General features: G+C 45.4%; 59 protein-coding genes and 1 other RNA gene (1 of these 60 cut by a window edge). 19 read left to right on the top strand and 41 right to left on the bottom strand.

Features of this window, described 5'->3' with window-relative positions; all coding sequences use genetic code 11:
* Positions 1-130: 130 nt before the first annotated feature.
* Entirely contained in the window at positions 131-1,114 is a 984-nt protein-coding gene (locus DQX04_RS00865) for a kelch repeat-containing protein (RefSeq protein WP_111913912.1), read from the top strand.
* 2 nt (positions 1,115-1,116) lie between these two features.
* Here DQX04_RS00865 and DQX04_RS00860 read toward each other — a convergent pair whose 3' ends face one another.
* The 13 genes from DQX04_RS00860 to DQX04_RS00800 all read right to left on the bottom strand — a co-directional run bounded on the left by DQX04_RS00860 (position 1,117) and on the right by DQX04_RS00800 (position 8,892).
* A complete protein-coding gene (locus DQX04_RS00860) occupies positions 1,117-1,410 on the bottom strand; it encodes a hypothetical protein (protein ID WP_207801067.1) in 294 nt (97 codons plus the stop codon).
* 68 nt (positions 1,411-1,478) lie between these two features.
* The gene (locus DQX04_RS00855) at positions 1,479-1,751 is read right to left on the bottom strand and encodes a hypothetical protein (protein ID WP_111913911.1); all 273 of its coding nucleotides are present in this window, start codon (positions 1,749-1,751) and stop codon (positions 1,479-1,481) included.
* Entirely contained in the window at positions 1,735-2,025 is a 291-nt protein-coding gene (locus DQX04_RS00850) for a hypothetical protein (protein ID WP_111913910.1), read from the bottom strand. The genes DQX04_RS00855 and DQX04_RS00850 overlap by 17 nt, the downstream gene beginning before the upstream one ends.
* A 23-nt stretch (positions 2,026-2,048) precedes the next feature.
* Positions 2,049-2,483, bottom strand: a complete 435-nt coding sequence (locus DQX04_RS00845) for an FAD-binding oxidoreductase (RefSeq protein ID WP_111913909.1) — start codon at positions 2,481-2,483, stop codon at positions 2,049-2,051.
* 34 nt (positions 2,484-2,517) lie between these two features.
* Positions 2,518-3,669 carry a poly-gamma-glutamate system protein gene (gene pgsW, locus DQX04_RS00840; RefSeq protein WP_111913908.1) on the bottom strand — a complete coding sequence of 384 codons (1,152 nt, stop codon included), beginning with the start codon at positions 3,667-3,669 and terminating at the stop codon, positions 2,518-2,520.
* 14 nt (positions 3,670-3,683) lie between these two features.
* Entirely contained in the window at positions 3,684-4,259 is a 576-nt protein-coding gene (gene pgsC, locus DQX04_RS00835; protein WP_111913907.1) for a poly-gamma-glutamate biosynthesis protein PgsC, read from the bottom strand.
* Positions 4,256-5,461, bottom strand: coding sequence for a poly-gamma-glutamate synthase PgsB (gene pgsB, locus DQX04_RS00830; RefSeq protein ID WP_111913906.1), 1,206 nt, complete (start codon positions 5,459-5,461; stop codon positions 4,256-4,258). Before pgsB ends, pgsC begins: the two co-directional genes overlap by 4 nt.
* A gap of 157 nt (positions 5,462-5,618) precedes the next feature.
* Positions 5,619-6,020: a GFA family protein gene (locus tag DQX04_RS00825; RefSeq protein ID WP_111913905.1), complete on the bottom strand. Its 402-nt coding sequence runs from the start codon at positions 6,018-6,020 to the stop codon at positions 5,619-5,621.
* A gap of 16 nt (positions 6,021-6,036) precedes the next feature.
* The gene (locus tag DQX04_RS00820) at positions 6,037-6,333 is read right to left on the bottom strand and encodes a HigA family addiction module antitoxin (protein WP_111913904.1); all 297 of its coding nucleotides are present in this window, start codon (positions 6,331-6,333) and stop codon (positions 6,037-6,039) included.
* Positions 6,333-6,611 carry a type II toxin-antitoxin system RelE/ParE family toxin gene (locus tag DQX04_RS00815; RefSeq protein WP_111913903.1) on the bottom strand — a complete coding sequence of 93 codons (279 nt, stop codon included), beginning with the start codon at positions 6,609-6,611 and terminating at the stop codon, positions 6,333-6,335. Before DQX04_RS00815 ends, DQX04_RS00820 begins: the two co-directional genes overlap by 1 nt.
* Before the next feature lie 493 nt (positions 6,612-7,104).
* A complete protein-coding gene (locus DQX04_RS00810; RefSeq protein ID WP_207916215.1) occupies positions 7,105-7,287 on the bottom strand; it encodes a hypothetical protein in 183 nt (60 codons plus the stop codon).
* A 184-nt stretch (positions 7,288-7,471) separates the two neighbouring features.
* Positions 7,472-7,921, bottom strand: a complete 450-nt coding sequence (locus DQX04_RS00805; protein ID WP_111913902.1) for a hypothetical protein — start codon at positions 7,919-7,921, stop codon at positions 7,472-7,474.
* Between the two features lie 224 nt (positions 7,922-8,145).
* Positions 8,146-8,892 carry a hypothetical protein gene (locus DQX04_RS00800; RefSeq protein ID WP_111913901.1) on the bottom strand — a complete coding sequence of 249 codons (747 nt, stop codon included), beginning with the start codon at positions 8,890-8,892 and terminating at the stop codon, positions 8,146-8,148.
* A gap of 592 nt (positions 8,893-9,484) precedes the next feature.
* Here DQX04_RS00800 and DQX04_RS00795 point away from each other — a divergent pair.
* Positions 9,485-10,006, top strand: coding sequence for a hypothetical protein (locus DQX04_RS00795; protein ID WP_111913900.1), 522 nt, complete (start codon positions 9,485-9,487; stop codon positions 10,004-10,006).
* Positions 10,007-10,092: 86 nt separating this feature from the next.
* On the opposite strand, the gene DQX04_RS00790 is transcribed toward DQX04_RS00795, so the two are convergent.
* The 7 genes from DQX04_RS00790 to DQX04_RS00760 form a co-directional block, all read right to left on the bottom strand.
* Positions 10,093-10,917 (bottom strand): hypothetical protein, encoded by an 825-nt coding sequence (locus DQX04_RS00790; protein WP_111913899.1) that lies wholly within the window; start codon positions 10,915-10,917, stop codon positions 10,093-10,095.
* Positions 10,904-11,461: an RNA polymerase sigma factor gene (locus DQX04_RS00785; protein ID WP_165831907.1), complete on the bottom strand. Its 558-nt coding sequence runs from the start codon at positions 11,459-11,461 to the stop codon at positions 10,904-10,906. Before DQX04_RS00785 ends, DQX04_RS00790 begins: the two co-directional genes overlap by 14 nt.
* 125 nt (positions 11,462-11,586) lie before the next feature.
* Positions 11,587-12,351 (bottom strand): SDR family oxidoreductase, encoded by a 765-nt coding sequence (locus DQX04_RS00780; RefSeq protein ID WP_111913897.1) that lies wholly within the window; start codon positions 12,349-12,351, stop codon positions 11,587-11,589.
* Between the two features lie 24 nt (positions 12,352-12,375).
* Positions 12,376-13,272, bottom strand: coding sequence for a 3-hydroxyisobutyrate dehydrogenase (gene mmsB, locus DQX04_RS00775; protein ID WP_111913896.1), 897 nt, complete (start codon positions 13,270-13,272; stop codon positions 12,376-12,378).
* A gap of 2 nt (positions 13,273-13,274) precedes the next feature.
* Positions 13,275-14,414 (bottom strand): enoyl-CoA hydratase/isomerase family protein, encoded by a 1,140-nt coding sequence (locus DQX04_RS00770; RefSeq protein WP_243618869.1) that lies wholly within the window; start codon positions 14,412-14,414, stop codon positions 13,275-13,277.
* Between the two features lie 11 nt (positions 14,415-14,425).
* A complete protein-coding gene (locus DQX04_RS00765; protein WP_111913894.1) occupies positions 14,426-15,583 on the bottom strand; it encodes an acyl-CoA dehydrogenase family protein in 1,158 nt (385 codons plus the stop codon).
* Positions 15,584-15,592: 9 nt separating this feature from the next.
* Complete coding sequence (locus DQX04_RS00760) at positions 15,593-17,095, bottom strand: CoA-acylating methylmalonate-semialdehyde dehydrogenase (RefSeq protein ID WP_111913893.1); 1,503 nt, start codon at positions 17,093-17,095, stop codon at positions 15,593-15,595.
* A 139-nt stretch (positions 17,096-17,234) separates the two neighbouring features.
* On the opposite strand from DQX04_RS00760, the gene DQX04_RS00755 reads away from it, so the two are divergent.
* The 3 genes from DQX04_RS00755 to DQX04_RS00745 all read left to right on the top strand — a co-directional run bounded on the left by DQX04_RS00755 (position 17,235) and on the right by DQX04_RS00745 (position 19,515).
* Positions 17,235-18,158 (top strand): AraC family transcriptional regulator, encoded by a 924-nt coding sequence (locus DQX04_RS00755; protein ID WP_111913892.1) that lies wholly within the window; start codon positions 17,235-17,237, stop codon positions 18,156-18,158.
* On the top strand, positions 18,151-18,426 hold the full coding sequence (locus DQX04_RS00750; RefSeq protein WP_111913891.1) for a DUF1289 domain-containing protein: 276 nt from the start codon (positions 18,151-18,153) through the stop codon (positions 18,424-18,426). The genes DQX04_RS00755 and DQX04_RS00750 overlap by 8 nt, the downstream gene beginning before the upstream one ends.
* A 69-nt stretch (positions 18,427-18,495) precedes the next feature.
* Entirely contained in the window at positions 18,496-19,515 is a 1,020-nt protein-coding gene (locus DQX04_RS00745) for a GNAT family N-acetyltransferase (protein ID WP_111913890.1), read from the top strand.
* A 19-nt stretch (positions 19,516-19,534) separates the two neighbouring features.
* Here the strand turns inward: DQX04_RS00745 and kdsB are convergent, their stop codons facing one another.
* From kdsB to DQX04_RS00720, 5 genes are all read right to left on the bottom strand, one after another.
* Positions 19,535-20,305, bottom strand: coding sequence for a 3-deoxy-manno-octulosonate cytidylyltransferase (gene kdsB / locus DQX04_RS00740; protein ID WP_111913889.1), 771 nt, complete (start codon positions 20,303-20,305; stop codon positions 19,535-19,537).
* Complete coding sequence (locus DQX04_RS00735; RefSeq protein ID WP_111913888.1) at positions 20,302-20,502, bottom strand: Trm112 family protein; 201 nt, start codon at positions 20,500-20,502, stop codon at positions 20,302-20,304. The genes kdsB and DQX04_RS00735 overlap by 4 nt, the downstream gene beginning before the upstream one ends.
* Positions 20,477-21,529: a tetraacyldisaccharide 4'-kinase gene (gene lpxK, locus DQX04_RS00730; RefSeq protein WP_111913887.1), complete on the bottom strand. Its 1,053-nt coding sequence runs from the start codon at positions 21,527-21,529 to the stop codon at positions 20,477-20,479. Before lpxK ends, DQX04_RS00735 begins: the two co-directional genes overlap by 26 nt.
* A complete protein-coding gene (gene msbA / locus DQX04_RS00725; RefSeq protein ID WP_111913886.1) occupies positions 21,526-23,274 on the bottom strand; it encodes a lipid A export permease/ATP-binding protein MsbA in 1,749 nt (582 codons plus the stop codon). The genes lpxK and msbA overlap by 4 nt, the downstream gene beginning before the upstream one ends.
* A 61-nt stretch (positions 23,275-23,335) precedes the next feature.
* On the bottom strand, positions 23,336-25,732 hold the full coding sequence (locus DQX04_RS00720; protein ID WP_111913885.1) for a DNA internalization-related competence protein ComEC/Rec2: 2,397 nt from the start codon (positions 25,730-25,732) through the stop codon (positions 23,336-23,338).
* 17 nt (positions 25,733-25,749) lie between these two features.
* On the opposite strand from DQX04_RS00720, the gene DQX04_RS00715 reads away from it, so the two are divergent.
* The gene (locus tag DQX04_RS00715; protein ID WP_111913884.1) at positions 25,750-26,280 is read left to right on the top strand and encodes a DUF2062 domain-containing protein; all 531 of its coding nucleotides are present in this window, start codon (positions 25,750-25,752) and stop codon (positions 26,278-26,280) included.
* On the opposite strand, the gene DQX04_RS00710 is transcribed toward DQX04_RS00715, so the two are convergent.
* From DQX04_RS00710 to DQX04_RS00700, 3 genes are read right to left on the bottom strand one after another with little or no spacing between them, the layout of a single operon-like run.
* Positions 26,277-27,527, bottom strand: a complete 1,251-nt coding sequence (locus DQX04_RS00710) for a lipoprotein-releasing ABC transporter permease subunit (RefSeq protein ID WP_111913883.1) — start codon at positions 27,525-27,527, stop codon at positions 26,277-26,279. The genes DQX04_RS00715 and DQX04_RS00710 overlap by 4 nt on opposite strands.
* Entirely contained in the window at positions 27,527-28,207 is a 681-nt protein-coding gene (gene lolD / locus DQX04_RS00705) for a lipoprotein-releasing ABC transporter ATP-binding protein LolD (protein WP_111913882.1), read from the bottom strand. The genes DQX04_RS00710 and lolD overlap by 1 nt, the downstream gene beginning before the upstream one ends.
* Positions 28,200-29,441, bottom strand: coding sequence for a lipoprotein-releasing ABC transporter permease subunit (locus tag DQX04_RS00700; RefSeq protein WP_111913881.1), 1,242 nt, complete (start codon positions 29,439-29,441; stop codon positions 28,200-28,202). Before DQX04_RS00700 ends, lolD begins: the two co-directional genes overlap by 8 nt.
* A 105-nt stretch (positions 29,442-29,546) precedes the next feature.
* Here DQX04_RS00700 and DQX04_RS00695 point away from each other — a divergent pair, with 105 nt between their 5' ends.
* From DQX04_RS00695 to DQX04_RS00685, 3 genes are all read left to right on the top strand, one after another.
* Positions 29,547-30,131 carry a PilZ domain-containing protein gene (locus DQX04_RS00695; RefSeq protein ID WP_111913880.1) on the top strand — a complete coding sequence of 195 codons (585 nt, stop codon included), beginning with the start codon at positions 29,547-29,549 and terminating at the stop codon, positions 30,129-30,131.
* Positions 30,132-30,199: 68 nt separating this feature from the next.
* The gene (mfd, locus tag DQX04_RS00690; protein ID WP_111913879.1) at positions 30,200-33,688 is read left to right on the top strand and encodes a transcription-repair coupling factor; all 3,489 of its coding nucleotides are present in this window, start codon (positions 30,200-30,202) and stop codon (positions 33,686-33,688) included.
* Positions 33,688-34,869, top strand: coding sequence for a CsiV family protein (locus DQX04_RS00685; RefSeq protein WP_165831906.1), 1,182 nt, complete (start codon positions 33,688-33,690; stop codon positions 34,867-34,869). Before mfd ends, DQX04_RS00685 begins: the two co-directional genes overlap by 1 nt.
* 207 nt (positions 34,870-35,076) lie before the next feature.
* Here the strand turns inward: DQX04_RS00685 and asnB are convergent, their stop codons facing one another.
* The 5 genes from asnB to acnA all read right to left on the bottom strand — a co-directional run bounded on the left by asnB (position 35,077) and on the right by acnA (position 43,086).
* Positions 35,077-37,089: an asparagine synthase (glutamine-hydrolyzing) gene (gene asnB / locus DQX04_RS00680; RefSeq protein ID WP_111913877.1), complete on the bottom strand. Its 2,013-nt coding sequence runs from the start codon at positions 37,087-37,089 to the stop codon at positions 35,077-35,079.
* A gap of 38 nt (positions 37,090-37,127) precedes the next feature.
* Positions 37,128-38,198, bottom strand: coding sequence for an aspartate carbamoyltransferase (locus DQX04_RS00675; protein ID WP_111913876.1), 1,071 nt, complete (start codon positions 38,196-38,198; stop codon positions 37,128-37,130).
* Between the two features lie 120 nt (positions 38,199-38,318).
* A complete protein-coding gene (locus tag DQX04_RS00670) occupies positions 38,319-39,749 on the bottom strand; it encodes a sodium:solute symporter family protein (protein WP_111913875.1) in 1,431 nt (476 codons plus the stop codon).
* Positions 39,746-40,234: a hypothetical protein gene (locus DQX04_RS00665; protein WP_111913874.1), complete on the bottom strand. Its 489-nt coding sequence runs from the start codon at positions 40,232-40,234 to the stop codon at positions 39,746-39,748. Before DQX04_RS00665 ends, DQX04_RS00670 begins: the two co-directional genes overlap by 4 nt.
* Before the next feature lie 128 nt (positions 40,235-40,362).
* Positions 40,363-43,086: an aconitate hydratase AcnA gene (acnA, locus tag DQX04_RS00660; protein ID WP_111913873.1), complete on the bottom strand. Its 2,724-nt coding sequence runs from the start codon at positions 43,084-43,086 to the stop codon at positions 40,363-40,365.
* A 209-nt stretch (positions 43,087-43,295) separates the two neighbouring features.
* Between acnA and DQX04_RS00655 the strand changes: the two genes are divergently transcribed.
* The 4 genes from DQX04_RS00655 (at position 43,296) to DQX04_RS00640 (ending at position 48,265) form a co-directional block, all read left to right on the top strand.
* Positions 43,296-44,576: an ectonucleotide pyrophosphatase/phosphodiesterase gene (locus tag DQX04_RS00655; RefSeq protein WP_111913872.1), complete on the top strand. Its 1,281-nt coding sequence runs from the start codon at positions 43,296-43,298 to the stop codon at positions 44,574-44,576.
* Positions 44,573-45,430 (top strand): acyl-CoA thioesterase II, encoded by an 858-nt coding sequence (tesB, locus tag DQX04_RS00650; protein ID WP_111913871.1) that lies wholly within the window; start codon positions 44,573-44,575, stop codon positions 45,428-45,430. Before DQX04_RS00655 ends, tesB begins: the two co-directional genes overlap by 4 nt.
* A 75-nt stretch (positions 45,431-45,505) precedes the next feature.
* Complete coding sequence (locus DQX04_RS00645; protein ID WP_111913870.1) at positions 45,506-47,626, top strand: protein-disulfide reductase DsbD domain-containing protein; 2,121 nt, start codon at positions 45,506-45,508, stop codon at positions 47,624-47,626.
* A 15-nt stretch (positions 47,627-47,641) separates the two neighbouring features.
* On the top strand, positions 47,642-48,265 hold the full coding sequence (locus DQX04_RS00640; RefSeq protein WP_207916216.1) for a redoxin domain-containing protein: 624 nt from the start codon (positions 47,642-47,644) through the stop codon (positions 48,263-48,265).
* Between the two features lie 36 nt (positions 48,266-48,301).
* Here DQX04_RS00640 and DQX04_RS00635 read toward each other — a convergent pair whose 3' ends face one another.
* A complete protein-coding gene (locus tag DQX04_RS00635; RefSeq protein WP_111913869.1) occupies positions 48,302-48,697 on the bottom strand; it encodes a thiol-disulfide oxidoreductase DCC family protein in 396 nt (131 codons plus the stop codon).
* 77 nt (positions 48,698-48,774) lie between these two features.
* Between DQX04_RS00635 and DQX04_RS00630 the strand changes: the two genes are divergently transcribed.
* Positions 48,775-49,665 (top strand): DMT family transporter, encoded by an 891-nt coding sequence (locus DQX04_RS00630; RefSeq protein ID WP_111913868.1) that lies wholly within the window; start codon positions 48,775-48,777, stop codon positions 49,663-49,665.
* Here the strand turns inward: DQX04_RS00630 and DQX04_RS00625 are convergent, their stop codons facing one another.
* The 4 genes from DQX04_RS00625 to DQX04_RS00610 form a co-directional block, all read right to left on the bottom strand.
* Positions 49,666-50,763, bottom strand: a complete 1,098-nt coding sequence (locus DQX04_RS00625; protein ID WP_111913867.1) for a low specificity L-threonine aldolase — start codon at positions 50,761-50,763, stop codon at positions 49,666-49,668.
* Between the two features lie 23 nt (positions 50,764-50,786).
* A complete protein-coding gene (locus tag DQX04_RS00620) occupies positions 50,787-51,701 on the bottom strand; it encodes a M14 family metallocarboxypeptidase (RefSeq protein ID WP_111913866.1) in 915 nt (304 codons plus the stop codon).
* A gap of 81 nt (positions 51,702-51,782) precedes the next feature.
* Positions 51,783-52,187 (bottom strand): YchJ family protein, encoded by a 405-nt coding sequence (locus tag DQX04_RS00615; protein ID WP_111913865.1) that lies wholly within the window; start codon positions 52,185-52,187, stop codon positions 51,783-51,785.
* Positions 52,184-52,390 (bottom strand): hypothetical protein, encoded by a 207-nt coding sequence (locus DQX04_RS00610; protein ID WP_111913864.1) that lies wholly within the window; start codon positions 52,388-52,390, stop codon positions 52,184-52,186. Before DQX04_RS00610 ends, DQX04_RS00615 begins: the two co-directional genes overlap by 4 nt.
* 93 nt (positions 52,391-52,483) lie before the next feature.
* Here DQX04_RS00610 and DQX04_RS00605 point away from each other — a divergent pair, with 93 nt between their 5' ends.
* Positions 52,484-52,867, top strand: coding sequence for a DUF423 domain-containing protein (locus DQX04_RS00605; protein WP_243618862.1), 384 nt, complete (start codon positions 52,484-52,486; stop codon positions 52,865-52,867).
* On the opposite strand, the gene DQX04_RS00600 is transcribed toward DQX04_RS00605, so the two are convergent.
* The gene (locus DQX04_RS00600; protein ID WP_165831905.1) at positions 52,864-53,805 is read right to left on the bottom strand and encodes a ChaN family lipoprotein; all 942 of its coding nucleotides are present in this window, start codon (positions 53,803-53,805) and stop codon (positions 52,864-52,866) included. The genes DQX04_RS00605 and DQX04_RS00600 overlap by 4 nt on opposite strands.
* 73 nt (positions 53,806-53,878) lie before the next feature.
* Here DQX04_RS00600 and DQX04_RS00595 point away from each other — a divergent pair, with 73 nt between their 5' ends.
* Complete coding sequence (locus DQX04_RS00595) at positions 53,879-54,496, top strand: fumarylacetoacetate hydrolase family protein (RefSeq protein WP_111913862.1); 618 nt, start codon at positions 53,879-53,881, stop codon at positions 54,494-54,496.
* Between the two features lie 15 nt (positions 54,497-54,511).
* Here the strand turns inward: DQX04_RS00595 and DQX04_RS00590 are convergent, their stop codons facing one another.
* Complete coding sequence (locus tag DQX04_RS00590; RefSeq protein ID WP_111913861.1) at positions 54,512-54,991, bottom strand: DUF4199 domain-containing protein; 480 nt, start codon at positions 54,989-54,991, stop codon at positions 54,512-54,514.
* Between the two features lie 162 nt (positions 54,992-55,153).
* On the opposite strand from DQX04_RS00590, the gene ssrA reads away from it, so the two are divergent.
* The 3 genes from ssrA to DQX04_RS00575 all read left to right on the top strand — a co-directional run bounded on the left by ssrA (position 55,154) and on the right by DQX04_RS00575 (position 56,648).
* Positions 55,154-55,506: a transfer-messenger RNA gene (ssrA, locus tag DQX04_RS00585) on the top strand.
* A 437-nt stretch (positions 55,507-55,943) separates the two neighbouring features.
* Positions 55,944-56,153, top strand: coding sequence for a hypothetical protein (locus tag DQX04_RS00580; protein ID WP_111913860.1), 210 nt, complete (start codon positions 55,944-55,946; stop codon positions 56,151-56,153).
* A gap of 15 nt (positions 56,154-56,168) precedes the next feature.
* Positions 56,169-56,648: a hypothetical protein gene (locus DQX04_RS00575; RefSeq protein ID WP_111913859.1), complete on the top strand. Its 480-nt coding sequence runs from the start codon at positions 56,169-56,171 to the stop codon at positions 56,646-56,648.
* A gap of 247 nt (positions 56,649-56,895) precedes the next feature.
* Here the strand turns inward: DQX04_RS00575 and DQX04_RS00570 are convergent, their stop codons facing one another.
* A protein-coding gene (locus DQX04_RS00570; protein WP_111913858.1) for a ZIP family metal transporter crosses the window boundary here: on the bottom strand, positions 56,896-57,168 show its 3' end. 441 nt of this gene lie beyond the right edge of the window; 273 of the gene's 714 nt are visible here — the last part of the coding sequence; the start codon falls outside the window, past its right edge; its stop codon occupies positions 56,896-56,898.

The raw sequence follows: 57,168 nt of genomic DNA, 5'->3' as shown, positions 1-57,168 counted from the left end.
CAAGTATCGGGAGGTACAATAGCGTGAAAATCATTAAATTCACAACATAATTTATAACAATTCGTTTACAGTTGAGCTTGGACTATTTAGACTAGTTGCTTTAAATAGGAACAGAATAAAAGGACGTTTCATGCTCTCCAATAAGGTTATTTATAAAGCCATTCTTGCTTCAACGATCGCATTGCTGTTGAGCAGCTGCGCGAGTACACATGAATACGCAGAAACAAACGACTTTACATTACAATCGCCCCGCTATGGTACTTCAGTTGCAACCGTAGGGAACTTTATATATGTCATCAGTGGCGGACATACCGACGGCCTTTTTTATAGAAATATCGAACGAATTGACACCGAATCTAAAACAGTAACGAACATGCCTGTTTTAATAAAACCAAGAACCTACAGTTCTGCTATTTGGGACGGACAAAGCTCAATTTACGTATTTGGTGGCTGGGGCTATCGGGGTAGGTCTGTCTCAGAACCACAGATTGACATTATTGATACAAGAAACGGACAACTAAAACAATTAACAATGGAAGTCCCGCGTGAAAACACAGGTGCGGCGATTTTAGATGGTAAGATTTACATTGTCGGAGGTACAGTTCGTCAATTTGACGAAAATGGAGAAAACGAACAATTTCAATCGTTAGGGTTAGTTACTGTTTATGATTTCGAAAACGAAACATTGAGCCGTGTTGCCGACCTTCCTGATGCGCGCCAAACTAAAGTTTTTACATACCAAAATAGAGTCTGCGCTGTGGGTGGCTATAGCCAGCATCAAGACCGCGTGTTCTCAAGATTTGATTGCTATAACCCCGAAAATGACACTTGGGAACCGATGCCAGAGATGCCCGTGGCAACTAGTGCGCACTCCGTAGCGATTCACCAAGACACACTTTACGTTTTCGGAAGTTACTCCGTATTAGACCAAGTGCTGGAGTTTAACTTCAACACTATGCAATGGTCCTATTCTGATCTGCCCTATCAACCCAGACGTCATAGTTCTGCGGCAGTTGTGGGTGATGAAATCTATGTGATTGGCGGCGTATACGAGGCGAATAATGGCGACTACGAAACCTTGGATACCATTCAGGTGTTTAACGTTGGTGAGTAAAATTAGCTACCAAGGTTTGTAAAAATACCCACAGCAAGCTCAGCCCAAATATAAAGCGTTAAGGCTAGCACCAAAACACCTACCAGTATGCGGTGTTTAGCCTGCGTTTTACGAGCGATAAGCACAAATGAAGACCCAGAAACGAACAATAGCCCACCCATAATAATGAAATCGCTTAAACTCCAATTCACTTCAGGTGTAAGTTGCATAGCAATAAAAGGAACAAGCAACAACAAACAAGTTGCCACAGCAATCCAAACAAACACCCGATTGTTCATTAACAAATGGCTACTCATTGTTTTCACACCTTTTAATCGTTAGGCCTTAAGGGAGGATTAGTTTAGCTCTCCCCTTTACCAAAATGCTAGATATTTGTTTCAAGGTTCGCCACAACAGCTCCCTCGTAAAAAACTTGCACACGATCTGGGGTGATTAAAAGTTCTGCTTCGTAGGCCGAAGACATCGACCAAACTTCTTTAACAAACCGAAAACCTAATGGGGTATCAATCTCTTTTTGCAGCAATAAACCAAAATCACAGGTTGCCCCACAATTAGTCTGATACAAACGAAAAGTATGGAGTTCATTTGAAGCCACATCGATGACTTTATAACGGTTACTGTTAGGGGTCGAGTACATTGCTAACACCAATGAAACCGGCAAATCCCGCGACTGCAAAGCCAGGGCCAAGCAGTAATAAAAGACCTATAGTAACCCCAGGGAGCTTTATGAGATCAGACTTAAACGTCATTGCACTGGCCACCAATAGCGCTGGAACGCCAATACATAAAGCGGCAAATGATAAATTATTAAGTGGTGAGTAGTTAAAACGAAACTGATACGAATCGCCAAAGAGAACCCAAAACGCTGCTGCGAGTCCAACAAGAAATGAAACTCTTAACGCTTTTTTCATGTGAATATCCTTATTCCATGTACTTAATCAATACCATGAGTCGACCTAGTGTTTATCCGGTTCTCAGAATCTTCTAACGCCCTAATTTGAGCTAATTCGTCTTCTGTGAGTGCTTTGTATCCTCTTGGATAAGGCCAGCCATAGCCCCAGCGAAACCGTGTAGGCAAGTACGGAGTTCCACCAACTCGGACGCCTCCTAGCATAAGAGCCGCAATTTCCGGCTCTCCTACTTGGGCTACGCAACTCTCAAGCTCCTCGTCTGCAGCGACTCGTTGGTCATACGTACCGCCTTTCCAGTAGGTATAGTCATGACCTCTGCAGCACGACAACCAAAGTTCGTTCTGCTCGAACGTGCCGTCTGGAAACGCACTACAACCGTCAGAAGTAAACGGTCGAATTTCGGCAGCCCATGTGGAAAATGAGCATAGTGAGAATAAAATAATCCAGTATTTCAACACTCATCGCTCCTTTCACTTGGCTGCCAAAATCATATTAAACCATTGGTTTGGTACCTTTACCACTGCGACCTGAGCGTTGCCATAAGCTAGTAATTCGTGCAGAACGAACAATTAACCACGTCAGGCCAAACAGTCCGATAGCTAAAACTAGCGCTAACCAACGGTTGTATGTGGTCGCAGAGTAAACCCCGCCATTCCCTACCGGCACAATTTCAGGAGGCATAAGGGGTAAACCATGCCGTTCAGCCATATTTTTAATGCCTATGAAATGAATGCCCGGAATGTCTTCTTTCAAAAAGTAACCCATTACAGTTTCTACCGCGAAAGCACGTGCTGGGGCGTCCTTTTGTAAGCCAGAACGAAACATATCATCGATTCCCGGGGGCCCGACTACCGTGGCACCACCACCAACGTTTATGTAAGCCGCATAATTTCTCTCTGCGGAGTATTCACGGAAAATAGCAATACGGTCAGCAACCGCTTCTTGGTAATTTGCAGGGTCAATAAATTCAACATTCGCTCTGCTTATTGAGTTCCTGATCGACTGCAAGCCTTCCTCAGCAATTCCAATACCACGATCTTCAATACCGCCAATTGATGAGTATTCAGCGTGTAGCGACATTACGCCAGCTTCGCGAAGTTCACGCTCCATGTCTAACCAAAGGAAATTTGGAACATTCGCGCCCCACTGAGAAGAGGATGCGGAAGCCACAATAACTGCGTCTGCTTCCATTGCCTCCAGAGCCGAATACACCGCTAGGTTCAACGCTGGAAAAGAGCCTGATACCGTTACCGCAACCAAATCACCAGATTGCACTCCTGCGTCTGCCAACAATTTCACGGCAACAGCCGCCCAGTTTGGGTTCACCGTGGTTTGCTTGGCTTCCCGACCACCTTGATTCGTGGTTACCACGCTGTTTTCCAGACCGATTAAGCCCGAACGCTGGGGATCAAACTCTGGATTAATCGGTGCAATTTGAGCTCGGAGTGGCCGCAAAACTTCCATGCCGTCACGCATGATTTTCGCCGCATTCACCATAGTGGCGTAATTCTCTTCCACAACGGGGTCGCGTTGCTTCATGTTTTCCGCGGCTACCATCACAATAACAGCCACAATAATAAGGAAAATAAGTCCCCAGGTTGGTACACCTGAAGAGCGCCAATAAATTTTAGTAAAACTACTCATTCAAGGGTCTCCTGTTACCAACCGGGCATTTGAAAGGCGCGGCTTGCTTCATACATTTGTAGCGACTCAGGCATAATGACAATTAACGCCAACCTTACCAAAACTGCTGTAACAGCAAGGCCACATAAGGTTTGCAATACACCTTGGCGTTCGAACCAAATAGCGATGAGCCCCGGAATAATGTAACCAATAATACTGCTTTCCATTACGGTCATCATGAACGTCGAGTCTAGTGTGCCCACACGAGCTTGGGTGCCGTCGCTGCCCGCGACCATTTGCAAGTCGGTCCAATTTACCAAGTTACCAATAAACAAATCGAACAAGCCTGCGATTAAATAGCCAGTTAAAATCATAATAATGGTTTGCCGACGACCATAAATAATGGCAAAGCTCGCAATCACTTTAACAATCAAATAAGTCATCAATGCCGCCAACAAAGTAATGCCTAAACTTAGTGGATCAGTAAGTTGCAGAGCCACATAACCAGGCACGACAAGACCACCAGCCGCTAACCCTAAAGTGTGCGTAAGTAACAATGTAAAGAACAAGCCGATACCAATGGCTACAGCCAATATATTAAGCGCTATCATAAATCTTCCTCTTTAACGGCACGGTTCTGGAAGAAACGCGCGACCTCTTCACCGCCACCATGAATATTGCACATACCAATCACCAAACCATGACCTGCCGACTCTTCTAAAATAGTTTCGGTAATGTCGGTCATGTCGCCGCCCTCAAGAACCAGCAGCTTTTCTGGATCAATTCCGTGTTTTACAGCGCTACGCACAAATACAAAACAACCTGATCCCATAAGAATCACCTTGTCTGCTTTAGTCCACTTCCCAGCTTCTTCAGCCATTTGCTGAGAACGGTGTGGCCTGTCCGCACGACAATTAATAAGCATGATTTTTTTTCGCCCTTTACCAAACTTGTCCACCATGTTTTCCCAAATCTTGCCGGTAGACTCTGGGTCGTTCGCTGCAAAGCCATTCACAAACACAATTTCACGTTTGAAATAACTCACATGAAGAACTTGCATAGCCCCAGGCTCAGGCTCAAGTTTTGTCATGCCTTTCAAAGCTTTGTCTCGTTCTACACCCAAGTGCTCACAAACATTCAAAGCCAAAGCCACATTTTCTTTGTGCTCGGCATAACGAAACAAGCTCATGGTATCGTCTGAAATAGCCTCTACTTCTTCTAAAGTAACACCATGAAGTTGCGACTGACGGTCTTTGCAAGAATGTTCAAAGGTAGGTAGTAAGTCTCTTTCAGCCGTGAATAAATTACCCTTCACTGGCGTACTTCCCGCCAACGCTAGTGCTACGTCTTCTTCTTTTGGCCCCATTACATCTAAATGATCGGGGCGCGCGTTGGTAATCACACCAACATTTGAACGCACCATACGCAGCTCGCTTAAAGACTGGTATTGCGGTTGAAGCGCCATACACTCCATCACCACAATATCGGGCTTTAACTTCGACATCCGTTTTAGTGTGCGCATTTGCTCAATAATGTTAGCGCCACTAATTCGATAAATAGGAAACTCACGGCCATTGGGGTCGGTAATCGCAGCAGCAGAACCAGTAGTTTTCGCACACACACGCTTACCCCCTGAACGCAATCCGGCAGCAATTAAACGCGTTACACTGGTTTTACCCCGTGTACCATTCACATGAACTCGTACAGGAACACGGCTAACCAACCAACGATGCTTCAATGCCTCCAAAGCACCAGCAAATACGAGAGCTATCCACAACCCCGCAACAATAGCGAGCAAAACAGGTATATCCATAATCGCTCCCTTTTCATACACACATAAGTAATCCCTCTTTTACCGAAGCAGGAGAGAAAAAACCAATAAATAGAGGCGCCTTTACACTTTTATAACGCACGCCACTAAAGGCATAGAGGTATTTTGAAACTGTACTGAAAGGTAAGTTATGAGAAGTTTAACGGGGAAGTTTTTCGAATGAAGGAAGTTTGGTTTGATCTATATCCCAACACGGTTTACTAGAAGTGAAAATATGTGCTGTAGGTTCCAAAGGCACTTTTGAATCTAAGCACCCCGCGGGCACGACAAGCAAACCTTCTATTTCAGTGTTAGGTAATGCAGAACCACATAGATTACAAAAACTTTTACTATGGCGTGTACCTGGAAGCGTGAAAGTACTTATTGCATCCTGCCCAACTAACCATTTCAGCTGAGCTGACTGCGAGAATAAATTCGCGGCATGAGCACTGCCAGTATCTTTTTGACAGTGCTGGCAATGGCACAAATAAAAGCTGTCGAACTCACCTTTGACTTCGAACTTTACAGTGCCGCATAAACAAGAGCCAATGTGTTGTTTCATTTATTGCTTACTCCTATTAAGCAGCGGAGAGATCGAGTTTTTGAACCTTTTCTAAACTTAAACTCTTTTCAGCATGCCATAAGTCATACGCATCTTGCATTGCTAGCCAACTCTCTGGGCTCCTACCTAATGCTTTAGAAAGACGCAAAGCCATTTCTGGGCTAACGCCACTTTGCCCCTTTAAAACTCGATTTAACGTAGAAGGCGAAATATCCAATTTACCCGCGAGATAACGACAACTTAATCCATAAGGTTGCATGTACGTTTCAATAATAAATTCGCCCGGATGGGCTGGGTTAAACATCACAGACATTAGTGATAGTCCTCATATTCAAGCAGATACGCATGGCCGTCACGAAACTCAAAAGTTAACCGCCAGTTTCCACTGACCGTGATTGACCAAACTCCCTTCCGGTTCCCTTTTAATAAATGGAGCTTGTACCCTGGAATGTTAAGATCTGAAACTTCCATCGCAGTATTCAAAGCTGTTAATTGCATACGTAACCTCGTAGCATGGTTCGCTTGAATCCCGCGAGTACTTCCGGTTTCGAAGTAAAGCTTCAATCCTTTGTGCTTGAAAGTTTTAATCATGGAGCTCAGTGTAGCGCAACGCGCAACACTGTCAAGTGACTTCCACTAGTGGTCGGCTTCGTTAAAAGATTTAGTCAGGTAGGTTAAGTTGAAATAATTCACAGAATAAAAACTGAAAACTTTTGGGTTTGGCTTGACTTTGCGCTTTTCTAAACGCTTGTATATTCATATTTCCAACTCTTTTTTGTGGCTTCCTTTTATTTCTCCATGGTACTGACTCTATACAATATCAGGAGATAGAAATCGCACGGTATAACCTAGAAGCGCTAATTATCTTAGGGTTTTTCTTCAGTACAACAATATGGACGAGCAGTATTGCGTTTCTTGCTTTAAACGGGAGATTAAACATTCAGAAATCGAGAGTGTCGCAGTGTTTTGCCTTTATCAACGGATTGGCAACAGGTATTTTAGTTATTGTGGCAGTCTCTGTAAGCATAATAAGCCTTTTGTATTCTGCAATGCTCCAGCTATGAACGTGACTTTAGTCCGAGGGTTATCTTTTAATTTCATTCAGCAATCCTTCATGGCTCATTGTCGGTTCAGCAACGCGTTCTTCAAACGCTGCTAGATCTTGCTGATCTTCAGACAACGCAGCGCGAACAGCGTCATTGACGATCTCAGATAGTGAACGATGGGTATGCGCAGCCTTTAAGCGCCGCGTGTAGTTGAGGGTCAAAATATACTGTAGAACGTTTCGATGTATCGCTCATAATATTCTCCAAGTGCTAGGACATTTTGGCGTTATAGCACTACGGCATCAATTTCTATAATAGAAGTTTAAGTCAGCTATAATCTCCTACACAACGCACTAAGCATCGGAACTCCAACGTAAGTGACTTTACAGCTTGAAATAGATCTTCTTAGAATATGAACTCCCCAACAGCATAATTTGCTTGCTCTGCTTGCAACGCGGAAACATCGCAGGTTGCTTCTAAGTACACAATTTTATTTTCGATGGCTGTTGAACGATTGTAAGAATAATTACATTTGGTGATGAAGTCTCCATCTGAACTGAAGACATCAAATGCAGTCCTGGGAATATAAGATAGTTCATCAGAATGACTTTGCACCGACGCGGTGATTCGTAACTGGTTTTCTAATTTGTAGATATTCAATACTTCGATATCATAGTTTATTATCCATTTTTCATTTAGCTGCTCGAGCATGTCAGCTCTATAAAATTCTTCCGCTATCTCCGACACCTTTCTTTCACCAAAAACCATGTATAGAGCAAAAACGAGCAGTGAGGCCACAATAAAGCCACCACCCCAGAAGAAACCAAAGCCAAATTTCTTAAAATACTCATGCATCGTTTGAAAACACCTTTGAATTGTATAGCCTTATACTGGGTTGATATTAAGATTTAGTAACTTAACTGAGTTTTAGCTGAAAGTCCTGTGTTTTGGTTCTGGGTTAGTACAGCGGTGTGAACAAAAAACGTGTGAGTAGGGTTTGTCTTATAATGTGGTTCAGAGGTTGGTCGTTCTGAATGTAGCTCATAAACACTGCTGTCCATTGCGTCCTCTTGTAATCGCTAGATATTGTCCAATATTCTTCGGTTTGCATTGCTGACGCACGAAACTCGCTCTAGCGAACCATCGGTTCTTAATACTTGGCTTCCATCGCGAGAGTTTATTAATAAATCACCATTGGACAATTTCAAACTAGTTTCAGGAGCACCAATTAAACCAAACAATGTTGTTATTTGAGGCTCGCCATCTAAAAAGGTAACGAGATAAAGCGTACCTCTGTCACTGCCCATATGCCTTAAACCAGCAGTTACCACGTAACCAAAGTCAAACTTGTAGATGTCTTCCACATTCATATCTTGGATAAGTTCAACTACTCCAGAATTGTTCACAAAAACCAGCTCGCCGCCGAACTCACCTTGTGAATCCCCAGCTAAGTGTCCGAATGGCGTTTGATAAGTTACTGCCGCTGGTACATGATGAATTGTTAAATGATTTTCTAGACCAAAATACTTTTCTTGATAATATTCCATCGAATAAACGATAGGCGCACCAATTTCGTTAGCTAACAATTCGTTACTAGCTAACTTTATTTTTCTTTCATTCTCACCAAACTGTTTAAAGAAGTTAAATAATTCAGCGTCAGACACTTCTCTACGTTCCACTCTAGCCCTAACTGTGTCGCGGAAATACTGTTTATTTGGTTCCAGTTCTAATGCCACTTCTTCAACGAACTCAGGGCATTCCATTTGAGCAATAGGCTCTGGAGGTGCAGAGAGTAAAGAACTAAGTAAGAGGCTGAATATATACATCATAATTTCCTAGATAACGCCGTGCTCTGCGGAAATTTAGGAGCGAAGCGACTAAATTTTCCGTAGCAGCATCTTGTTATGAGTTTTAGTTTTTATAAGTGCTATTACAATACGGATGAGAAAGCTGTATGTGTGACAGAGCGTAAACGGCAGCGCACATCCTAAAAATAACGAACCAAAAACTGTTATCCCTCTCATCTTTCATCCCTTTTTATATGTTACCGCGAGATTTCCGTTGCTTATTCTCGACAAGTCATTAACTCCACAATTCTGAAAATACCGGAGCAAGAGCTTAGTTTGATTCCTGTATTTCTTTAGCAATATCTCCCATCAGTACAGTTAGCAATTACTCAGATTTAGCTACAACAACCGCTTGCACAGTGCCCTGTGTCGGGATAAAGTCAGGCTATCTAGTCAAAGTAGCTTCCAATATGGGAGCTGTTTATGGACAACCCACATGCGCAAGCTGTGCGAAGTTAATGCAGGAAGCAAAAAGCAAAATACTTTTTCACCTCCCTTCCAGCTGAATTTCGCCATTAAAGCTCCGCGTATACGCAAATTACAATAATAATGAATCACAAGGAGTATATAGATGGTTCAAAGAGTAGTTGTTGTCGATGGCAACCAAATAGCAGCGGAAAATTTATCAAACTTTGTTATGGGCACTTATATTGGTGTCGGTGCGCTTATGTTTGGGCTCTACTGGCTAGTCGGCTTTTTTACACCACATTTTTTAGCGGACGACTTAGGACTTTTAACCTATATCATCGCCCCTGCGGCTATTCTGCTCAGTGCGTTTTTCCTACTAGTGGTATTAATGTGCGCAATTTCATTTGAAGACCCTATTACTCAAATCGCATACTCGGCTGGCATCAGCTATATAAGTGTTCCAATAATTCGAGACATGGGTTGGATTGGCTACAGCGACACGGGGAAAGTCATTGGCTATATTCTAGTTTTCGCGATTGCCTTCGCTCTTCTAAATAAATTAATGAAATACTCTTTTGTATTAAAAGCCACGAAAGTAGTTGGCGGAATCGCTATTTTTGGCGCATTACTTTTTCCGTTTACAAACTCAACCATGGATATATTGAAGTCTGCGGGTTGGTTATAACCCCCTGTCGTTGTTCCAAAAAAGCCAGCTCCAAAGAGCTGGCTTTTTTATATCGCTATCGAACTGAATACGAAGACCAATAGTAATTAATATTGAAACAAATTCTCATCGATAGTTTCGTTGAAAGTAAGCTCGGCTTGCAACTCAAACGTGGCTTGTTCACTTTGTCCAGGTATTAGCACGTTTAAACGCACAGGCAATTCCGTATTCGCGTCCACCCAAACACGAACTTGTGTACCCTGCTCTTCAACTAAGAACCCAGTCAACAGCTTGCCGTCTACTTCAATGCTATCAAGCGTCGTCACAGTACTTGGATCGGCATTTAGTAAGGTGTCGTACCAAGCTAGCGGGTCCTCTTCTTCATTCGTTTGACCGTTTTGTTCTGGGTCAAACTGGTAAGGCACGTTCATCCCTTGCTCAGGAAAAATGATTTGCCCCTGCCCATTGGCGATATCCATGATATTAATGGTGGCACCACCTTCTGCTGAACCGCTTGGCAAAGTTTCTACTCGAACCTTATCTGGATGCTGGTAAAACACATTGATATCCATCAAGTGTTCACCTCGTGCATGCATGCTGCCCTGGTAAGTTAAACTGGTAATGTCTCTTAATTTAGCGACCATATCGGCATACAACGGAGTACTTGTAGAGCCTAAAAACAGTAAAGTAGCTATCCCCACTGCACCTACCGCGCTAAACGCACTAGCTGTCCGTAACTTCGCTTTCGCCATGCTTTGCAAGAAACCTCTTAACCATGAGGTACGTTTTTCTTGCGCTTGCTCAGGCTGAGCGTCAATTAAATTCTGTATACGCAAACTGACTTGCTCTGCATACTCTTCACTATCACCTTGGTTGCGCATAGCTTGCGTTGCTTGGTCGACTAAGTATTCATTTGAATTAGTTGCTGACATGAACGGCTTCCTCTGAATTTGTTTCACTAAAAATCACGGCAAGTTTGTCTTTGGTGCGGTGTAAAATAGCTCCCACATGACCACTATTTATTGCGAGCTGGTCTGCTATTTCCTGGTAACTCAGTTGCTCAATGTTTCTTAATACAAAAACCTCTGCTTCCTGCGGTTTCAGCCTTGCTAAAGCTTCACGCAATAGGTCGAGTTGTATTTGATTTTCAACACTTCGCTCCGGGCCAGAAAGTTGGTCGTTGTTTGGCTGAACAAAAGGTAAAACTTCAGCCTGCTCAGACACCTCTTGCTGGTGGTAACGCTTGCGCAGAAAATCACAACTGGCAGATGTTGCCATTGTTTTGAGATAAGCGCCCCAATGTTGAACCTCGTCCATTTGCGCGCACGACTTCTTAAATAGTTTAAGAAAAACTTCTTGGGCTATATCTTCGGCTTGGTGCCGGTCTCCCAATATCTTATATGCGCACTGATAAACGAGGCTGCCGTACTCACCGGCTAACTTGGATATCCGTTGTTTTATGTTTGAAGTTGGCAATTGCCTCTCCATATTTGTGGTGAATTTAATACCTAGACGGAATCAGCACTCAAATTCTTACAGAAACCTCAAAAAAAAAAGCCAGCTAATAAGCTGGCTTTTATCATAACTTCATAAACGGAACGTTAAAGTCTCACGCCACCATCAATTTCAATGACACGGCCACTGAAGAAGTCGTTTTCAATAATGAAACGTGCAGAGTCTGCAACTTCACTGGGTTGGCCCCAACGCTTAAGCGGTACCATTGAAAGTGCGCGCTCTACTGCTTCTGGTTTCATAGCAGCAGTCATTGGTGTTTCGATGAAACCTGGTGCAATTGCGCCACAACGGATACCAAAACGACCAAGCTCGCGCGCCCAAGTTACGGTCATTGCCACTACGCCAGCTTTAGTTGCTGCATAGTTGGTTTGGCCGATGTTACCGGCTCTTGCCACGCTAGAAATGTTGATGATCGCACCTTTACGCTCGCGCTTCGCCATAACAGCTGCCGCTTCACGGCCACACAAGAATGTTCCGGTAAGGTTTACGTCGATCACTGACTGCCATTGTGAAAGTGGCATTTTGTGAGTGATTTCACCCTCTTTGCACTTGATCAACATACCGTCACGCAAAATACCTGCGTTGTTTACAAGTACGTCGATACCGTCGAAGTCTGCGTCGATAGCACCGAAAGTAGACTCTACTTCTGCTTCGTTAGTTACATTAGCAGAGTATGTGCGTACTACTTTCGCCCCTGACTTTTCACAGCTTGCTTGTGCTTCTTGTAGCTGCTCTGCGTTCATGTCGATAAGAGCTAGTGAAGCGCCGCGTGAAGCGAAGTCTTCAGCCATTGCGCGGCCTAAGCCTTGCGCGCCACCGGTAATTACAATTACTGCGTCTGAAATTTGCATGTTCGTTTATTCCTTCAATTCTTTTTACTTGCCAAACTTCTTAAAAATGCTTGAGAAGTCTAAGCCACCGAAACCTTCTGCGCTGTGCTCTGCAAACAGTTCTTTAGCACGCTCGCCCATAGGCGTTTCATTACCCGACTGTTTTGCCGTATCCAATGCCAAACCTAAGTCTTTTAACATGAGATCGACTAGGAACCCGCCATTGTAGTCGTTGCTTGAAGGCACACCGTCCATTACGTCTGGGCATGGGTTATACACTTCTAGCGTCCAGTTACGGCCAGAGCTTTGCAGCATGATTTCTGAAAGTACTTTTGCGTCTAGCCCTTGCGCACGACCAAGCTGTAACGCTTCAGAAGTACCGGCCATTAACACACCTAGAAGCATGTTATTGCAGATTTTCGCAACTTGGCCTGCGCCGTGCTCACCTGCTCTGAATACGGCTTTACCCATCGACTCAAGCACTGGGCGCGCTTCTTCAATGTCACCACCGTCGCCGCCACAAATAAAGGTCAGCGTGCCAGCTTTAGCACCACCCACACCACCAGAAACAGGTGCGTCGATTACACGCTTACCTTTTTCCACGAGTGCTTGAGCAAGTTTGCGTGCGGTGTCTGCGCTAATCGTGCTTGAATCTACAACTAATGCACCTTCTTCAATTGCGTCAGCGATGCCGTCGCCCTCAACGCCTTCGCCAAGGTATAAACCCAGTACGTGCTTGTCAGCAGGTAACATAGACACAATAATGTCTTTACCTTTCACACAAGCTTCTGCGCTTTCTGCAACGGCCGCACCCGCTTCTTTCAATGTTGCTAAGGCTTCTTGCGACAAATCGAAAACAGTCACGTCGTGCCCTGCCTTCACCAAGTTTGTCGCCATTGGGCCACCCATATTACCTAGCCCGATAAATCCTACATTTGCCATGATTATTCCCCTAAATCCTTAAGTGGGTGCGCTTCTGCGCTCCAAGGCGAAGTAAACATTTCGTCTACGTCGCGCTCGCCAATAACGTCGATAGACGCATGACGCCACTGCGGACGCTTGTCTTTGTCAATAAGCAAAGCACGAACGCCTTCAATAAAGTCGCCATGGATGGCGCAATTCACCGATAGCGTAAGCTCTAAGCGAAATACGTCTTCAATCGATAGTTGTTCGCCATGCTGAAGCTGCTGCCAAACTATATGGGCAGTCATGGGACAACCACGCTGAAGCGTTTTCTGACCACGAACCAAAGCTTCTTCGTCGGTTTGGTATTGCGTAAATTGATGCGCAACCGCAGTTAAATCTTCACCAGTCATTAGTGTGCGAATCACTTCATGCAATGGCTCTAACTGTGCTTCAGGCATTGCTGTTGCATCGCCTACGCCACGAAGAACGTCGTCTACTAAGTTATGGTTTTGGCTTATATCTGCAGACCAGTCTGCACCTTGCAATGCTTCAATTGCAGACTGTTTCGCATTAAATGGAATCGCAACGTCGGCCATACCTAACCATAATGCGTCGGTCGCATTAACTTGCGCAGCAGTAAGCCCCAAGAATAGTCCCATACCTTCAGGTAAACGGCTTAAAAACCATGTGCCGCCCACATCCGGGTATAAACCAATGCTAATTTCTGGCATGGCTAATCTTGAATGCTCGGTAACGACACGATGGCTAGCACCGTTCATTAAACCAATACCACCGCCCATTACGAAACCATGGCCCCAAACTACGATTGGCTTTTTATAGGTTCTGATTTTGTAATCTAAGCGATATTCTTTAGTGAAGAAGTCCACAACCTCTTCTACTGGTTTTGGCTTAGTAGTATCTGCGTTTTGCGCTTTGGTCGCATGGTACATTTGTACAATGTCGCCACCCGCACAAAACGCTTTCTCGCCGGCACCTTCAAGCCACACACAAGCAATATTGTCGTCTTCTGCCCAAGCGTCAAGTTGTGGTGACAAGAGCTTGATCATTTCAAGGCTTAAAGCATTCAAGGAACGCTCAGAATTGAGTGTTGCCACTCCAATCTTCTTCCCGTTCTGAGCGTCTATTGTTGCAAACTTTACAGCTTGTTCCTGACTCATCATTCCCTCGCTTATAACAGTTCAGCGGCACCGTCAGCTAATAATCGACGCGCAATAATTAAGCGCATGATTTCATTAGTACCCTCAAGAATTTGATGCACACGTACGTCGCGAACATGACGCTCTAACGGATACTCTTTGATATAACCGTAACCGCCATGAATTTGCAGTGCTTCGTTACATACTTGGAAACCAATGTCGGTAGCGAAGCGTTTTGCCATTGCACAGTAAGAGGTTTTATCAGCGTCTTCGCTATCTACTTTAAATGCAGCTAAACGCACCATTTGGCGAGCCGCAACAAGTTCTGTTGCCATATCAGCAAGCTTAAATTGCATCGCTTGGAATGCAGCAAGTGGTTTGCCGAACTGAGAACGCTCGTGCATGTAGTCGCGTGCAGTATTTAAAGCCGCTTGCGCAGTACCTACTGAACATACCGCAATATTTATACGACCGCCGTCTAACCCCATCATGGCAAACTTAAAGCCTTCACCCTCTTCGCCAAGTAAGTTTGCAGCTGGAATACGGACATTCTCAAAAGTAACCAAGCGCGTAGGCTGTGCGTTCCAGCCCATTTTTTCTTCGGCTTTACCGTAGTGAATACCTTCTGCGTCAGCAGGCACTACGAATGCTGAAATGCCTTTGGCACCTTCTCCACCGGTTCTTGCCATGACAACTAATACGTCAGTAGAGCCAGCACCTGAGATGAACATTTTCGATCCATTCAATACGTACTCATCGCCTTCTTTTTTAGCCGATGTACGCAAGCTTGCTGCGTCTGAACCTGCACCCGGCTCAGTTAAGCAATAAGAACCAAGCTTCTGACCCATCACAAGTTCTGGGCACCATTGCTCAGAAACTTCTGGCTTAGCGAACGAGCCAATCATCCATGTCACCATGTTGTGAATGGTCATCATGGCTGTAGTTGCGGTACAACCCATCGCTAGTTGTTCGAAAATTAAAGCACTGTCTAAGCGGCTCATTCCGAAGCCGCCAGCACTTTCTGGCGTGTACATGCCCATGAAGCCCATTTCACCGGCTTTGCGGAACACTTCAATCGGGAAATGATGCTCTTCGTCCCACTTACCCGCATGAGGCGCCATTTCTTTTTCAGCAAAAGCACGCGCTGTGTCTACAAACGCCTGTTGGTCGTCAGTTAAATTGAAATTCATAACTACCTCTTACTGCAATTTAATGGTCATGTTAGGGCCTTCGTTGTCGATTTCACTTTCCGGCCAACGCGCGGTGATGGTTTTAGTCTCGCTGTAGAAACGAATCGCTTGCTTACCATAAGCATGTAAATCACCGAAGAATGAGTTCTTCCAACCTGTGAACGAGAAGAAAGGTAGTGGCACTGGAATTGGAATATTAATTCCCACCTGACCTACCTCAACTTCGTGCTGATACTTACGAGCCGAAGCACCATTAGTGGTAAAGATTGAAGTACCGTTACCGTAAGGGTTGCTGTTCACAAGTTCTAACGCTTCTTCTAGCGTGTCTACTTCAACTGCACACAATACAGGACCGAATATTTCCTGTTGGTAAATAGTCATTTCTTTAGTCACTTTACTAAAGAATGTAGGTCCAACCCAGTTACCGTCTGGGAAGCCTTCAACTTTGCAGTCAGAGCCGTCAACCAAACACTCCGCGCCCTCTTCTTTACCTTTTTGAATAAGATCAAGCACGCGCTGTTTAGCAGCGGGGCTAATAAGCGGTCCGTATGCAGCGTTTTCGTCGTCCCAAGCGCCTGGTTTAACCTTTGCCAGCTCTTCCGCTAATTCTGGAATCCACTCTTTCGACTTACCTACAAACACAGCAACAGAAATAGCCATACAACGTTGGCCTGCTGCACCTACTGATGCACCAACCAAGTTATTTACAACGGTTTTCTTGTTCGCGTCTGGCATGATTACACAGTGGTTTTTAGCACCTGCGAAAGCTTGTACGCGCTTCAAGTTTTCAGTACCTGTACGGTAGATATACTGACCTACTGGCACAGAACCCACGAATGAAATTGCGCGAATTTCAGGGTGGTTCAATAGAAAGTCTACTTGCTCTTTAGCACCATGAACCACTTGTAAAACACCTTTTGGCGCACCCGCTTCAGCAAACAATTCCGCTAAGCGTGTTGGTGTCATTGGGTCTTGCTCAGATGGCTTCAAAATAAATGTGTTACCGCAAGCAATGGCCATTGGGAACATCCACAATGGAATCATTGCAGGGAAATTAAATGGTGTAATACCTGTGCACACACCTAGCGGCTGAATGTAGCTGTAGGTGTCGATGCCGCGAGCTACGTTTTCAGCGGTTTCACCCATCGTAAGCGCAGGAATGTTCGCAGCTTGTTCAACAACTTCAATACCACGCCAAACGTCACCCTTGGCGTCGTCGAATGTTTTACCGGTCTCTTTAGCAAGAATTTCAGCAATTTCGTCGTGGTGTTCTTTCAACAATGCTTGGTAGCGCATCATTACACGCGCACGCTCTGAAACAGGAACTTCTTTCCAAGTTTTGAATGCTTCTTTCGCACTTGCAAAAGCACGCTTCATTTCGTCGTCTGTCGCTAACGGCGTTTCACACAGCACTTCTTGTGTTGCGGGGTTAGTCACTGGAATAGACTTGGTCGATGCGGATTCAATAAATTCGCCGTCGATAAAAAGCTTTACGCGTTGTTGCTGACTCATTTTTCGTTCCTTTCTTAGAAAGTAAAAACACTTTTTTAACGTGAACGTATTAAATCAGAGGCTAGCGCACTTTAGAATCGATAAAATTGGCGCTACAATGGACAATATTGCTGCACAAAGCCATTACAAAAGGAGCTGCATGAGTCAACCTTCAAATTGGCCACTTCCGTCGGGAAGTTCCAGACTTATTTTGCCTCAGCCCCTATTGCAACAATTGCAACAGCACCCTTTGTCGCGCGATTTGTATCCTATTGCCTATGGTCACTATTTAGACGCTACCGGACACGTGGTAAGAAGAAATGTTCATACCGACTACTTACTTATTTTCTGTCATGGAGGACGCGGCAAGTTCCGTATAGGTAGGCACCAAGGCTATTTAGTGCCCGGGCAAATACTTGTTTTACCTAAGGGAGTTAGCCACACTTACCAGTCAGACACGAACCAGCCATGGAGTATTTATTGGGCTCATTTTGACGGTGAACGCGTAGAGCAATTCATGGACTATATTGGTATTCCACTTAATTTAAAAAGTGCCTTCCAACGAAACTTCCGGCCCGTGATCACCTTAAGCAATTGGCGACCTCTTCTCGCTGAGGTTACTCAACTATTAAACCTCCAACATGATCGACTTTCGTTAGATAAAGGCATACTAGCCAGCTCCCTATTACGCAAACTGCTCAGCGAAATTCCTTTGCTAGCAAACAAAGAAAGTTCTGATAGAAATGAATTTGATTTAGAAGCATTAGACCGGTTTATGCGCGACAACAGTCATAAAACGCTACAATTAGAAGAGTTAGCGCGTTTTTCAGGGCTCTCGAAGTTTCACTTTAGTAAACGATTCAGAAAGGTTACCGGATTGTCACCATTGCAGTACTTTACGCACATGAAAGTTCAACAGGCTGCGCAAATGCTTAAGGAAGGCGAACACACAGTTCGGCAAATCAGCCAAACTTTAGGGTTTGACGACCCCTACTATTTTTCTCGATTATTCAAAAAGCATACAGGTTCTGCACCTCAACACTATCGTAAAAAACAACGACTAGAGGAAGCAAACAATGAGTGATCAACCTCTAGAACAAATCGAGATGTTCAAGCTACCCAACCCTTGTATAGGCGTATGTGAGTCTGGTCCAAAAGGCTACTGTAAAGGATGTCTACGATCGCGCGAAGAACGCTTTGACTGGCATAACAAGCCAGAAGCCGAACGTTCAGAGATTTTACGAAAACTCAGTTTACGCCAGAAGCGAAAAGCAGCCTTTCTCGCGCAACTACAAGCACAGGAAGACCAACAAGCTGGAGATGACCAAGAACAGCTCGTTCTACCTTGGTAACTCTTTTGCAACTCGGCCCTCCTTTCTAGTATTCTCACGCTTCAAGTTGTTACAGGAGTATTCGCCACCATGGACATTAGAGTCGCAACCCACGAAGACGTTGATCACATTCATGCACTCGCAGAGCAGTGGTTGCTGAGCAACCAAGAAGCGCCCGAAAGAACTGGATTTTTGATTTCTAACTTCAGCAAAGAAACCTACCACCAGTACGTTGATTCAGCAGAGTACTTTTGGATTGCAGAAACAGACGGCACCATCGACGCTTTTCTTCTTGCCTACAGTCGCGACAGCATCAAACCCGAAGAAGTCATTAACTCTTGCCTAAGGTTCTCCGTTATCGAGGACTTTGTTCTTATCAAACAGATCTGTGCCAATCGTGACAGCAAAGTTAGAGGAGCAGCATTCAAACTCTACAATAAGCTATTCAAAGAGATGAGACAGGATTATGCACTTGCAGCCGTCGTTAATGAGCCTCTGAATACAAAGTCGATCGAGTTTCACCAAAGAGCTGGATTTAAACATCTTTGGGATTTAACGCCGCCTCCTGATTTTGATGGTGAAATACGTACCCGCTCAATTTGGTGCTTTAGTAAAAAAGGAAGCTTACCCGAAACACGAATGGCTAGAGGCAAAGGTTCTGAAGCACTGACTCAGTTGGTTGAGAAGTCTCAAACTGCAGCCGACCTATACATGCATGAAGACAACCTAAATTGGACCAAGCTTGGTATGCTTGTCACGTTTATGACGGCACTGTTAACGGCATTCGCCATTTTAATAGAGCGGGACATGGAAAGTACCGATCCTTGGATGGTTTCCATTCTGATTATATTCGGGTTGGTAATTAACCTAATGTTTTACAATAAGATTAAAAGTGGCTTAGCGTATTTAGATTTTCACAAAGCAAATGTAAGAGCGTTTGATCAGAGCCAATGCAATTTAGACCCTCATATGCCGCGTATTTTGCATCATGGAGCAGAGAAAACTAGTGCCACCGCCAAACTGCTTCAGTTTGTACCTATATTAAGCCTTGGTTTGTGGAGTGTTTGTTCAATTATGCTTTTCGCACGTTTTATAGTGCCCAACCTTTAATAGGTCGGGCACATTGAGTTTATTGACTGATTTGTTGACGAACCAGTTTTAGGTCATCCTCGGTATCTACACCTGCCGGGGGTGTACGTATTGCGTCGGCAACATGAATTTTCTCACCATGCCAAAGTACACGAAGCTGCTCTAACGACTCCGTGATTTCGATTGGGCTAGGCTCCCATTCTGCATAACGCGCCACAAATCCTGCTCTGTACGCGTAAATACCAATATGGCGAGCCCACGTCGATTCTATTACTTCTTGCGTTACTCCAGGAGCGGAACCCTGTTTGAAGCGCTCGCGATCATAAGGAATTGGAGCCCGGCTGAAGTACATTGCATAGCCCGATAAATCACGAACCACTTTTACAGCATTTGGGTTGAAAATTTCTTCAGCATCGGTGAGCGGTACAGCCAGTGTAGCCATCGGTGCAGAACGCTGTGCTTGCAGATTTTCTGCAACTTGATGAATAATCTCAGGTGGAATTAACGGCTCATCACCCTGAACATTCACCACAACTTCATTCTCTGCCAACGCCAACTTTTCAATAACTTCCGCAAGCCTCTCGGTTCCAGAAGTATGATCAGGAGACGTCATCATGGCGTGACCGCCTAAGTCAGTCACTACTTTGAATATACGCTCATCATCTGTCGCCACTACAACTTCAGCAGCGCCACTAGCTTCAGCACGTTCCATCACATGCTGAATCATTGGCTTACCGTTGATGTCTGCTAATGGCTTACCCGGTAATCTTGACGAGTTATAACGCGCTGGAATGATGACCGTAAAGCTCATGCCTTATCTACCTTTTCTAATTCTTCAGGTGAAAGTTCGGTTGCTTCAACCCTAATTAATGCAGGAATGCCATCGCGCACAGGATACGACAAACGTTCGCCTCTACAAATTAGAGACTCACGATTTTCTCCCCACACTAACTTTCCTTTGCATGAAGGACAGGCAAGAATACTAAGCAGGTTTGCCGGAACGCTCATTCGAGTTCACCTCTGACAGTTTTGTTTGGGTTTCTAAAACCCGAGCAATTAACGCTTCTTTAAAGGTTTCAGGAAACGCCATTTCAACTTTTAAATAATACCAATGCGGTCGAGCAAAAGACTTAACCTTTACGGCATCTTTTTCAGTCATAAGCACTGGAAACTGGTTGCTCACACGATAAAAATCTTGCGAGCTGTACTGGTAATGGTCTGGATACACGCGTGTTTCAGCAATTTGAATTCCTTGCTCGCGCACCGTATTGAAAAACCGCTCTGGATGTCCAATCCCGGCAATCACAATTGCTGTTTCGCCGTCTGGAACTTCAATTTCAGAGTCGTCGGTTACTCGGCGCCAGCCAACGCTTCTGAGCTCCATAGGTACGGCAGGCAAAGACTCAAGAGACTCAGAGAAGCTTTCCGAAGGCGAATTCAATAATACCCAGTCTACCTTTTGCAAACGCTTGACCCTTTCGCGCATAGGTCCTGCCGGTAACAACCATTGATTTCCAAACTCTCTACGGCCATCCACGACACTTAGTTCAATGTCGCGACCAAGTGCGTAATGCTGTAGGCCATCGTCGGCAACAATAACATTCACGTCGCATTGCTCTAATAAATGCTGCGCGGCTTTCTTTCTTACTGGATCTACAGCTACCGGAACACCGCTTAATTTATGAAGCATCGCTGGCTCGTCACCTACGCGGCTTGGGCAAGAAGCGCTAGTCACCAGTGCAGGGTATGGCCCTTCACTACCGTACCCTCGCGAAACTATGCCTGGTTTCAAGCCCGCTTGTTTGAGCAGCTCCACAATAGACAGCACAGTAGGTGTTTTACCTGTACCACCAACCGTTACATTGCCTACAACCACTACCGGAACGGGTGCCTTCCAAGTACGTTTGATTTTGCACCAGAACAAAAACCGGCGAAGTGCAGCCAGCACACTAAACACAAACGACAAAGGCACCAACGGGAATAGTTGCCACGCTAGTTTCTTTTCATACCACCAATGTTCAATTTTGTGACTCACTGAATACCACCGAACTGCATATTGTAAAGCTGCGCGTAAGCACCCTTTTGTTCCAGTAAACTGTCGTGTGTACCACGTTCAATGATTTGACCGTGGTCTAACACCAATATTTCGTTTGCTTGCTCAATCGTAGACAACCGATGCGCAATAATGAGTGACGTACGATCTTGCTGTAAGTTGTCGAGAGCTTTTTGAATATGACGCTCAGACTCTGTGTCTAATGCGCTAGTTGCCTCATCTAGGATAAGAATAGGCGCGTCTCTTAATAACGCACGAGCAATGGCTATTCGCTGACGCTGTCCGCCAGACAACATCACACCATTTTCTCCTACCATTGTTTCTAAACCATTCGGCAAGTTGTCTGTAAATTCATCGACGTAGGCTAGCTTCACCGCCCTCTCGATGTCTTCACGGGTTACTTCTTTACCTGCGCCGTAGGCTATGTTGTTGGCAATCGTGTCATTGAATAGCGTCACGTTTTGCGAAACGACTGCAAATTGCTTACGTAAAGACTTCAAAGTGTAGTCTTGGACGTTCTTGTCATCTACGAGTATTTCACCACTTTCAATGTCATAAAAACGGGTGAGCAAGTTTGAAACCGTTGATTTACCACTACCAGAGCGCCCCACTAACGCAACCGACTTACCCGCAGGAACATTAAACGAGATGTTTTTTAATGCTGCTTCTTCACCTTCTACATAACGAAACAAAACATTGTTAAAGCTTAAGTCACCTTTTACACGCTTCGCGTCGTATGTGCCTTGGTCTTGTTCTTTCGGCTGATCCAATACTTCGAATACACTTGCTGCAGCCGCTAAACCTCGTTGTAAGTCTGCGTTCACATTGGTTAATTGCTTCAACGGTCGTAATAGCATGATCATGCTCGTCAGTAGCGTAGTAAATGCGCCTGGAGTTAAGTCTTCAAGCATAGACGGGAAGCTTGCGATAAAGAGCACCATGGAAAGGCTCAGTGACGCTATAAGTTGAATAATTGAGGTGCTGATGGTGCGAATATTGACCAGTTTTAAGTTCTGCTGACGGGTAGACTGATTAATACCCGAAAACCGAGACGCTTCTTTTTCTTGCCCTTCAAACATTACAACAACTTTATGACCGTTAATCATTTGCTCTGCAGTTGTCGTTACGTTGCCCATTGCAGTTTGAATTTTGCCACTGGTATGCCTAAATTTGCGCGACACCACGGTAACCACCTTGCCAACCACCGGGCCAATCAGCAGAAACACAAGCGACAACTGCCAGCTGTGGTAAATCATTAACGACACAAGGCCTATTACGAACGCACCTTCACGAACCATGGTGAGAATGGCTCGGCTAGAAGCTTCAGCGAGCTGCTGAGTGTCGTAGGTTATTTTTGAGATCAGATCACCGGTCGACATTTTGTCGTGATAAGACACTGGAACGCGCATTAAGTGTTCGAACAATTCTTGTCTTAGGTTTGTCACGACATGAAAGCCCACATAGCTAAGAAAGTAGCTTGAAATAAAGTTAAAGAAGCCACGAAGAATAAACACGAAAGGAACGAATATAGCCCCATACACCAATATTTTCGGGTTACTTGCACCTAAGCCTTCGTCAATGAGGGTTTCGATATGGTAGAAGAAAAACGTGTCGACGCCCGCATAGCCAATCATACCAATGATGGCTAAAGCAAAAGCGAGCCGAAAAGGTTTGATGTACTGTACTAGACGACGAAAACTTCTTTGGCGTTGTGTATTAGAGTCCATGCAATTCGCTTATTTTTACGATCTGTTTTCATTGTACATTGTCTTGCGGTGAAATGACTAGCTACTCTGCGGGAAGTTGATGAAACCACGGTGTGTTTTCTAGCGGTCGTGCCAGTCTCACTTGCCACTCATTTTCTTTAAATAACAATGAAACCTGACCATGCCGCCCTGTGTCATAAAAGTCGATATTGCGATTAGCATAGCGCGCTAAAACTTCTTGATTAGGCATACCAAACTGATTGGCAAAGCCGCGGCTAACCACCGCTATGTCAGGGGCTACCGCGTCTAAGAACTCCGGCTGACTCGACCGTTTAGAACCATGGTGAGACACCAACAATATGTCATGCTTTAACATGTCTTGGTAACGCCCATATAGCCTTAACTCATTGATATAACCACTGTCTCCGGGAAGCAAAACCCGTTGGTTTTGATACTCTACAGATATAACGCAACTGTCGTTATTTTGACCAAACCTAGGGCCGGGTAATGGCGCTAACACGCGCACAGTCACCTCCTGCCAGCGCCAATGCTGGCCAAAATAACATCCCTGTGCGGCATTATTATTATCTAACCAAAGCGCATTAGGGAAAGCTTCCTGCAATGCGGCTTGTCCTCCGCTATGATCAAGGTGTTGGTGAGACACCACGCCCCAATCGAGAATTAAACCGCGGCGCTTTAGAAATGGAATAACCGTACTTGCGCCAGCACTGTAACCGGTATGGTACGCGGGTCCTGTATCAATAACTGCACTGCGGCCTCCTTGCTCAATAACGATAGCGTTCCCCTGTCCAACGTCTAACACATGAATAGCAAAAGCTGAGGAAGATTTGTTCAGTGCATACAGGGCGGCGAAGATAACCAAAGTAACAAACACAGCAACCTTATACTTAAACCGAAAGGGTAAGTAACAGCAAAGTACTGAAGCGAAGAGCCACCAACCCCAAAATGGATCCCATACCTCGAACCAAGCAAACTCTGCTGCTGCCACACGATCGAGTACCGAAAACATAGCTTGATAGACTTTATCTAATAACCACCACAGGGTATTGGCTAACTGGGGCCAAAACCATGAAGCGACGATGGAAATTAAAGTGATAGGAATAAGTAACGCGGTAAAGACCGGAATAAGTAATACATTGGTGACTGGAGCTAGCCAAGCAATACCTTGAAAAAACAAAATAGAAACCGGCAATAGCATAATCAGTAACATGACTTCGAAGCGCCAAAGTATTTGCCATTTGCGGACTAAGTTTTGACTTGAGGCTACGCGCTCGCGCCAATGCCAAACGAAAATGCTCAGCACGGCACAAATGGATAACCAAAAGCCCGTATCCAAATAAGCTAATGGGTCTAACCATAGAATCAGCAACACCGCATAAAACCATATTTTCAGCATGCCGCTGTGTTCACGGCTAAGCATAGCAAAACCCACCACTAAAATTAGTATGAGTGCTCGAAGGGTGGTTATAGGAAAGCCCGCTAGCGCGGCATAGAAAAAGGCTAAAGCAAAACCACTAGCAAAAATAAGTATTTTTCTTACCCTGTTGAGCAGTTCTGAGTGTCTATGAAAGTAGCTCCACTTCGATAGCCACCGAACGCTTACACAACGCTTGAGTAGCAAGATGCAAAATGTGAAAACCAAACTAAGGTGCAACCCAGAAATAGCGACAACATGCGAAAGCCCTGTTCTTCGCAAAGTATCCCACTGTTCGGTTGTTAACCACTGCCGCTCTCCTAGACCTAGGGCAAGGATTAAACCGGCATAACCGAGCTCGTCACGCTCTTGCTCTAATGCTTCAAATGCATGCTGCCGCATTGCAGCAACACTCAAAGCACGTGCTGAGCTAAGCTTTTTTCCTTCTGTAACCGAACCAAGTAAACGAATACGATGACGAGCTAGGTATTTTTGATAGTCGAATAATCCAGGGTTTAATGTTGCGGCACTCGGCTTTAAACGAGCCACAAACGACCATGTTTCTCCGGCTCTCACTTTTGGTCTTTCGTCTGCATACCAATACACCCTAACTTTGAGAGGGCAGGCACGGTTAGGTATCTGCCAGCTGGTTGGAGCTTGTGTTAAACAGCCATCGAGCCTAGTTCGCAAATCGTCACTTTCCGCCAACGACTCAACCTGAAGATGAATACGTGTAGGTTCGCGCCAATGTGTATGGTCAAGTTGCCAGGAAAATTGCATGGATAGATTGAAAATTACCCACGACATACCGCACAATACGCCACCCAACAGTTTGCAGCCGTCTATAATGTAAAAAGACTGCAAATTCAGCGGTGCAAAAACAAGCTTTGAAATAATGTGTGGCAGCTTTTGTAAAGCTACACACACTGTGGCTAATAGAAGTGCAACAGTTATACCCCATAATGGGCTCAACACTGGCATTAGGGGTGAACTCAGTAAACCACCTATTGTGCCAACAACCCATGGGAAATACGTTAATTTCATGAAGAGTTTGAGCGTCCATGCCTAAAAAGTTTATTCAAGGACTAATACCCGATCCGCGCAAGCTTCAATCTGTGAAGTCATTGCGTATTTTGGGGAGTTGGGTGCACAACCCGAACTATTGGCACTTGAATAGGCGCAGTGCATCAGGGGCTTTCGCGATTGGACTCTTCGTAGCGTTCTTACCTTTCCCGTTACATATGCTTATTGCTGCAGCCCTTGCAGTCATGACACGCGTAAACGTACCTTTGTCGGTCGCGTTAGTGTGGATCACTAACCCACTCACGATTACCCCTTTTGTATACGCTTCTTACAAAGTAGGAACGTTTTTACTGCAGCAACCGGGACAGTCTTTCCAATTTGAGATGAGTATCGCTTGGTTTACTTCAGGCATTTTAAACATTCTGCCAGCCCTCATGCTCGGCAGCATCGTTATCGGTTCTCTCGCGGGCTTAACGGGCTATATAGTTGTGCGCAGCATGTGGCGACATGCGGTGAGAAGTGCATGGAATGCTCGGCGTGAAGCACGCCGGTTACGGACTGAAGGTTAACGGTGTCGTAACGATTCCGCAGGAGCCACTTGCGCCGCTTTACGGGCTGGGTGAATCGTAGCAAGTAAGCTTGCGACAATAGCCACTACGGTTACAAATAAAACATCTTGCCAGGCCACTTGCGTTGGAATTCGGCTAATAAAATAAATATCCGCTGGCAACACTGTAGCTCCGGTCAGTCGTTCTATGGCGGCAACAAACGTAGGCAATTGAATAGCGCCAATAACGCCCACAAATGCACCTACAATAGCTCCTGGAATACCACTTAACGCGCCCTGCCATACAAATGTTTGTACCAAGGTTCGGTCTTTTATACCCATAGTTTTTAAAATAGCGATCGAGGCCTTCTTTTCCTCAACCTGCATCATGAGCGTTGCCACGATATTGAATGAAGCGACCACCATGACCAATACCAGCACCAAATACATTACCACTTTAACTAGCTCGATATCTCTATAAAGGTGACCTTCGGTTCTCATCCAGTCATGCATGTAAGCGTATTCATTGGTTTGATACCCCACTTCCGATACGGTACTTGGCGCAGAAAAAATGTCGCGAAGTTTAAGTCGTACAGCGTTGGCACTATCGTCGAGCTGTGTAACTTCTTGCCCTTTGGTTAAGTGTATAAAAGCAGTGCGAAAGTCTAACTCTCCACCAAATTGAAAATACCCCGCAACTTCAGCATTAAATCGTTTTGGTTTACTTAAGCGGCTACCTACCGAACGCTGTTCACCTAATTCAGGCAACATGAGTTGTAATGTTTGCCCTATTTCAATTCCTAATTGCTCAGCTAAGCCCTGACCAATCAGAATACCTTCGCTGTTATTTTGAAAGTTTTGCCAATGCGCTGCAGACACGTAACTTTCAATGTCTGAAACACGATGTTCCAACTCAAGGTCTATTGCACGAACTTGCACGCCATGAAACTGTTGGTTTTGTTGCAGCAACCCGGTAAATCGAATATTAGGTGCAGCCGCAATAACATTGCTATGTTGCTCAGCTGTTGCAACTACATTGCGCCAGTTCAATAAACCGCCTTGCACTGCTTCAACTTCAGCATGAGGAACAACCGCCAGTAGCTCGTTTTCAAGAGAAGCTTCAAAACCGTCCATGACCGATAGCAAAATAATCATGATCGCTGTGCCTAAACCAATTCCCACAGAAGAAGACCATGAAATAAAGTTTAAGTAACGATTACTACCTTTGGTTTTTCGAAAGCGGCGAGCTAGTTGCAACGGTAAGTTCATTAAGACGCCTCAACCAATGTACCGTGATCCATAGCCATAGTTCTCGGCAATGCGCGAGCCAATTCATAGTCATGGGTAACCACAATAAAAGCGGTTCCTAATTCACGATTAAGCTCTACCATAAGCTTGTAAATTAGTGCTGCGGTGTCTTCGTCTAAGTTACCCGTAGGTTCGTCCGCTAACACCAATTTCGGCTTGTTGACTAGTGCTCTTGCAATTGCGATACGCTGACGCTCACCACCAGAAAGTTGAGACGGTAAGTGATTTGCTCGCTCGCTTAACCCTACACGTTCTAATAAAGCTAATGCTGCTTGTTCCGCGTCTTTAGGATTTAAGCCTGCGATCAGCGCAGGCATAGCAACATTCTCCAGCGCGGTGAATTCATTGAGCAAATGATGGAATTGATACACGAACCCCAAATGCTGGTTACGCCAGTTCGCAAGTTGGTTGGTATTGAGTTTACCAATTTGCTCACCTGCAACCTGAAGTTCGCCAGAGTCAGCGGTATCTAACCCACCTAGCACATGAAGTAAGGTGCTTTTCCCAGAGCCAGAGGAGCCTACGATAGCTAACATGTCGTCGCTCGCAAGTTTCAAAGAAACGCCTTTCAGCACCGGCACTTCCCTTGCTCCATCGGCATATGTTTTGAATACATTGTTAATTTCGACCAAATTATTCATGCCGTAGTATCTCCGCGGGTCTTATTTGCGCAGCCCGAAAGGCTGGGTAAATGGTTGCTAATAAGGTGAGCACAATTGCTAAACCAAAAATTGTGAGAATTTGCACAATTTGAAAATCATACGGTAATGCTTCGCCTTGACCGAAAATAGACACACCCACAGCTGTCAAAATAGGATTTAACGACACGGTAATGAGTAACCCTAGAACTAGACCCACGGTTGCACCCACACCTCCTGTGTATACGCCTTGTAACATCAGCGTGCGATAAATACGGTGGGGTGTCATGCCCAAGGTTTGCAACACAGCAATGTCACCGCGTTTGTCCTGCACTAACATAACAAGGGCGGAAATGGCATTAAAAGCAGCTACGATAACAACCAATGTCAGCATCACCATCATCATGGTTTTTTCCATTTTTACTGCAGAGAACAAACGACCGTATCGCTTTTCCCAACCTTGCACACTCATGCCACTCATCTCTGCCTCTGCAAATGCTTGGTTCAACTGTTCGACTACCGCAGGTGCAGCAAATGCATCTTTCAAATAAAGGCGAATAGCAGTGACCTGCTCGGGTTCATAGCGAAACAGCCTACGCGCGTCTTCGCCATGTAAAAATATAATTTGCTGATCAACTTCCGAGCCAGCTGAGAACAATCCCACTACAGTAAAGTTTCTTTGCGCTGGAATAGCTCCTAACAATGTATATCGTTGGCCCTCAGCGGCCATTACACGAACACTATCGCCAATCCAAACATTGAGTTGGTTCGCTAAACTTCTTCCCAGTACAATGCCATATTCCCCGGGTTCAAGGTTAGTGAGGCGGCCTTGCACCATAGAGCTTTGTAAAATGCTTTGCGGTGGCTCAAGGTCCGGAAATACACCTTGTAGCCGAACGGGTTGCATGTTCTGGGTACCTTGAACTAAACCGTCAGCACTTAAAAAAGGAGACCAAGCTTGCACTTGCGCGGGAAACTCGACTGCCTGGGCTGTGCTTTGCCAGTTCTCTAGTCGCCCAGTATCAGCTTGAGAAATAGTGACGTGCGGAACGAGCCCTAATATTCTGGCTTTTAATTCATGTTCAAAGCCATTCATTACGGAACTCACAACAATTAATGCCATCACACCTAATGTAATGCCAAAAGTTGATACTCGTCGTATAAAAGCGGCAAAGCCTTTTTTTCTTTTACTTCTGCTATAACGCAGAGCGATAAATAATTCGGCTGGTTGAAACATGCAACTACCATGTAGAGCACCGAAAATTCGGATGCTTGCTAAAAACAATCCTTCAAGGATAATGACTAGAACGGTTTGACACAACAGAGAACTATGGAGTTTCCCATGAGCGACAGCGCATTAGCACGATATCAGGAGTTTTACTGCATTGCAGAAGCCGTGCCTGTAAGCGTTATTCCTGTTACTGCAGAGCAAGTTCCAGACAGCTTTGAAGTGTTTGAATCCGAGGTGCCAGAAGTGTTTCGGTTAGCCAACGATATTCGTGCTGTGGACCAAAACAGTGCCCAAGCACTTCGTGGTCTAGGTGATATTGCGAAAGTGATTCAAGACGTACTGCACCAGCAAAATACCAAATTAAATTTACTCCTCGGCTATGTACTGAGCCGTGAGGACGACAGCGATCACCGTTTCCAAACACTCGAATACGGTGGTGGAGGATTCAAAATAGAGGCTCCCGCGAATAGCTTTAAAGAAGGTGACCTAGCACAAGTTAAGCTATTTTTACGCGACATTGCAGCGGCAGTATATGCGTATGCCGAAGTAGCTGAAGTCACTGCAAGCGGCGAGCAACAGCAGGTCACGCTAGCTTTTAACCTCATTCGAGAAGACGACCAAGAAATTATTGTTCGCGCCAGTTTGCACGCACAAAGCCGCTTGCTGAAAAAACGCGCAGAAGATCGCAAAGGTTAAACCCTCAAGGGAAGTTTCTTGTATACTGTGGCGGTTTTTTCTAAGTCGAATCATAAGCTGTTGTCCTAATGTCTAAATATTCTTTATTTGAACCGCCAGTGAGTCAGTCGAAAGAGCTCGATATTACCTGGAAAAACCTCGTGGGTAGTAGTTTGGCACTTGCGATTAGTAGTGCCCTTAAAGCAGAGCAAAAGCCTATGGTTATTGTTACTGCAGACGCCCCTTCCGCGTACCGGTTAGAAAAAGAAATTAATTTCTTTTTAGGACAAGAAGACACGCCTGTTTGTGTGCTTCCTGACTGGGAAACCCTTCCCTACGATAGCTTTTCTCCGCACCAAGATATTATTTCCGACCGTTTAAGTATTCTTGCGCAAATGACCACGATGCGAAGTGGCATTTATATTGTTGCACTCAATACTTTACTGCACCGAGTTGCGCCCACCCATTTCATTACCGGCCATGCTTTAGCCATGAAAAAAGGCGACGTCAAACCCGCCGAGGACCTTCGTGCGCAATTAGAAAAAGCCGGATACAGGCATGTAGCGCAAGTTATGGAGCATGGTGAGTACGGTATTCGAGGATCAATACTCGACATATTCCCCATGGGTAATAAAACCCCATTTCGTATTGACTACTTCGACGACGAAATTGACAGCATTCGTATATTCGACCCCGAAACACAGCGCTCTACCGAAGAAGTACCCGAAGTTAACTTACTCCCGGCGCGTGAGTTTCCAACAACTAAAGAAAGTATTGAGCTATTTCGTAAGCAGTTCCGTGAACAGTTTGAAGCACAAAATGCGAAAGACTCGATATACCAGCAAGTGTCTCAAGGCATTCTGCCTGCAGGAATTGAGTACTATTTACCGCTATTTTTTGAAAGCACTGCAACTTTGTTCGATTACTTACCTGAGGAGTGTTTGCTGCTTACACAGGGCGACATTCAAGGTCAGCTAGCAAAACTTTGGCAAGACATTCGTTACCGCTACGAAGACCGTAGATGGGACAAATCACACCCCATACTTCCCCCTGAGCAAATTTACCTGCTGGAAGATCAAGTTAATGCTTCATTGGCGAACTTCCCGCGTATTCGTGTAGACCTCCCTGAAGGTACGCGCGCCAGAGGACCAAAAGAGTTCACGTCGACAGCAATACCCGAAATTAAAATTGATACTCGGCAAAAGCAGCCGTACGACAAGCTCAATAAAGCCCTTAAGTCTGCTGAAACACAGGGTAAGCGTGTTCTTTTTATAGCAGAGTCTGCAGGACGTAGAGAAAGTGTTCTTGGTTTACTGAAGCAGGCTGGTATACGTCCGCCTACATTCGGCACTTTTGAAAGCTTTTTGCAAGCAACCGTCCCCTTAGGTATTGCGGTGGGCCAGGTATCGCATTCATTCGCTACCGATCAGCTTCTGATTATTACCGAGACAGAACTACTTGGCGCGAGACCCGACACACGCAGACGCACCGACAGTTCACAACAGCAGAACCCAGACGCATTAATCCGCAACTTAGCAGAACTACGCATTGGTCAACCGATAGTCCACATTCAGCACGGTGTGGGCGAATACCAAGGGCTCACTACACTAGACACAGGCGGCGTAGCTTCAGAGTTCCTAACTCTCGGTTATGCCGACAACACTAGACTGTTTGTACCGGTCAGTAATTTACAGATGATTAGCCGTTACAGTGGGGGCGATCCAGACTCCGTACAACTGAATAAGCTAGGCTCGGACCAATGGGAGAAATCACGTAGGAAAGCAGCAGAGAAAGTACGTGACGTAGCCGCAGAATTATTAGACGTTTACTCTCAACGCGAGTCAAAGCCCGGCTATGCATTCATATTAGAACAAGAGGAATACCAAAAGTTTGCTGCGGGCTTCCCTTTCACCGAAACAGACGACCAAGTTCAAGCTATTCAAGCTGTACTTGAGGACATGCAACGACCTCGGGCTATGGATCGCCTCGTATGTGGCGACGTGGGATTTGGTAAAACAGAAGTGGCTATGCGAGCTGCATTCACCGCAGTACATGACCAAAAGCAAGTTGCCGTACTGGTTCCAACAACGCTACTAGCGCAGCAGCACTTTGAAAACTTCCGGGACCGTTTCGCAGACTGGCCCGTGCGTGTAGAGGTTTTATCTCGCTTTCGCTCGAACAAGCAGACCAAGGGTGTTTTAGAAGACCTAGAGAATGGCAAGGTAGACATTGTTATTGGTACGCACAAATTGCTGCAGAACGACGTTAAATTTGCCGACTTGGGTCTTTTGATTGTCGACGAAGAACACCGCTTTGGCGTTCGACAGAAAGAGCAAATTAAACGCCTACGTGCTGAAGTCGATATTCTTACGCTAACGGCTACGCCTATTCCTAGAACATTGAATATGGCGATGCACTCAATTCGCGATCTTTCAGTTATTGCTACCCCCCCGGCGCGCAGGCTAGCTGTAAAAACTTTCGTGCGTGAATACGACAAAGCCACTGTACGCGAGGCCATATTGCGTGAAGTACTGCGCGGTGGTCAGGTGTACTTCCTTCACAATAATGTAGAAACCATTGCGGCAACTGCCGAGCATTTACAAGAGTTGGTGCCTGAAGCGTCTATTCAAGTCGCCCATGGACAAATGGGCGAGCGCGAACTCGAACGTATTATGTCGGAGTTTTACCACCAGAAGTTCAATGTATTGGTGTGTACAACAATTATTGAAACAGGAATCGACATTCCGTCCGCGAACACCATAATTATGGACCGGGCCGACAACTTAGGCTTGGCTCAATTACACCAGTTAAGGGGGCGTGTCGGACGTTCTCACCACCAAGCGTATGCTTATTTACTTACGCCACATCCGAAACGCATGACCAAAGACGCAGCGAAACGACTGGAAGCTATTGCTCAACTGGAAGACCTGGGTGCCGGATTCGTATTGGCAACACATGACCTTGAAATTCGTGGCGCAGGCGAGCTTCTCGGTGACGAGCAAAGCGGACAAATAGAGTCTGTCGGGTTCAGCTTATATATGGAAATGCTGGAAGAAGCTGTTCAGTCACTACAAAAAGGTAAAGAACCCTCTCTCGACAAATTGCTTGAACTGCAAACCGAAATTGAACTGCGTATTCCGGCCTTGTTGCCTGAAGACTACATTCGCGACGTAAACACGCGACTTAGTTTGTACAAGCGGATTGCCGGAGCCGCGACTAAACAAGAGTTCGACGACTTGCAAGTTGAGCTTATCGACCGCTTTGGGTTACTACCCGAACCCGCGAAAAACTTGTTCCGTATTGGCGAATTGCGTGTTGTTGCAGTAAAACTGGGCATACGTAAAATTGATATCGGCCCGCAAGGCGGGGTAGTCGACTTTAATCCATCCACACCGGTAGAGCCTGGGTCTATCATTCAATTGATTCAAAAAGAGCCGCAAGTGTATGGTATGGAAGGTGCAACCAAGTTACGCTTAAGAAAAGAAACTGAAGATACGCAAGCAAGAATAAAACTGGTACAGTCTTTGTTAAGCGCACTTGAACAAGGTGCTGACGTTAGTTCACAAGGAGCTCAATAGTGGTTTCAAGGTATTTAAAAGTTGGGGTTTTCGCGCTTCTCGCTTCGTTGTCAGCAATACCGGCTGCACAAGCTCAAGAAGAGCCACTCGACGACGGCTACCGCTGGTTTGAAGTCGAAGTACTCGTTTTTAAATACAATGACCAAAACCCAAGTATTCAAGAGCAATACCCGCTTGAAATACGCCCTATTCGTGTGAACCGAGCTCGCTCATTAATTGGTGCAAAGCTTCGTCCACAACTCGATGGCTTATTGCACGCTTTACCCCGTTGTAGCTGGATGACCGACTTACCAGCAGGTGTAGGCGACTTAAACTGGCCTATTGAAAGCTACTCTATTGAACCACTACCGGATTTCACTTCCGACATATTCTGTAAGCTACACGAAGAGCGTATTGTTACCGATAATCTTTATCCAGCGCCTGCAGAGCGAATTGGTATGGAAGTTTACAATCCGACACCGGTGGTCGTAGCTGGCGAAGGTGGCGACGTTTTTACCACGCAAATTCCATTTTTAATGCCACAAGACAACTTGCGCTTCACTGAACTCAGAAACGACCTCGTTCGCAGAAATGCAGCAACACCAATACTTCATTCGAGTTGGCGCCAACCCGTATTCGGACGAACCACAAGCCGCCCACATCGCTTATTCGGTGGTCTTAACTTTACCCAAGACTTTGACTATTTAGGCTTCGCCAAACCTGAAGAGGAAACCGATTGGCTGTTCATTGACGAGTTAGAAAACGGCATTCAAGAAGCGAGCGAACCACTAACTCCAATTGAAGAACTTATTACCGCTATTGAACGCGGAGAGTTCAGGTTTGTTGGCCCTGCGCAAAATATTCGACGCTTGCCCGAACAACCTGACACTATGCCACAGAACCTGCCTCAAGATGTTTGGGAGTTCGACGGCCTTATGCAAATTTACCTTGTCGGAAATTACCTGCATATCGATGGCGAGTTTAACTTTAGAGAACCGGCCTCGTTCTCGCAGCAGTTTAGTAGCGCACAAGAGCAAGCCGAAGCGTTTTTAGAAGGTGAAATAGAAAGTATCGACTTCCTTAGAAGCTATTACCTGAATCAAGTAAAACGCGTGATTAGCCACGAAATACACTATTTCGATCATCCTAAATTCGGCGTTGTCGTAGAAATACGCCGCACCGAACGCTCCGCTCAAAACTAATAAAATGGGGTCAGAGCACTAAGTGCTCTGACCCCACCATTCAATTGAGAAAACCCCTTTTTGAACAATGCCTTTCATGCTTAAACGACTGTAAAGCGTACTTGCTTCAATATTTCCAGAAACGAAGCTTAAGGCTTTGCTACGTATGGGTTTGAGCTTTATTACAATGGGGTCAGAGCACTGAGTGCTCTGACCCCATTTTTGGGTTTAAGCGTGCCAACCTAATGCTTCAGCTCTTTTGGCAGCGTCTGCTGGGACATCTGTCGCCACAAAGAACTCATGCAAGATTTGAACGCCCAACATGTGGTTAATTACCGCGTCTAACTGAACTTGAATTTCAGCGGTAACGTTAGGGTCGTTATGAATCTCAAAAAGTTTTTCAACTTCTTCAAAGTCCAACAGCCCTGCACTTTCTACTTTTTCTTTGTTCAGGTATTTGTCGGCAAGCTTCTTCATTGCTTGCCACTTTTTCGGGTCGGTATGCGCCGGAGGCGCCATAAACGCAAACTTCTCTCGTTTATATAAGGTTTCCGGTAGCAAACCTTTCATAGCTTCTCGCAGCACCCATTTTTCCTTATTTCCACGGATACGTAGATGAGGAGGGATTTTAAACGCATGCTCTGCTAAGTGGTGGTCAAGAAACGCAGGACGAGCTTCCATAGAATTAGCCATATCTACACGGTCGCCACCCCAAGTTAGAATTTGCCCTTCCAACATGGTTTTAATCCAAACATATTGCGCTTTGTCGAGCGGATGACGCTCTTTAAGCATGTCTTCGTCTAACGTTTTCGCTATGGCACTACCTGCATCATACCCTTCAAGGTCACTCTGCCTAGTCTTCGCTATAAGCTTGTCGGCATAGCTAGAACAAGAGAGCCACGGCTGCACGCAACTTGGCGTAAAGCCCATTTTGTCCACAAACGCGTCGCTCACGAATTCTTCACGAGCAAGCATGGCTCCTTTGAAAAGTTTATTGTTCTTTTCTAATAACTCTTCCCACTCTTTGCGCTCTTCCGGCGGTAAATGGTCTAAACCATGTAAAAATAGGTCTTTACGGAATGCCGGATAACCGCCATAAAGTTCGTCAGAGCCCTCACCCGTCATCACTACTTTATATTTGGCTTCATTCACCTGTTGGCTCATTAAATATTTAGCAACGCCAAGGGTGTTATAAATAGTGCGCTCTGTATGCCACAGTGTTTGCTCGAAATGGCTATATAGGTCGTCAGCATTCAACGTCATAATATGATGATCAGCGCCGGTTGCTTCTGCCATTTCTTTTGCTATCGGTGTTTCGTCGTAGTCCGCTGAATCAAAACCTATCGTGAAAGCTTTAATTGGGTTCTGACTGGCAGCAGCGGCTAAACCTAAAATAGAACACGAATCTATGCCACCAGATAAATATGAGCCTACCGGAACGTCGGCGGTTAAGCGGTGCTGTACAGCCTCTAATAATTTCTCTCTAACACCTTGAACATAAGCATCTTCGTCTGGGTCACTGTCATGCTCATGCTCTAAAGGAAAGTCTACGTCCCAATATTTACGCTCTATGACACTCAATTTGCCGTTATTGCGCTTCACTGTCACCACATGCCCAGGAGCTACCTGTTTAATGCCCTCAAAAGCTGTCGTGCCAGGAACCATGACTTGAATAAGCTGATGATACAAACCTTCTGAAGAGAACTCGCGTTTCACTTCAGGGTGAGCAAAAAGCACTTTTAGTTCAGAACCAAAAACAATGCCCTTCTCTGTTTCTGTGTAATACAAAGGCTTAATACCAAAACGGTCACGTACTAAGTGCAGCTCGTCTTCTTGTTGGTCGTATAATGCAAAAGCAAATTCACCACGCAAGTCCGGCAACATATCAAATAAGCCTTTGCGGGGATAAAGTTCAATAACTACTTCAGAGTCACTTTTACTGGCGAAACGTGCGCCCTGGGCCGTTAATTCCGCACGAATACGTTGAAAGTCATAAAATTCGCCGTTGTGCGCGAGTAACAACCGGTTGTCTCGTGACAAGAACGGCTGTCGACCTCGATTCTCATCTAAATCGATAATAGACAATCGGGCGTGGCTAAAACCTACACCTGCTTCTGGTAATACTTTATAGCCATATCCGTCTGGCCCTCGATGATGCATGATCGCCGCCATATTGACCAAAACTTGCGGGGATATCATGTCTTTCGGATCTTGGTAAAAAACACCTGCAATTCCGCACATCTACTCTACTTCTCCTCTGTTGGTCATAACTGGATGCTTTAAACGACGTCAATAACTCGACCTGCACGCTGAACCATGCAAGTGAGTAACGCCATACGCATAAACACGGCACCTCTCGCCTGGCTGAAGTACCAGTTGTGAGGCGTATTATCCAAGTCTTTGTCGAGTTCATCTCCGCGGGCTAACGGGTGAAGAATAATTCCGTTTTCCTTTAAAGGTGATTTTGCGCTTAATGCGAATTTTGAACCGTAAGTTTCAAAGCCATCACCTTCCCAGGCAATCGCATTAATGTAAGTAATATCTAGGCTCGGTAAAACTTTGTTGAGGTCATGGCTAATAGACAGCTTTAAACCTTGCTGCTCTAATTCTTCACGTTGCTCCTCAGAGAAAAGATCTTTCTCATCCTTACAGTCTGTAATGATGACAACTTCTTTAAAACACTCTGAAAACACTGCGAGGCTTTTTAATAAACTTCTGACCGTACGCATTTTGCGAGGGTGGCCAATAACGCCCATTTTCAATTTGTCTTTCGCCTTGACCGGTCCTTCTAATAGGTCTGGTCGCCATTTAAATATGGCGTACATGTCGGCCATAGCCTGAGTTGGGTGCTCGTCGGTACCGTTTCCTGCATTAATAATAGGAATGCGTAGAGTGTCCATCATGAGTTCAATAGAGTCCGCATGATTGTCTCGAAGCACTACACAATCACCGTAGTTATTAAACATTTCCGCGACGTCTTCTAAGCACTCACCTTTCGCAATACCCGTAGTAGAACGGTCGGTAATCGACATAATGTCGCCGCCCAACCGATGCCAAGCACTTTCAAAGCTTAAACGCGTGCGTGTGCTGGGTTCGTAAAACGCGCTTATTAGAATTTTTCCCTGCAAAGGCGTACTGAACCGTAATGGGTTGCTTTCATATTTAGCAGCCAACCGAAATAATTGACGCATGGTGTCCTGACAAAATTGGTCAGAAGAAACCACATGCTGGTTAGAAAGTTTTAGGAGAAAGTCTCCGTCTTCTTGAATAGCTCTAAGCAGTGCCTTGGGGTGCGCGTCTCCGTACACGTCCGGGCGCTCGCGATCAAACGAGGGATCATTCACTGTCATAGGGTTACCAAATCTCTTTTGCCTTTACATCAATGAAAAACAACACTAACAAAATAAGCGGAGTTGCCGCAGACAGAATAAGCGCTGTTACTACAAGGGCTGTAAGCCCGGTTACAGAAATCATTTCGGAGCCTCCTCATTTAGCTGCTCCCAATTAAACTCGACAGGGTCGAGCTTGTAGCCAATCCAGGTTACTAGTCCTGAAATAGCACAAGAAGTTAATGCGGCTACATAAAAACCAATCATGAAATAGCACGCTAAACCAATCGAAGTACCTAGGAACATAGCTAATGCAGCAGTTCTCCCCGACACTTTCTTACTATATAAGCCCAAGACTATGGGCCAAATGGTGCTCGCTACGAACGCGCCGGTAAAGTTAAGTAGCGCACCTAACGTTGCCACTTTAGGTAAGCAAAGTAACCACGTTAATAAACCTAAGCCTAAAATGACCAAACGGTTCACTTTAAACAATTTTTTATCGGTTGCGCCCTTATCAATGTGTTTGTTGTAGATGTCTCTAGTCACTAAGTCTGAAGTTGCTGCAAGCAACGAGTCGAGGCTAGAGGCCAATGCAGAAAACACCACAATAAACACAATTACAGCACCTGCAGTACCTAACACGTGAGCCGCTACACTTGGACCAACCATATCTGCACTACTCGGGAAAATACCGAGTTGAGGAGCTGCTAGCGCAATAAACCCAGTCACGATAGGAATGGGTAGCCAAAGCACGCCTCCGAGCAGAAACGCTTTAAACGCCACTTTCTTCTTAAATGCTAACGCGCGCGACCACCAAACATTGGAGTGGAATATTTCACCTAAGCCAAAAAAGATATTATTAAACAAAAACATAATCGCGGCAGGAAATAGCCAGTTAAGCAGCTCTGGGTGTCCGGTCGTGAGTTCTTGATGAACAGGTTCAATACCGTTATTGATTAAAATAAGTACAGCAACTGCAACCACACCAATAATGATAATTAGAGCCTGAATAAAGTCTGTCGCAATAACAGCTCGCAACCCACCAAATAAAGTATAAGCCACGCAAATCAATAGTATCGCACTCATTCCAATGTGATAGTCGAGCCCGCTTAATGCTTGTAAAAGAATACCGCCAGCCATACCCAAACTAATCAACCAGCCCATGGCATACACAATAGAAATAACAATGAACACGTGCCACGCCCATTTGCCATAACGCAAGCGGATAAAGTCCCCACTGGTATATCCGTTAGGCAACAACTCGCGAATACGAGCTGAGAGCGGTGCAAAAAGGATTAGCCCCAGAGCAGCAAACGAGTAACCAATCATGCCCCATATACCGAATTGGTAGGTAAGCTGCGGCGCCACAAGTGTTGTATTACTCGTTACCCAAGTCGCCATGGCTGTAGCAGCAGCAAAGGCAAAACCTACATTGCGTCCTGCCAAAGCAAAGTCTTCATGAGACTTATTAGAACGCCCTAACACATAGCCAAAAACCACCCACAACACGCCAAAAATAGCGACAATGGCTAACCCTACATTACTGTTTAATGCATACTCGGTGGCAGTCATACACTCCCCTTCGATACGCTTTGGTCAGAGCTACGAGAATGCGCGTGGAGAATGAACACAACAAGAGCAATAAAAATAAGCGCACCCAATCCGAACAGTGTTAGCGCCCTGCTTAACGGGTAATGCTGAACGGTAACGGAAACTATATTACTTGTTTCACCACTCTGTGTGTCGCGCGCACGAAAGTAATACGTACCGTTAGAAAAGCCGCTCAAAGTAACTTGGCTAAAACTACCCAAAGGAGGATAGCGATCTTCGACAACGTCGAATGACTCACTTGCCGCGCGTTCAAACACGATGGTGTTAACGCTCGAACCTTCGCTGTTGACGGACTCAAGCTGATATTCAAGTTGGAAGTAGCCCTCTGACACAGTGCCACTTGGCCCTGTTAGAGTAATGGAGGTTGCGTGAGCCACGTTTATGCTCACACACAATAAAAAGGTGCAGACAAACCACAACACACTGCGTAATCCTGTCGCGACCATAATGGGTTCCGTACCCCGCCTTTGTGAGTGCTAAACAATCACCGTAACAAGCGCAAAATGCTTTTGCAAATGCGCCCCTAGTGAGCTAGAGGCGCATACTTGCGGTTATATAAAGCAATAACTTAGGTCTAGTTGGCGTTTTCAACCAACTGACGAAGTACATAGTGAAGAATGCCGCCGCTAAGGTAATAGCGCACTTCATTTGCCGTATCAATTCGACACTTCACATTAAAGCGCGTTTCTTTACCATCATCGCTTTTCGCGACCGCTTCAAATTCTTGCCCCGGCTTAATGTCTTTATTTAAGCCCAGAACAGAAATTTGTTCTTCACCGGTTAAGCCCAGGGTCTGTACACTCTCACCATCTGCAAATTGCAGCGGTAAAACACCCATACCCACAAGGTTTGAACGGTGAATTCGCTCGTAACTTTCAGCAATAACCGCCTTCACACCGAGTAGCCGCGTTCCTTTTGCAGCCCAGTCACGGCTTGACCCTGTGCCGTACTCTTTACCAGCAAGAACCACCAATGGCGTGTCATCTTGTTGGTACTTCATTGCCGCGTCATATATCGACATACGCTCTTTGCCCGGCATAAACAGGGTGTTTCCGCCCTCTTCACCATTCATCATTAAGTTTTTAATACGAATATTGGCAAAGGTGCCACGCATCATCACTTCATGATTTCCTCGGCGCGAGCCATAAGAGTTAAAGTCTTTAACTTCTACACCCTGCTCCTGTAGGTACTTACCGGCAGGGGCGTCTGGCTTAATCGCACCCGCTGGAGAAATATGGTCGGTAGTTATCGTGTCGCCAAATAACGCAAGAACTCTAGCGTTCTCAATATCTTTCGGTTCAGGAGCCGGCTTGTCGATTCCTTCGAAAAACGGAGGGTTCGCGACATAGGTTGAGTCGTCTCGCCATGCGTACGTTTCACTGTCTGGAATCGGTAGTTTTTGCCAATGCTCGTCACCGTCAAATACTTCGGCGTACTGCTTCTTAAACATCTGGCTGGTTACACTTTGTACCGCGTCTTGAATCTCTTTGTTACTTGGCCAAATGTCTTTTAAGTACACAGGGTTTCCGTCTTGGTCTTCACCAATAACGTCTTCCGTCAAGTTAATACGTGTTGTGCCTGTAAGAGCAAATGCAACAACAAGCGGTGGTGAAGCCAACCAGTTGGCTTTTATTTGAGCATGTATACGTCCTTCAAAGTTTCGGTTACCAGAAAGCACTGAAGATACAATCAGGTCGCCTTTATCAATAGCTTTCGCTACATCGTCAGGAAGAGGACCCGAATTACCAATACAGGTTGTGCACCCATAACCCACAAGGTCAAAACCAAGCTTGTCTAAATAAGTTTCTAAACCCGCTTCATGTAAATAATCTGTCACCACTTTAGAGCCAGGTGCCAGTGAAGACTTCACCCAAGGTTTACGCGTCAGCCCTTTCTCGACCGCCTTTTTCGCAACTAAACCAGCTGCCAACATAACACTCGGGTTAGACGTATTCGTGCAAGAGGTAATCGCAGCAATAACAACATCACCATGCGCTAGCTTGTGATCTGTGCCCTCAATCGGCACTGCGGTTGAGTCGTCTAGTTCAGCTTTGCTCAGCGACTCAGCGCCTCCCATCTCATCGTCTAAAGCAACACTTGAAGAGTTAAGCAATAAGTCAAAGCTGTCTTTCAAATTCGGCAGAGACACACGGTCTTGAGGACGCTTCGGCCCTGCTAATGAAGGTTCGACGTCTGCTAAATTTAAAGTTAGCGAGTCGGTAAATTCGGGTTCATTATCGTCGTTACGCCACATACCTTGTGCTTTTGCGTAGGCTTCAACGCGTTCTATTACTTCCTTGTCACGCCCTGACAACTCAAGGTATGTAATCGTTTCTTGGTCGATAGGGAAGAAACCACAAGTAGCACCATATTCTGGCGCCATATTCGCGATAGTTGCACGGTCGGCTAAAGGTAAATGTTTCAAACCTGGGCCATAGAACTCGACAAACTTACCTACGACGCCTTTTTTACGTAGCATCTGTGTAACCGTTAACACTAAGTCGGTGGCGGTAATGCCTTCAGATAAAGAACCTTCTAGCTTAAAGCCGATAACTTCAGGAATAAGCATTGAAATAGGCTGCCCCAGCATTGCAGCTTCGGCCTCAATACCACCAACACCCCAACCTAAAACACCTAAACCATTAATCATGGTGGTGTGTGAGTCGGTGCCGACTAGTGTGTCCGGATAAACATATTTCTTACCGTCTTCCTCCGAGGTCCAAGCCACTTGCGCTAAGTACTCTAAGTTCACTTGGTGGCAAATACCGGTACCCGGCGGTACAACACGGAAGTTATCAAATGCTTTTTGACCCCAACGCAGAAATTCGTAGCGCTCTTTGTTGCGCTCCATTTCAATGCGTACGTTTTCCTCGAAAGCATTTTCGGATGCAAACTTGTCAACCATTACAGAGTGGTCAATGACCAAGTCTACGGTAGATAGAGGATTGATTTTATTGGCAGGCAACCCTGCTTTAGCGACAGCGTCTCGCATAGCAGCTAGATCGACCACTGCTGGAACGCCGGTGAAGTCTTGCATAAGAACTCTCGCAGGACGGTATTCTATTTCCTGCTTCGAGCTTTTGTTTTTTAACCAGTCGACGACGGCATGAACGTCTTCCTTGGTTACGGTAGTTCCGTCTTCATGGCGTAATAGGTTTTCTAGTAGAACCTTCAACGACACCGGAAGTTTATCGACATTACCTAGCTTCTCCGCCGCTTTAGGAATGCTGTAGTAATGAAGCTTTTCACCTGCTACTTCGAGCTCAGAGTGAGTTTGAAAACTATCTTGGCTTGCCATGTTTTACTCCGTTTTCAACTATTAGTTAACTTATTAGCTTGGTTCAAGGTCGGAAAAATTCAAGGCATTCCCATAATTTAGTGTGTGAATGTGCGCTCACTTAAGCACTTGTCGTGGATTTAAACAGTTCGTCGTAAGCGGTCATGCAATTGTCAAATGGGTTAGTTATACTCGCCCTTTGTTGATCGAAGAGAAAAAGGTTTACTGGCATGAGAAATTGGATGTTCATCGCGCTTTTCGCGATAACGCTGCTGTCGATTTCTGGCTGTGCAGAACAAAACGAGGCGAATGAGCCACAACAACTTACACCTACACTTATATTGATATCAATCGATGGTATGCGCCACGACTATATTGATATGTACCAGCCCGATAACATTCAAGCGCTGGCTCAGCACGGTGTACGTGTAGGTATGTTAGAGCCTGTGTTCCCAAGTAAAACCTTTCCTAACCATTTTGCTTTAGTCACCGGGTTACATGCAGAAAACCATGGAATCATTGGTAACAATATCTACGATCCCGAATACCAAGAAGTGTTTGGTTTGAGTATCAAAGAGGCGAATCAGAATAGCCGTTGGTGGCAAGGCGAACCTATTTGGATTACCGCAGAACGCCAAGGCGTGACCAGCGCAACATACTTTTTCCCTGGCTCAGAAGCTGAGATCAACAATCACCGCCCTACTTACTGGCATGAGTACGATGGCAGCGTGTCTAACAGAGACAGGGTAGAAGGTGTACTTGATTGGCTACGACTACCAGCCGAAGAAAGACCGCAGTTTCTCGGGCTCTACTTCAGTGATGTAGATTCAGCAGGTCATGGCTTTGGGCCTGAGTCAGCAGAAGTAGCGCAAGCCATCGAGCATGTTGACGGTGAAATTGGCTATCTGATGCATGAATTAGAAGCTATGGGGATTGCAGACGAAGTTAACATTATGATTTCTAGTGACCATGGCATGTATGAAGTGAATCTTGAAAAACATGTTGTTGTCGACACAGCATTTGATCAAAGTCTTGCCGAGTACGTAACGTTTACTCGAGAGATTATTGGCATTCACCCACTACCGGGACAAACTGAAGCCATATACCAGCAACTACAAGAGAATATTCCGCCAAGCGCCGCTACCGTATATTACAAACGAGACATACCGGAGCGTTTTCATTACCAAGCAAATGCTCGTATTCCTGAAATCTTCATTCTCGCACAACCAGGCTACGCGCTCTTGAAACAACAATGGTTAGAGGATGCACTCGCCAATGGAAAGTACGGTCAACCTATGGGTAGCCATGGTTACGACAATGCCATACCAGAAATGCAGGGGATTCTCGTTGCTGCGGGACCTCAATTTAAGTCAGGCGAACGTATTGCTCACTTGCGCATGGTAGATGTGTATAATGTGATGAGCACTGTATTGGGCATATTGCCGGCACCTAACGACGGTGACCCAAACGTTATTCCATTGATGATCAACGAGAGAAGCTTGTCAGAATGAGTCAGGTATTAGACGATTTATTAAAACTCATGGAGCTCGAAACTATCGAGCAGGGTATTTACCGTGGTCAGAGCCAAGACCTAGGTTTTAGAGCATTGTTTGGTGGCCAAGTCATGGGGCAAGGCCTGTCAGCAGCGAAAGAAACGGTAGATGCTTCTCGAGGTGTGCACTCATTTCATAGTTATTTTTTGCGCCCAGGTGACGCTAATCATCCTATCGTTTATGACGTAGAAAACATTCGCGACGGAAAAAGCTTTTCCACGCGTCGCGTGCAAGCTATTCAATTTGGCAAACCGATTTTCTACATGACAGCATCTTTTCATGGTGAGGAACCAGGTTTAGAACATCAGTCCGACATGCCCGACGTGCCGGGTCCTGAAGAATCTATTTCTGACCTCGAAGTTCACCGAGAGCATGCAGAACTTATTCCAGAACCATTGCGTTCGAAGTTCACCAGCGACAAGCCTATTTTAATGCGTTTTGTGACCGCTTATAACCCGTTTAAACCTGAGGTTATGGAGCCGGTTCGTCACGTATGGATTAAGGCTAATGGCGAACTTCCTGACGACCAACGCATTCATCAGTATCTGCTCGCTTATGCGTCAGATTTTAATTTCTTACCGACTGCATTGCAGCCGCATGGCTTAACGTTTGCGAGCCCGAAAATGCAAATGGCGACGATAGACCACGCCATGTGGTTTCATCGCCACTTTCGTATGGACGATTGGCTGTTGTATTCCATCGACTCACCAAGTGCGAGCAATACACGAGGCTTAGTGCGTGGTCAGTTCTTCAATCGTAGAGGCGAGCTGGTGGCTTCTACAATTCAAGAAGGCTTATTACGTCAACGGTAATTGTGCGAAGGTATTCGAGACGATCTAAATAAAGAGCAGTAACGTAACCCAAAAAAACAACGACAAGGTGGTTCTGTGCCTAAGGTTCAATTGAAAGCAATTCTTCCATGGTTTAAGCAATGTTTCTCATTGGCGTTCCTGCTGTTACTCGCTCCGAGCCTTCTGTATGCGCAAACTAATGCCCAAGCCAGCTCAGAGCGCGTTGTACAACCTCATGTAAATGTGCAGCTTCACAGCGAGTTCGACACTATTTCAGCGGGACATTTATACACGCTTGCTATTGAACTTGAACAAGAGGAGAACTGGCACACCTACTGGATTAACCCAGGCGATTCCGGCGAAGCTACAAAAATAGAATGGCAAGGACCTGAAGGTTCATATTTCGACGGAATTCAGTGGCCTACAGTTAACCGATACGAAGTGGGCCCATTGATTAATTATGGTTTTTCCGACACAACCTATTTACTCACCGATTTCTCAATTCCATCTGAATACAATGAAGATACGGTAACTCTTACTACCCAAGTAAGCTGGTTAGTATGTGAAGATATTTGTATTCCCGGAAACGCAGAGCTGAGTGTTACGCTTAACGTAGGAATGCCTAGTATTTCTGAAGGTAACCGTGCGCATTTCATGGAAGCTCGCCGAAGCCTTCCTGAGCTATCAGACTGGAATGTGCAGTACGACATTCAAGACGGCCAAGTCAGTATTGTTGTAGAAGATGCTGACGCCGTTGCTATGGCACAAGAACAAGACTTTTACACCTTTGTAGGCGCTACCGACTTAGTAGAGCACAACGCAGAATGGCAGGTAGAATCCACCGACGAACTTCTTATATTGCGCCGGCCGTTAAATACATTTAACAGTGCACAACCCGAAGGATTTCCTGTTCAGTTTTCATCGAGCAACCGAACCTTAGAGGCTTATGCAGCTGAGGTTGTGGCACCCGAGCCAGCAACGACGAACAATAGCACCACTACTAGCATCACCTTTGTGTCTGCGTTCATTTTCGCTTTTTTAGGTGGCGTCATATTAAACCTTATGCCTTGCGTATTTCCTGTGCTTTCACTCAAAGCATTGGCTATGGCACAGCATCCAGAAAGCAAAGTTAAAGACGCGCTATTTTATTGCTTGGGCGTTATTTTAAGCTTTATCTTCGTAGCAGCAGTTCTTATCGCTCTGCGTTCGACCGGACAAGCATTAGGCTGGGGCTTCCAACTACAAAACCCTTGGTTCATCGCGGTGCTTTCATTCCTATTTGTCGCTATAGGCTTGAACTTATCGGGTGTATTTCAGGTTGCGACTTCATTGATGAGTGTGGGTCAATCGAGTACGCAAGGCAGTGGAGCTAAGCAGTCTTTTGCTACGGGGGTTCTCGCTGTTATTGTGGCAAGCCCGTGTACGGCCCCGTTTATGGGCGCAGCACTTGGTTTCGCCATTACCCAGCCGGTTGCTTTATCTTTAATCATTTTCTTCGCGTTGGGCTTAGGTTTTGCGTTCCCATTTTTACTGATTGGGCTTATTCCACAAATTGCAAAAGTACTTCCTAAGCCCGGGCAGTGGATGGAAAGCTTCAAGCAATGGATGGCGTTCCCAATGTATATCACTACGGTGTGGTTAATTTGGGTGTTTGGTCGTCAGACCGGCATGGACAGTACCGCTCTCCTTCTGTTGTCGATGATTCTTCTTGCAGCTTCACTATGGTGGTGGGGTCAGCTGCAGCAAAAGTCGAGTAAAGGTATTTGGGGTAAGTTGACGTTGTTGCTATTAGTTGTTGGTACGGTCTTCATATTCTGGCAATCGATGATTTGGCAACAAAGTAAGCCTGCAACAGAACAAGGTGAGGTTGAAGGCAGAAATTGGCAAGTGTGGTCACAACAAAGAATGGACAGCCTTATTGGTGAGCAGCCGGTATTCGTCAATATGACTGCAGACTGGTGCATTACTTGTCTAGCAAATGAGCGTGTTGCATTAAGTGTGGAGTCAACACAGAACCTGTTTGAAAACTATGATGTGGCTTACCTGAAAGGCGACTGGACCATGCAAGACCCAGCGATAACTGAATATTTAGCTGAGTTTGGTCGCAACGGTGTTCCGTTATATGTGCTGTATTGGCCCGGGAAAGAACCACAAGTCTTACCACAAATTCTGTCGCCATCTATTGTACGAGAACACATTGAAAATAATGCCGGTTAACAGGAGGTGTCTTTTATGAAATACATCGTTAAAACTTGGTTATTAGTTCTAATCACTAGCGCTTTTATGGTTATGTCTTTTGGCGCAAAAGCAAACCCTGAAATTGGTGCACCAGCTCCCAACTTCTCAGTAATAGACAGTCATGGCGTAACTCATAGTTTATCTGACTTTGCAGGTGAAACCGTGGTGCTCGAGTGGACAAACCACGATTGCCCCTACGTTCGCAAGCACTACGAGTCAGGCAACATGCAGTCTCTACAACAACGGTTTACCGAGCAAGGTGTAGTGTGGCTAAGTGTTATTTCTTCCTCGCCTGGTACGCAAGGTCATGTGAGTGCAGAGCAAGCCAATGAACTCACCTCCTCACGAAACGCAGCGCCTACAGCCGTATTGTTAGATGAATCAGGCACTATGGGTAGAGCTTACAGTGCTAGAGTTACACCGCACATGTATGTCATTGATAGTGAGGGCGTGTTGCAGTACGCAGGTGGAATCGACAGTATTCCTAGCGCTCGTCAGTCTGACATTGAAAGAGCTGAACCTTACTTTGCTAACGCGGCAGAACAGGTGTTAAGCGGTGAGGCTGTGTCGCGCCCTATTTCTCGCCCGTATGGTTGTTCAGTTAAATACAGCGACTAATATATTTCGACGGTCTATGTGAGTGTTGTCTGTCATCTACAGCTGACAACGCTCACATCGTGCTTTACCGGTAAAAATTTTAGAAAACGTATAGCGATGACGTGCAAAAAACATATAGGCCTTATCTGCAAACCAGCGTAGCAAGGGCCAGCGCAGCGGTGCAGTCATCCAGCCCTTACCAACTAGTGACCAAGCCCGGTGTGTAACGTCTAGGCCATAAAGCATTTCTCCGTTCTCCAGCCCATGAAGAATTCGGTTTGCGTCGTTAATATTAACTCTAGGAAAACGCTCGCTGAAGTCTGTTGCAAGAATATCTTCAAACTGAATTCTTTGCGCTTCGTCTTTCAATTTCAGTTGTGTCATTTCGCGAACGCATAAAGGACACTGACCGTCGTAGAAAATGATCAATTGTGGGTAAAAAGTATTACTCATCATACATCCCTAGTTCATTACTTCTTCATACAACTAAGTTAGAATACCCATATAACCCCTCAAACGATCAACCTTTCATGCATAAAGACAGCATTGGCCGTGGCATAGTGTTTATGATTCTTGCGATCTTTTGCTTCGCAATCATGGACGTATGCATGAAACACCTAGCGGGTCATTTGAGTACTTTTCAAGTCAGCTTTTTTCGCGGCTTTATGTCTTTGCCTTTTATTCTCATCTGGTTAGCTTCGCGTAAAACCTTACATCGAATGAAACCTAACCGGATTGGTTTGCACATATTACGTGGAATTATCTCTATAGCCTTTCTTGTTCTCACCGTAACAAGCTTAAGAGAGCTTCCTCTAGCCAACGCTTACGCTATTTTCTTTATCGCGCCGCTGATTATTACCCTACTTTCAGTACCTCTATTGAAAGAAAAGGTAGGTATACATAGGTACGGTGCAGTTGCGGTAGGCTTTGTCGGTGTACTCATCATGCTTAATCCAAGTGCTATGGGTTTTGCATCAGTGGGCGTCATTACCGGCCTATTGGCAACCTTTGGCTACGCGTCAGTCATGATTATGGTGCGCATTATGCACCGAACAGAAACTAGCGAATCACTCATGGTTATGTTTGTTTTAAGCTTGTCTGTGGGGTGTGGTTTACTCTCGATTGCCAACTGGCAACCTGTTACATGGACTGACGTCCCGTGGTTATTCATGCTTGGCTTTTCTGGTGCCATAGCTCAATATTTACTGACTGAAGCCTATCGGCAAGCACCACCTTCGGTGTTATCACCTTTCGAATATACAGCCATGATTTGGGCTATTGGCTTAGGTTACTTATTGTGGGGAGAATTACCTACAACAGCAGTGGTGATAGGTGCGCTTATTGTTATCGCTAGTGGCATTTATATTAGCCACAGAGAAACCCGTAAAAAAGCTACTCATACAGCGACCACAGGCCACTAGCTAAGATTGTAATAATTGAGCAAGGTGCTGGTGCCAAAACTTGACTGGTTTAGACATCGCGGCGCGCCCTACAGGAATTTCAAAAATCAGTGAACCGTTTTTCTTTTCTCGAGGTAGCGGCAACACTTGCACATGAGAAGCTTCCAACTGCTCGACCATTTTTGCCATCAGTTCTGGCTCATCCGCGTCCACGATTAAATGGAACATTGCCGCTTGCGGTACTGCTGGCAAAACTTCTACATTCGGTACAGTGTTCAAAGCTTGCGCTAGCTCTTTTGCGTAATGCACAGCGTCATCTACTGAATCTAGATTTTCTTCTAGACCTAACTTAGCGCTAAGTATGTATGGGTGTAACGAGAATAAGTTACCACCAGCGCGACGCTGCCATACTTTCGCCTTGTCAATGAACGCTTGCGTTCCAAGCAATACAGCCCCTGATATGCCTGCTAAATCTTTGTAGAAGCTTAAATAAAGCGAGTCGGCAAGCTCGCCAATTTCAGCAAACGACTTGCCATAAGCTGCTTTACAGTGCCAGAGCCGTGCTCCGTCGATATGAAATGCTATGCCCTGCTCTTTTAACCATCTGGATTGTTTAACCAAGTCTTCCCAAGGGGGCAACTGCCCACCTATTTCACGAGCTGGCAATTCAGTAACGACAGCAGCTATGCGTGCAGGATCTAGCGTTTTAATATCAGCAAGTTCAATGGGTGCATACGCTTCACCAATTAACTCGGCCTCTAAACCCCAGAGGTGCTCAAATGCGGCTTGTTCATGCAACACAAGATGTGACGTTGGATGGCAAGCAAAGGCCGGCTTGTCCTTTTGTGTGGCGTAAATTTTCAGTGCAATATTCTGCGCCATTGTGCCACTAGGCATAAAACACGCGGCTTCTTTACCGAACAATGTCGCCATGTCTTGTTCTAAAGACTCAATAAGCTCACCAGAGCCGTATACGTCGCTCTCGGTGGTATCTGTTGCAAAGTCTGCTAGCGCTTGCAGGTGCTGCTTTAGCGTGCGGCTCGGTTGGCGAAGCATAGAGTGCTGTGCTTCGCCGACGACACGCTGATATTCTGCTCTAAGCTTTGCTATAGAAGTCATAAAGAACGAGACGATTCCAATGGTTAAGCTAAATGAGAAAGTACGTAACGCACTCCACCAAGAACAGCTGCAACCTGTGCATTAACGCACTCTTCTGGCGACGCTTTTGGACTATCTGGGTAAACTTCTGTGGTCGACACATAGGGTGCGTTTGAAAGCCCCATACATAACCCGGCATTCGTTGCGTCATAGAAAATAAGCCCTGGAATCACCACAGGCTCACCAATCAGACGATCCTGCTCGTCTGCGGGAGCAATATGCGTCACCTGCTCTACCGAGTCTAAGATAGAGTGATGAAAGTCTACCTCTGGCTTTTTCGCATGCCCTACTAGGTAAAACCCGTCCGGTATATTCCAGTTGTCGTGAACTACGCCGTCTCGTGCCGCTAGTGCCGGACGAAACTCGCTGTTATCTGTGTCTGTAGTTTCATGCAAGTCGATGTGCATGATTAAACGAGTTGAAAGACTGTTTACATAAGCCATAGCATGTTTTGCTTCTGGCGTTTCGCCGCCGTTTTTGAAAGAGCGGTTAGGATCTTCGGCCGCTGGGTTCCAGCGGTTAATCGTTTCGTATCCCCAAGGGCTAATACAAGGAAGTACCACTACATTCACTTGCTCCCCTAGCATTTCCAAATCACGGTCAATAAACGCTAATGCACCATGAACACCGCTGGTTTCATAACCGTGAACACCACCGGTCACAAGAACGGTACTGCGCTCGTCTACCCATTTCTTGCTGCGCACCGCGAACAGAGGGTAGTCTTTGTCATAGTTCAAGGTACCGTATTGTTCGACCGTAAAGCGCGACTTAAAGCCTTCTATTGCGCTAATTACGTCTTCTTCATACAAACGCTTACGAGACTGGCTTTCTAGCCACTGCTTTTTTTCGGCTTCGCCCCAAGGCTCAAACGGTTTGCCAATCGGATACTCTTGCGCCATAGAAGACTCCTTGCTTATTACGTGCGTTGAATCGTTTGAGTAAGTATACCAATGATAACGCCAGATTAATGGTCAGCTTTGTTAGAAAATATGACCATCAATGTAAAACCAACAACCATTTTCAAATACAAAACGCGACTTTTCTTCTAAACAGGCTAACCCACCGCCCGTGTTTTCAGGTAGTCGATAATAGGCTTTGAAATGAACGAAACCTTCATCTCCTTCTTGAGCTGGAGCGCTGAATGGGCTTGGAGCCGGATGAGAAGTACTGAGAATGTCGAGCTTCTGCCAGTCGGGGTTATCGTCTAGGTTAAGCGTGGGTCGCGTCGACGGATGCCAAGTTTGCAAAAGGTAATTTACGTTTCCAACAACAAATGCGCTGTAACGCGAACGCATGAGTTGCTCTGGGGTTTGGGCGACCTCGCCTAAGTGAAGCCTCTCGCAACAGCCTTCATAATTATGGTTTGAACCGCATGGACAGATCATGACTCTTGCGCAATAGGCTTCTTAAGCAATAAAACTATGAGAACAATAATACCGATAGGTTGAAAAAGCCCTCCAATAAAGCCCAAAATCGTAACTCCCATTCTGTTTCGAACTTTCCCTTTCGATAAAAAATAGGTCAACAGTGTCGTTACAAGTGCAGAAATAAATAGAGTTTGACCTACTAGAGTGACATTTAAGTTCATAATGCATTTTTCCTTTGCGAATGATTTAATGGCATAAATTATCTTACCGCGGCCATTCAAACAAGAATTGTCGAGCCCAAAAAGGAACAAGCAATGCCGATGTTTAAAAGTTTTTTAGCCCTGGGTGCCATTTTCTTGGGACTAGCCGTCATACTTGGGGCTTTTGGAGCGCACGCACTCAAGAATCAAGTTGCCGAATCTTCCATTGCCACATGGCAAACTGCGGTGCTTTATCAGGTTATTCATGCCTTTGGCTTAGTTGTCATAGCCTTTATGTTCTATCACGTCCCACAAGCTAAATTCTTATTCGCCATAGGCACATTATTCGTTCTGGGTATTCTGATGTTTTCTGGCAGTTTGTACGGCTTAGTGCTAACCCAGTGGAAGTTCCTTGGCCCCATTACTCCACTTGGCGGTCTTTGCTTTATTGCGGGCTGGTCTTTGTTGGCTTGGTCGGCGCTTAAATTACCCGCTTAATTGGCTGTACTCCCTGCGCAGGCACTGCTTTCTTGAAACCCAGGAATGAAGTAAAACAGCTGGGCGGGGTCTAAACCACTATAAGTTGAGCCCACATAATCTTGTGGGTTTTCTGAAGCAGCTACCGGTACGAGCGCCAAAGTGCGCACGTTAATGTCTTCCGCCAGCCACACAGGTACACCGTAGTCGGTTCGTATTCTGCCCTTCTCTCCAATAAATACGTTAACGGCACTAGGAACCGTAGCCCCCATGATTTGCGCAGCAATAAACTGGTCGCGGGCAATGTGCACGTCCACCATCTCAGCCGCTTGCTCTTGCGTAAACACCTGGCAGAACTGACGGTAAATTAAGTTAGCTAAGTAATCACTGTGTCCTGCAGAGTAATGCGCCACTTCTCGCTGGGAAGTTCGAACTTTGTTTTTATTCTCGTTAGACATATCAGCGCCAATAACTCGAGAAGCATAACGCAACGAAGCCTCTAATATGCCCTCTACCTCGTTCCATTCGCCTACTTGCGGATTCCAATTAAGCTCTTGTTCATCAATGTTGCGTTCGCCTAAGTGCTCGTCGAGTAATTCTTGTTGCTCCGTGTTCATGACTTCTAAAGCAACAGCACCTAACCGACCACTTCTTCCTAAATGTTCTATAAGATAAGTGGCAATTCGTTCGTTGTCCGGGTGGCCTAAACTCTCGCCAATAAATAACCAGCCACCGTCAGGTAAAAAACGGTCGACTTGCTGCCAGGAAATATAGTTCTGAGTAACGGGGCTCCAAAATTTGCCAATCAACTCATTATTTTCGTGTTCTCGAGCTTCAAAGTTAAATGAGAGTTCCGGGCCTACGTTAGCTTCTGGCTCAGGCGGCTGGTGGGATGCGCAGCCAATAAGAAAGGTAAGTCCTAACGTAAATGTCAGTGCATTTTTAACGTTCCGAATCACAAAGTTCCTCTCCAAAGCCATAACTTGATAGCATATACTTGTCTGAAATCGTAATCAGTTCAAGGGGAAACGAGTGAATTACAATAAAGTGGTTTGTGTTGGTCGTAACTATGCAGCGCATGCAAAAGAATTGAATAACCCCATCCCTGTAGAGCCCATACTGTTTATGAAGCCTGCAACAACGTTAGTACCGCTAACCGACCCTATTCCAGTTTCCGCAATCGCGCAGCCCGTGCATTACGAACTCGAAGTTGCTGTTTTGCTCGGGAAAACACTGAAAAATGCAGACGAAGTGGACGCAAGCACAGCAATTGACGCTGTAGGTTTAGCACTAGACCTTACGCTACGCGAGCTCCAAAACGAACTAAAACAGCGCGGAGAGCCATGGGAAAAAGCCAAAGCCTTCGACGGCAGCTGCCCTGTTTCAGCATTTATACCGATCGACAATTTAGACCTTACAGCCTTAAAGTTTGAATTGAAAATAAACGATGAGGTACGTCAACAAGGCGATACCAGCGATATGCTCATCCCTATTGTGCAGCTTATTCAGTATGCTAGCCGCCACTTCACCTTAAATGCGGGCGATATTATTTTAACTGGCACACCTGCAGGCGTCGGTGCGTTAAATGTCGGCGACAAAATAGAGGCTACGCTCGAGAATAAAATTCACGAGCGCACCGAAGTAAAATAATTTACGAAAGAATACTTAATGTGGTTTCTGGCGTATAAAAATAGCAACGATAGCCGTTGTAATCACGCCCATCACGAATGCAAAAATAACCGACTGAAGCACGTAGCTGGAGAAGTTAAAGTATGCTTGCGCCTCTTCTAGGGTAGCCTGTCCACTGCTTACGGTGTAAGCAATCATATTGTCAAAGAAGTTGGGCGTGATAAACGTATGCGTTATCCACTGAGTTAATGGAGACAGCACCGCTACAACCAACGAAATAATCACACCTGATATAAATGCTTCTTTGTAGGTATAAGGCGCAGGACGATTATTACGAATAGAACGAAGCGCAAATACATACACAGCAATAGCCACAATCGCAAAACCGTTGGTGTAAATTACATGCTTGTCGATCATGTCATCATGTAAGCCAGCAACTCTCTCTATAACCATCCACACCAGCATGGCAATAGAGAAAATGACACCCCATTTAATTTCTTGTTGATACTGTTTCATAAGCAAACCTTGTTTTTGTTGTTTTCATAGCCATATATATTTAATGAAGCGAAACAATTATAGACGGTTTCCAACAAAACTTAGAAAAGTGCTTAAAACTAAGTGCTACGCATATTTCAGCGGAACTTTAACTTTGTTATACTGTCTGAGTAGTAACACCAAGGGGCTGATTTGGATTCGACGGGATACATAAAGCTTAAGGTGCATGCCGAGGTGAGGCTGGCCTCGTAAAAAGCCTCAAACTAATAGTTGCAAACGACGACAACTACGCTCTAGCGGCTTAATCCCGCTAGCCATCCACTCAGGCTTTGTCTGTAGGCAGAGGTTCGGATGGTCATCTATACAGGCTCGCATGGCGGCTTCGTCCGGAGCCAAAATGTTAAACTCAATCGGACTCGCTGCTTAAAAGCCTGTCGCTCGGCGTTTAAAGCAGTTAACTAAAAGAGACGACTAAGCATGTAGGACCGAAAGTGGCGGTATAGCGGACGGGGGTTCAAATCCCCCCAGCTCCACCAAATAAAATAACCCTGAGCCGAAAGGCTCGGGGTTTTTTATTTTCGGGTGAAAACTGGTGGGATTGTATTGAACCCACGTAGGGGGTTCACTAAAACGCCGGGAGCGTTTTAGCATCGAGCGCAAGCGAGACCCGCAGGGCGAAAGCCAAGGATGGCTTTCGTACAATCCCCCAACAAAGAGCGCAGCTCTTTTGGTAACAAGAAGGATGCAGACCCCCCGTTCGGGTTCACTAAAACGCCGGGAGCGTTTTAGTATCGAGCAAAGCGAGACCCGCAGGGCGAAAGCCATGGATGGCTTTCGTACAATCCCCCCCAGCAAAGAGCGAAGCTCTTTTGGCTCTCCTCAGTAATTCTTGATTCACAAAACCACATAGATATACAAACAACAAAACATTTGGTAGTTTACTTTTTAACCTAAAGGAAAAGGAGTAAACCACATGGACTCGAATGTTCTTATCGTCTTTTTTGGCCCTATTATTCTTTTAGCTGTTTTTATAGGGTTCTTATCAGCTCTACCCACGTATTTAATCGCCAAATCCAGGAGATTGGATGCGGCAAAATGGCTAATTGTTGGTATTTTTATTCCCTATATTTCTATCGCTCTCGCGCTTATTTGGCCTACGAACTATCAAAGCCACTCACAATAAGAAAAAGGATGTCTTATGCGAAATGCACAAAACTGTTTAGCCACTCTCTTCTCTTTTATCGTGCTCACCTTTTCTTACTCTGCTGTAAGTGAGCCTGCCGAATGTATTAAAATCACGGCTTTGAACTCTTTTGTTGTCGATCTTCACTCCGCTAATAATTTCTTCAATTGCACGAATGTAAGTGAAATTCCTGAAGGGAACGAAATCATCATCAATGTCGTTTCCACCAACCAAGAAATTCCATTTACGTTAGTGGTTTACGATATGGCAGAATACACGGCAAAAGAGATAGCCCGAGAAAGCTCCCCTTCTGGTGCAACAATACAATACGAATCAATTGTGCAGACATCAGATATAGGCTTTCGAATAGTCCCTGACTCGTCGGTTTCTGAAAACATTCGAATGACGGTTTCTTTAGGTATCTCAGAAAACAGTGGTGGTTTATTCTTTGTGAACCTTGACTACGCACCTCCTTATGCGGCTCAAGCGCACTAGACCAATCAGTGCACTTGAGCTCCAGGAGGGCACGAAATTCCTAAAAACTAAACCTAACAAGAAAGCGGCTTTCGTCTCTTAAGCCTTCACGGAAATTGCTACTCTCATAGCCGATGGAGAACCTTACCCAGAAGCACTACCAGCTCGCCGCGTACAACCTACCACCGTCGAAGTGTTTCATATTATTCATAATAGCCACGCAGATATTTCAGCACCTTTATCTGAGGCGATAAGAAACAACCTAAACCTAAACAACTAACATTTTGCCTAGAATACCAAGGCCAAAACCCGCCACAGCTCCCAATGGCGGGGCCCAATGATTCCGAAGACGAACCTGTGGTGCTATATCTTGAAATACGATATATAAAATTCCCCCCGCTGCAAACATCATGATGCCAGCAATTACGATGTGACTTTCCGCAAGTAAGGTATACCCCACAAGACCTGAAACTGGCCCCAAAAGTGCCATAAATGCGAATAATAAAATAATTTTGGGACCTTGCATTCCTGTAGATGATTT

Source organism: Aliidiomarina sp. B3213 (genome assembly GCF_003290085.1).
Taxonomy (GTDB): domain Bacteria; phylum Pseudomonadota; class Gammaproteobacteria; order Enterobacterales; family Alteromonadaceae; genus Aliidiomarina.
Note: the sequence above shows the minus strand (reverse complement) of the source record. Positions and strands in the feature narration are given on the sequence as shown.

Coding starts and splice junctions, on each gene's coding strand:
- acnA (WP_111913873.1), bottom strand. CDS start 43,086: ATGGCAAGCCAAGATAGTTTTCAAACTCACTCTGAGCTCGAAGTAGCA.
- DQX04_RS00770 (WP_243618869.1), bottom strand. CDS start 14,414: ATGAGTCAGGAACAAGCTGTAAAGTTTGCAACAATAGACGCTCAGAAC.
- DQX04_RS00800 (WP_111913901.1), bottom strand. CDS start 8,892: ATGTATATATTCAGCCTCTTACTTAGTTCTTTACTCTCTGCACCTCCA.
- DQX04_RS00815 (WP_111913903.1), bottom strand. CDS start 6,611: ATGATTAAAACTTTCAAGCACAAAGGATTGAAGCTTTACTTCGAAACC.
- DQX04_RS00860 (WP_207801067.1), bottom strand. CDS start 1,410: ATGAGTAGCCATTTGTTAATGAACAATCGGGTGTTTGTTTGGATTGCT.
- DQX04_RS00715 (WP_111913884.1), top strand. CDS start 25,750: ATGCCTAAAAAGTTTATTCAAGGACTAATACCCGATCCGCGCAAGCTT.
- DQX04_RS00575 (WP_111913859.1), top strand. CDS start 56,169: ATGCGAAATGCACAAAACTGTTTAGCCACTCTCTTCTCTTTTATCGTG.
- DQX04_RS00710 (WP_111913883.1), bottom strand. CDS start 27,527: ATGAACTTACCGTTGCAACTAGCTCGCCGCTTTCGAAAAACCAAAGGT.
- DQX04_RS00780 (WP_111913897.1), bottom strand. CDS start 12,351: ATGCAAATTTCAGACGCAGTAATTGTAATTACCGGTGGCGCGCAAGGC.
- DQX04_RS00750 (WP_111913891.1), top strand. CDS start 18,151: ATGAGTGATCAACCTCTAGAACAAATCGAGATGTTCAAGCTACCCAAC.
- DQX04_RS00630 (WP_111913868.1), top strand. CDS start 48,775: ATGCATAAAGACAGCATTGGCCGTGGCATAGTGTTTATGATTCTTGCG.
- pgsC (WP_111913907.1), bottom strand. CDS start 4,259: ATGATAGCGCTTAATATATTGGCTGTAGCCATTGGTATCGGCTTGTTC.
- DQX04_RS00620 (WP_111913866.1), bottom strand. CDS start 51,701: ATGGCGCAAGAGTATCCGATTGGCAAACCGTTTGAGCCTTGGGGCGAA.
- DQX04_RS00795 (WP_111913900.1), top strand. CDS start 9,485: ATGGTTCAAAGAGTAGTTGTTGTCGATGGCAACCAAATAGCAGCGGAA.
- DQX04_RS00640 (WP_207916216.1), top strand. CDS start 47,642: ATGAAATACATCGTTAAAACTTGGTTATTAGTTCTAATCACTAGCGCT.
- DQX04_RS00760 (WP_111913893.1), bottom strand. CDS start 17,095: ATGAGTCAGCAACAACGCGTAAAGCTTTTTATCGACGGCGAATTTATT.
- DQX04_RS00615 (WP_111913865.1), bottom strand. CDS start 52,187: ATGATCTGTCCATGCGGTTCAAACCATAATTATGAAGGCTGTTGCGAG.
- DQX04_RS00635 (WP_111913869.1), bottom strand. CDS start 48,697: ATGAGTAATACTTTTTACCCACAATTGATCATTTTCTACGACGGTCAG.
- DQX04_RS00755 (WP_111913892.1), top strand. CDS start 17,235: ATGAGTCAACCTTCAAATTGGCCACTTCCGTCGGGAAGTTCCAGACTT.
- kdsB (WP_111913889.1), bottom strand. CDS start 20,305: ATGAGCTTTACGGTCATCATTCCAGCGCGTTATAACTCGTCAAGATTA.
- mmsB (WP_111913896.1), bottom strand. CDS start 13,272: ATGGCAAATGTAGGATTTATCGGGCTAGGTAATATGGGTGGCCCAATG.
- tesB (WP_111913871.1), top strand. CDS start 44,573: ATGAGTCAGGTATTAGACGATTTATTAAAACTCATGGAGCTCGAAACT.
- DQX04_RS00605 (WP_243618862.1), top strand. CDS start 52,484: ATGCCGATGTTTAAAAGTTTTTTAGCCCTGGGTGCCATTTTCTTGGGA.
- DQX04_RS00665 (WP_111913874.1), bottom strand. CDS start 40,234: ATGGTCGCGACAGGATTACGCAGTGTGTTGTGGTTTGTCTGCACCTTT.
- asnB (WP_111913877.1), bottom strand. CDS start 37,089: ATGTGCGGAATTGCAGGTGTTTTTTACCAAGATCCGAAAGACATGATA.
- DQX04_RS00745 (WP_111913890.1), top strand. CDS start 18,496: ATGGACATTAGAGTCGCAACCCACGAAGACGTTGATCACATTCATGCA.
- DQX04_RS00805 (WP_111913902.1), bottom strand. CDS start 7,921: ATGCATGAGTATTTTAAGAAATTTGGCTTTGGTTTCTTCTGGGGTGGT.
- DQX04_RS00625 (WP_111913867.1), bottom strand. CDS start 50,763: ATGACTTCTATAGCAAAGCTTAGAGCAGAATATCAGCGTGTCGTCGGC.
- DQX04_RS00850 (WP_111913910.1), bottom strand. CDS start 2,025: ATGAAAAAAGCGTTAAGAGTTTCATTTCTTGTTGGACTCGCAGCAGCG.
- DQX04_RS00670 (WP_111913875.1), bottom strand. CDS start 39,749: ATGACTGCCACCGAGTATGCATTAAACAGTAATGTAGGGTTAGCCATT.
- DQX04_RS00765 (WP_111913894.1), bottom strand. CDS start 15,583: ATGAATTTCAATTTAACTGACGACCAACAGGCGTTTGTAGACACAGCG.
- mfd (WP_111913879.1), top strand. CDS start 30,200: ATGTCTAAATATTCTTTATTTGAACCGCCAGTGAGTCAGTCGAAAGAG.
- DQX04_RS00790 (WP_111913899.1), bottom strand. CDS start 10,917: ATGTCAGCAACTAATTCAAATGAATACTTAGTCGACCAAGCAACGCAA.
- DQX04_RS00700 (WP_111913881.1), bottom strand. CDS start 29,441: ATGTTTCAACCAGCCGAATTATTTATCGCTCTGCGTTATAGCAGAAGT.
- DQX04_RS00580 (WP_111913860.1), top strand. CDS start 55,944: ATGGACTCGAATGTTCTTATCGTCTTTTTTGGCCCTATTATTCTTTTA.
- DQX04_RS00855 (WP_111913911.1), bottom strand. CDS start 1,751: ATGTACTCGACCCCTAACAGTAACCGTTATAAAGTCATCGATGTGGCT.
- msbA (WP_111913886.1), bottom strand. CDS start 23,274: ATGGACTCTAATACACAACGCCAAAGAAGTTTTCGTCGTCTAGTACAG.
- DQX04_RS00825 (WP_111913905.1), bottom strand. CDS start 6,020: ATGAAACAACACATTGGCTCTTGTTTATGCGGCACTGTAAAGTTCGAA.
- DQX04_RS00655 (WP_111913872.1), top strand. CDS start 43,296: ATGAGAAATTGGATGTTCATCGCGCTTTTCGCGATAACGCTGCTGTCG.
- pgsW (WP_111913908.1), bottom strand. CDS start 3,669: ATGAGTAGTTTTACTAAAATTTATTGGCGCTCTTCAGGTGTACCAACC.
- DQX04_RS00590 (WP_111913861.1), bottom strand. CDS start 54,991: ATGAAACAGTATCAACAAGAAATTAAATGGGGTGTCATTTTCTCTATT.
- DQX04_RS00865 (WP_111913912.1), top strand. CDS start 131: ATGCTCTCCAATAAGGTTATTTATAAAGCCATTCTTGCTTCAACGATC.
- lolD (WP_111913882.1), bottom strand. CDS start 28,207: ATGAATAATTTGGTCGAAATTAACAATGTATTCAAAACATATGCCGAT.
- DQX04_RS00610 (WP_111913864.1), bottom strand. CDS start 52,390: ATGAACTTAAATGTCACTCTAGTAGGTCAAACTCTATTTATTTCTGCA.
- pgsB (WP_111913906.1), bottom strand. CDS start 5,461: ATGGATATACCTGTTTTGCTCGCTATTGTTGCGGGGTTGTGGATAGCT.
- DQX04_RS00695 (WP_111913880.1), top strand. CDS start 29,547: ATGAGCGACAGCGCATTAGCACGATATCAGGAGTTTTACTGCATTGCA.
- DQX04_RS00820 (WP_111913904.1), bottom strand. CDS start 6,333: ATGTCTGTGATGTTTAACCCAGCCCATCCGGGCGAATTTATTATTGAA.
- DQX04_RS00675 (WP_111913876.1), bottom strand. CDS start 38,198: ATGACAGTGAATGATCCCTCGTTTGATCGCGAGCGCCCGGACGTGTAC.
- DQX04_RS00720 (WP_111913885.1), bottom strand. CDS start 25,732: ATGAAATTAACGTATTTCCCATGGGTTGTTGGCACAATAGGTGGTTTA.
- DQX04_RS00735 (WP_111913888.1), bottom strand. CDS start 20,502: ATGAGCGTTCCGGCAAACCTGCTTAGTATTCTTGCCTGTCCTTCATGC.